The 57,671-nt window shown below is 40.8% G+C and carries 53 protein-coding genes and 2 riboswitches (2 of these 55 cut by a window edge); of the genes, 34 read left to right on the top strand and 19 right to left on the bottom strand.

Annotated elements, in window-relative coordinates:
• Positions 1-265, top strand: partial view of a DUF389 domain-containing protein gene (locus tag IL355_RS17740; RefSeq protein ID WP_192463433.1) — the end only. It extends 1,208 nt beyond the left edge of the window; the window shows 265 of its 1,473 coding nt (coding positions 1,209-1,473); its start codon lies beyond the left edge, outside the window; its stop codon occupies positions 263-265.
• 1 nt (position 266) lies between these two features.
• On the opposite strand, the gene IL355_RS17745 is transcribed toward IL355_RS17740, so the two are convergent.
• A complete protein-coding gene (locus IL355_RS17745; protein WP_192463434.1) occupies positions 267-1,034 on the bottom strand; it encodes an ABC transporter ATP-binding protein in 768 nt (255 codons plus the stop codon).
• A complete protein-coding gene (locus IL355_RS17750) occupies positions 1,034-1,771 on the bottom strand; it encodes an MlaE family ABC transporter permease (protein WP_192463435.1) in 738 nt (245 codons plus the stop codon). Before IL355_RS17750 ends, IL355_RS17745 begins: the two co-directional genes overlap by 1 nt.
• 108 nt (positions 1,772-1,879) lie before the next feature.
• Between IL355_RS17750 and pafA the strand changes: the two genes are divergently transcribed.
• Both pafA and murI read left to right on the top strand, forming a co-directional pair.
• Positions 1,880-3,535, top strand: a complete 1,656-nt coding sequence (pafA, locus tag IL355_RS17755; RefSeq protein ID WP_192463436.1) for an alkaline phosphatase PafA — start codon at positions 1,880-1,882, stop codon at positions 3,533-3,535.
• 5 nt (positions 3,536-3,540) lie between these two features.
• On the top strand, positions 3,541-4,329 hold the full coding sequence (murI, locus tag IL355_RS17760; RefSeq protein ID WP_192463437.1) for a glutamate racemase: 789 nt from the start codon (positions 3,541-3,543) through the stop codon (positions 4,327-4,329).
• Here the strand turns inward: murI and IL355_RS17765 are convergent.
• Together IL355_RS17765 and IL355_RS17770 are read right to left on the bottom strand one after the other, a co-directional pair.
• Positions 4,326-4,814 (bottom strand): dihydrofolate reductase, encoded by a 489-nt coding sequence (locus tag IL355_RS17765; protein ID WP_192463547.1) that lies wholly within the window; start codon positions 4,812-4,814, stop codon positions 4,326-4,328. The genes murI and IL355_RS17765 overlap by 4 nt on opposite strands.
• 67 nt (positions 4,815-4,881) lie before the next feature.
• Positions 4,882-5,274, bottom strand: a complete 393-nt coding sequence (locus tag IL355_RS17770) for a 2TM domain-containing protein (protein ID WP_192463438.1) — start codon at positions 5,272-5,274, stop codon at positions 4,882-4,884.
• A 69-nt stretch (positions 5,275-5,343) separates the two neighbouring features.
• On the opposite strand from IL355_RS17770, the gene IL355_RS17775 reads away from it, so the two are divergent.
• Together IL355_RS17775 and IL355_RS17780 are read left to right on the top strand one after the other, a co-directional pair.
• Positions 5,344-6,432 (top strand): aminotransferase class V-fold PLP-dependent enzyme, encoded by a 1,089-nt coding sequence (locus IL355_RS17775; RefSeq protein WP_192463439.1) that lies wholly within the window; start codon positions 5,344-5,346, stop codon positions 6,430-6,432.
• A gap of 171 nt (positions 6,433-6,603) precedes the next feature.
• Entirely contained in the window at positions 6,604-6,903 is a 300-nt protein-coding gene (locus tag IL355_RS17780; RefSeq protein WP_192463440.1) for an isoamylase early set domain-containing protein, read from the top strand.
• Positions 6,904-6,963: 60 nt separating this feature from the next.
• Here the strand turns inward: IL355_RS17780 and IL355_RS17785 are convergent, their stop codons facing one another.
• From IL355_RS17785 to egtB, 3 genes are read right to left on the bottom strand one after another with little or no spacing between them, the layout of a single operon-like run.
• Positions 6,964-7,245 carry a DUF427 domain-containing protein gene (locus IL355_RS17785; protein WP_192463441.1) on the bottom strand — a complete coding sequence of 94 codons (282 nt, stop codon included), beginning with the start codon at positions 7,243-7,245 and terminating at the stop codon, positions 6,964-6,966.
• Positions 7,246-7,287: 42 nt separating this feature from the next.
• Positions 7,288-8,262, bottom strand: a complete 975-nt coding sequence (gene egtD / locus IL355_RS17790) for an L-histidine N(alpha)-methyltransferase (RefSeq protein WP_192463442.1) — start codon at positions 8,260-8,262, stop codon at positions 7,288-7,290.
• A 22-nt stretch (positions 8,263-8,284) separates the two neighbouring features.
• Positions 8,285-9,445, bottom strand: a complete 1,161-nt coding sequence (gene egtB / locus IL355_RS17795; protein WP_192463443.1) for an ergothioneine biosynthesis protein EgtB — start codon at positions 9,443-9,445, stop codon at positions 8,285-8,287.
• 153 nt (positions 9,446-9,598) lie between these two features.
• On the opposite strand from egtB, the gene IL355_RS17800 reads away from it, so the two are divergent.
• Both IL355_RS17800 and IL355_RS17805 read left to right on the top strand, forming a co-directional pair.
• Positions 9,599-10,198 carry a 3-keto-disaccharide hydrolase gene (locus IL355_RS17800; protein ID WP_192463444.1) on the top strand — a complete coding sequence of 200 codons (600 nt, stop codon included), beginning with the start codon at positions 9,599-9,601 and terminating at the stop codon, positions 10,196-10,198.
• 36 nt (positions 10,199-10,234) lie between these two features.
• Positions 10,235-11,326, top strand: coding sequence for a DUF6807 domain-containing protein (locus tag IL355_RS17805; RefSeq protein ID WP_225621323.1), 1,092 nt, complete (start codon positions 10,235-10,237; stop codon positions 11,324-11,326).
• Positions 11,327-11,397: 71 nt separating this feature from the next.
• Here the strand turns inward: IL355_RS17805 and IL355_RS17810 are convergent, their stop codons facing one another.
• The 3 genes from IL355_RS17810 to IL355_RS17820 form a co-directional block, all read right to left on the bottom strand.
• Positions 11,398-12,222, bottom strand: a complete 825-nt coding sequence (locus tag IL355_RS17810) for a thymidylate synthase (RefSeq protein WP_192463445.1) — start codon at positions 12,220-12,222, stop codon at positions 11,398-11,400.
• A gap of 257 nt (positions 12,223-12,479) precedes the next feature.
• Complete coding sequence (locus tag IL355_RS17815; RefSeq protein ID WP_225621324.1) at positions 12,480-13,022, bottom strand: class I SAM-dependent methyltransferase; 543 nt, start codon at positions 13,020-13,022, stop codon at positions 12,480-12,482.
• Positions 13,023-13,118: 96 nt separating this feature from the next.
• Complete coding sequence (locus IL355_RS17820) at positions 13,119-14,042, bottom strand: NAD(P)/FAD-dependent oxidoreductase (RefSeq protein ID WP_192463446.1); 924 nt, start codon at positions 14,040-14,042, stop codon at positions 13,119-13,121.
• A gap of 181 nt (positions 14,043-14,223) precedes the next feature.
• Between IL355_RS17820 and IL355_RS17825 the strand changes: the two genes are divergently transcribed.
• Positions 14,224-14,889 (top strand): class I SAM-dependent methyltransferase, encoded by a 666-nt coding sequence (locus IL355_RS17825; RefSeq protein WP_317175514.1) that lies wholly within the window; start codon positions 14,224-14,226, stop codon positions 14,887-14,889.
• Here the strand turns inward: IL355_RS17825 and IL355_RS17830 are convergent, their stop codons facing one another.
• The 5 genes from IL355_RS17830 to IL355_RS17850 form a co-directional block, all read right to left on the bottom strand.
• The gene (locus tag IL355_RS17830) at positions 14,890-15,327 is read right to left on the bottom strand and encodes a PH domain-containing protein (protein ID WP_192463447.1); all 438 of its coding nucleotides are present in this window, start codon (positions 15,325-15,327) and stop codon (positions 14,890-14,892) included.
• Between the two features lie 122 nt (positions 15,328-15,449).
• A complete protein-coding gene (locus IL355_RS17835; protein WP_192463448.1) occupies positions 15,450-16,892 on the bottom strand; it encodes a NupC/NupG family nucleoside CNT transporter in 1,443 nt (480 codons plus the stop codon).
• A gap of 35 nt (positions 16,893-16,927) precedes the next feature.
• On the bottom strand, positions 16,928-17,557 hold the full coding sequence (locus IL355_RS17840) for a bifunctional nuclease family protein (protein WP_192463449.1): 630 nt from the start codon (positions 17,555-17,557) through the stop codon (positions 16,928-16,930).
• Between the two features lie 86 nt (positions 17,558-17,643).
• Positions 17,644-18,612, bottom strand: coding sequence for an electron transfer flavoprotein subunit alpha/FixB family protein (locus IL355_RS17845; protein WP_192463450.1), 969 nt, complete (start codon positions 18,610-18,612; stop codon positions 17,644-17,646).
• 39 nt (positions 18,613-18,651) lie between these two features.
• Positions 18,652-19,392: an electron transfer flavoprotein subunit beta/FixA family protein gene (locus IL355_RS17850; protein ID WP_192463451.1), complete on the bottom strand. Its 741-nt coding sequence runs from the start codon at positions 19,390-19,392 to the stop codon at positions 18,652-18,654.
• A 174-nt stretch (positions 19,393-19,566) separates the two neighbouring features.
• On the opposite strand from IL355_RS17850, the gene IL355_RS17855 reads away from it, so the two are divergent.
• From IL355_RS17855 to IL355_RS17875, 5 genes are all read left to right on the top strand, one after another.
• Positions 19,567-20,544, top strand: a complete 978-nt coding sequence (locus tag IL355_RS17855) for a pyruvate dehydrogenase complex E1 component subunit beta (protein WP_192463452.1) — start codon at positions 19,567-19,569, stop codon at positions 20,542-20,544.
• Between the two features lie 102 nt (positions 20,545-20,646).
• Entirely contained in the window at positions 20,647-23,148 is a 2,502-nt protein-coding gene (locus IL355_RS17860) for a DUF5686 family protein (protein ID WP_192463453.1), read from the top strand.
• A gap of 195 nt (positions 23,149-23,343) precedes the next feature.
• Positions 23,344-23,871, top strand: coding sequence for an inorganic diphosphatase (locus IL355_RS17865; protein ID WP_192463454.1), 528 nt, complete (start codon positions 23,344-23,346; stop codon positions 23,869-23,871).
• Between the two features lie 108 nt (positions 23,872-23,979).
• Positions 23,980-26,367: a sodium-translocating pyrophosphatase gene (locus tag IL355_RS17870; RefSeq protein ID WP_192463455.1), complete on the top strand. Its 2,388-nt coding sequence runs from the start codon at positions 23,980-23,982 to the stop codon at positions 26,365-26,367.
• Between the two features lie 258 nt (positions 26,368-26,625).
• Positions 26,626-27,729 (top strand): glycoside hydrolase family 10 protein, encoded by a 1,104-nt coding sequence (locus tag IL355_RS17875; RefSeq protein ID WP_192463456.1) that lies wholly within the window; start codon positions 26,626-26,628, stop codon positions 27,727-27,729.
• A gap of 59 nt (positions 27,730-27,788) precedes the next feature.
• On the opposite strand, the gene IL355_RS17880 is transcribed toward IL355_RS17875, so the two are convergent.
• A complete protein-coding gene (locus IL355_RS17880; RefSeq protein ID WP_192463457.1) occupies positions 27,789-28,730 on the bottom strand; it encodes an alpha/beta fold hydrolase in 942 nt (313 codons plus the stop codon).
• Positions 28,731-28,930: 200 nt separating this feature from the next.
• Complete coding sequence (locus IL355_RS17885; RefSeq protein ID WP_192463458.1) at positions 28,931-29,635, bottom strand: energy transducer TonB; 705 nt, start codon at positions 29,633-29,635, stop codon at positions 28,931-28,933.
• Between the two features lie 189 nt (positions 29,636-29,824).
• On the opposite strand from IL355_RS17885, the gene IL355_RS17890 reads away from it, so the two are divergent.
• A complete protein-coding gene (locus IL355_RS17890; RefSeq protein ID WP_192463459.1) occupies positions 29,825-30,829 on the top strand; it encodes an App1 family protein in 1,005 nt (334 codons plus the stop codon).
• 3 nt (positions 30,830-30,832) lie between these two features.
• Here the strand turns inward: IL355_RS17890 and IL355_RS17895 are convergent, their stop codons facing one another.
• A complete protein-coding gene (locus tag IL355_RS17895; RefSeq protein ID WP_192463460.1) occupies positions 30,833-31,447 on the bottom strand; it encodes a deoxynucleoside kinase in 615 nt (204 codons plus the stop codon).
• Between the two features lie 330 nt (positions 31,448-31,777).
• On the opposite strand from IL355_RS17895, the gene metK reads away from it, so the two are divergent.
• The 4 genes from metK to IL355_RS17915 all read left to right on the top strand — a co-directional run bounded on the left by metK (position 31,778) and on the right by IL355_RS17915 (position 39,408).
• The gene (gene metK / locus IL355_RS17900) at positions 31,778-33,034 is read left to right on the top strand and encodes a methionine adenosyltransferase (RefSeq protein ID WP_192463461.1); all 1,257 of its coding nucleotides are present in this window, start codon (positions 31,778-31,780) and stop codon (positions 33,032-33,034) included.
• A gap of 74 nt (positions 33,035-33,108) precedes the next feature.
• Positions 33,109-33,228: riboswitch (SAM riboswitch) on the top strand.
• Positions 33,229-33,347: 119 nt separating this feature from the next.
• Positions 33,348-34,622, top strand: a complete 1,275-nt coding sequence (locus tag IL355_RS17905; protein WP_192463462.1) for an O-acetylhomoserine aminocarboxypropyltransferase/cysteine synthase family protein — start codon at positions 33,348-33,350, stop codon at positions 34,620-34,622.
• 80 nt (positions 34,623-34,702) lie between these two features.
• The gene (gene thrA / locus IL355_RS17910) at positions 34,703-38,089 is read left to right on the top strand and encodes a bifunctional aspartate kinase/homoserine dehydrogenase I (RefSeq protein WP_192463463.1); all 3,387 of its coding nucleotides are present in this window, start codon (positions 34,703-34,705) and stop codon (positions 38,087-38,089) included.
• Between the two features lie 149 nt (positions 38,090-38,238).
• The gene (locus IL355_RS17915) at positions 38,239-39,408 is read left to right on the top strand and encodes a trans-sulfuration enzyme family protein (protein ID WP_192463464.1); all 1,170 of its coding nucleotides are present in this window, start codon (positions 38,239-38,241) and stop codon (positions 39,406-39,408) included.
• Here IL355_RS17915 and IL355_RS17920 read toward each other — a convergent pair.
• Positions 39,405-40,235 (bottom strand): class I SAM-dependent methyltransferase, encoded by an 831-nt coding sequence (locus IL355_RS17920; protein ID WP_192463465.1) that lies wholly within the window; start codon positions 40,233-40,235, stop codon positions 39,405-39,407. The genes IL355_RS17915 and IL355_RS17920 overlap by 4 nt on opposite strands.
• Before the next feature lie 143 nt (positions 40,236-40,378).
• Here IL355_RS17920 and IL355_RS17925 point away from each other — a divergent pair, with 143 nt between their 5' ends.
• From IL355_RS17925 to IL355_RS18000, 16 genes are all read left to right on the top strand, one after another.
• Positions 40,379-40,792, top strand: coding sequence for an RrF2 family transcriptional regulator (locus IL355_RS17925; RefSeq protein ID WP_192463466.1), 414 nt, complete (start codon positions 40,379-40,381; stop codon positions 40,790-40,792).
• Between the two features lie 172 nt (positions 40,793-40,964).
• Positions 40,965-41,228, top strand: coding sequence for a DUF2061 domain-containing protein (locus tag IL355_RS17930; RefSeq protein ID WP_192463467.1), 264 nt, complete (start codon positions 40,965-40,967; stop codon positions 41,226-41,228).
• An 11-nt stretch (positions 41,229-41,239) separates the two neighbouring features.
• The gene (locus tag IL355_RS17935; protein WP_192463468.1) at positions 41,240-41,863 is read left to right on the top strand and encodes a phosphoadenosine phosphosulfate reductase domain-containing protein; all 624 of its coding nucleotides are present in this window, start codon (positions 41,240-41,242) and stop codon (positions 41,861-41,863) included.
• Positions 41,864-41,940: 77 nt separating this feature from the next.
• The gene (gene cysD / locus IL355_RS17940; RefSeq protein ID WP_192463550.1) at positions 41,941-42,861 is read left to right on the top strand and encodes a sulfate adenylyltransferase subunit CysD; all 921 of its coding nucleotides are present in this window, start codon (positions 41,941-41,943) and stop codon (positions 42,859-42,861) included.
• Positions 42,862-42,949: 88 nt separating this feature from the next.
• Positions 42,950-44,197, top strand: coding sequence for a sulfate adenylyltransferase subunit 1 (locus IL355_RS17945; RefSeq protein ID WP_192463469.1), 1,248 nt, complete (start codon positions 42,950-42,952; stop codon positions 44,195-44,197).
• 120 nt (positions 44,198-44,317) lie between these two features.
• Entirely contained in the window at positions 44,318-46,408 is a 2,091-nt protein-coding gene (locus IL355_RS17950) for a HEPN domain-containing protein (RefSeq protein ID WP_192463470.1), read from the top strand.
• A 3-nt stretch (positions 46,409-46,411) separates the two neighbouring features.
• On the top strand, positions 46,412-47,224 hold the full coding sequence (gene cobA, locus IL355_RS17955) for a uroporphyrinogen-III C-methyltransferase (protein ID WP_192463471.1): 813 nt from the start codon (positions 46,412-46,414) through the stop codon (positions 47,222-47,224).
• Positions 47,225-47,229: 5 nt separating this feature from the next.
• The gene (locus IL355_RS17960; protein WP_192463472.1) at positions 47,230-48,294 is read left to right on the top strand and encodes an NAD(P)/FAD-dependent oxidoreductase; all 1,065 of its coding nucleotides are present in this window, start codon (positions 47,230-47,232) and stop codon (positions 48,292-48,294) included.
• Positions 48,295-48,516: 222 nt separating this feature from the next.
• Positions 48,517-48,619, top strand: a riboswitch (SAM riboswitch).
• Between the two features lie 120 nt (positions 48,620-48,739).
• The gene (locus IL355_RS17965) at positions 48,740-49,738 is read left to right on the top strand and encodes a homocysteine S-methyltransferase family protein (protein ID WP_192463473.1); all 999 of its coding nucleotides are present in this window, start codon (positions 48,740-48,742) and stop codon (positions 49,736-49,738) included.
• 169 nt (positions 49,739-49,907) lie between these two features.
• Positions 49,908-50,258 carry a four helix bundle protein gene (locus tag IL355_RS17970; protein WP_192463474.1) on the top strand — a complete coding sequence of 117 codons (351 nt, stop codon included), beginning with the start codon at positions 49,908-49,910 and terminating at the stop codon, positions 50,256-50,258.
• Positions 50,255-52,966, top strand: a complete 2,712-nt coding sequence (metH, locus tag IL355_RS17975; protein ID WP_192463475.1) for a methionine synthase — start codon at positions 50,255-50,257, stop codon at positions 52,964-52,966. The genes IL355_RS17970 and metH overlap by 4 nt, the downstream gene beginning before the upstream one ends.
• Positions 52,967-53,439: 473 nt before the next feature.
• The gene (gene metF, locus IL355_RS17980; protein WP_192463476.1) at positions 53,440-54,393 is read left to right on the top strand and encodes a methylenetetrahydrofolate reductase [NAD(P)H]; all 954 of its coding nucleotides are present in this window, start codon (positions 53,440-53,442) and stop codon (positions 54,391-54,393) included.
• An 82-nt stretch (positions 54,394-54,475) separates the two neighbouring features.
• Positions 54,476-55,570, top strand: a complete 1,095-nt coding sequence (locus IL355_RS17985; RefSeq protein WP_192463477.1) for an acyloxyacyl hydrolase — start codon at positions 54,476-54,478, stop codon at positions 55,568-55,570.
• A gap of 115 nt (positions 55,571-55,685) precedes the next feature.
• Positions 55,686-56,396 (top strand): head GIN domain-containing protein, encoded by a 711-nt coding sequence (locus tag IL355_RS17990; RefSeq protein WP_225621325.1) that lies wholly within the window; start codon positions 55,686-55,688, stop codon positions 56,394-56,396.
• Positions 56,397-56,437: 41 nt separating this feature from the next.
• Positions 56,438-57,538: a serine hydrolase domain-containing protein gene (locus tag IL355_RS17995; protein WP_192463479.1), complete on the top strand. Its 1,101-nt coding sequence runs from the start codon at positions 56,438-56,440 to the stop codon at positions 57,536-57,538.
• Positions 57,539-57,570: 32 nt separating this feature from the next.
• On the top strand, positions 57,571-57,671 hold the start of the coding sequence (locus IL355_RS18000; RefSeq protein WP_192463480.1) for a hypothetical protein. Its footprint extends 634 nt past the window's final position; only the first 101 of its 735 coding nucleotides appear in the window; its start codon is at positions 57,571-57,573; its stop codon lies beyond the right edge, outside the window.

Genomic DNA, 57,671 nt, shown 5'->3' on the forward strand with positions numbered 1-57,671 from the left:
GCGTTTAAAAAGAATACAAACCAAACAAATACCTTTTTTGGATATCACAAAGGAGGCAAAGGCCAATTATGAGAATTTGGTTTCACTTCAATATGGGAAAGCAATAAGAAGCGATTTTAAAAAAATGGATACCCTTTCTATTTTTGAGCCGGTTTGGAAAGAAGGTTTGTCACCTTCAAAAAGAGCTGCCGAGAACAAAAAAATGCTTCAGTGGTTACAAGTTAGGTTAAAGGATACAACGGTACAGGTGCGTAATGCGCAATAAATTAATTGCGTTCTTCCAAATACATTTGCCGTACCTTTTTAAATAGGTCTGAAGAGTATACAAAATTGGTAACTGCTTCATTATCCGTTCTAAAGATGTCTTTATTAGTGCCCTCCCAAGCTTTAAGGCCATCTTTGAGGAAGATAATTTTCTTGCCAATTTCCATTACGGAATTCATATCGTGCGTATTGATAACGGTGGTAATTTCGTATTCTTCGGTAATTTCCTGAATTAAATTGTCTATGACAATGGCCGTTTTAGGGTCGAGTCCTGAATTTGGTTCATCACAAAAGAGGTATTTTGGGTTCATTACAATGGCCCTTGCAATGGCTACCCTTTTTTGCATCCCTCCGGAAATTTCGGAAGGGTACTTATGATGGGCGTCTACCAAATTCACCCTCTTAAGAACAAAATCGATACGATCTTGCATTTCTGATTTTGCTTGTTTGGTAAACATTTCAAGAGGGAACCTAACATTACCTTCAACCGTCATACTATCAAAAAGGGCACTTCCTTGAAATACCATCCCCATTTCCTGTCTTAGGTTTCTTCTTTCGTCAGTATTCAGCTTGCTATACGCCTTTCCGTCATAGCTAATGGTACCTTTCTCAGGGCTATGAAGACCTAACAAGCATTTAAGAAAAACGGTTTTTCCCGATCCGCTTTGGCCAATAATGAGGTTGGTCTGCCCTTTGTGAAACGTGGTGGAAACTCCCTTTAGGATATGTGCGTCTCCAAAAGATTTATGAATGTTGTCTACTTCAATCATTAGCCTAACAGGAGTTGGGTTAATATTCCGTTTAAAATGACAATGACAATACTTGTCCAAATAAATGAAGTGGTACTGGCCTTGCCTACATCCAGAGCGCCTCCTTTTAAGTAAAACCCATGAAATGAAGGTATGGTTGCCAAAATAAAAGCAAAGACCAATGTTTTTATGAAGGCGTAAGTAACATGAAAGGGGATGAAATCTAATGTAAGTCCCTCAGTGAAATCGGCACTGGTACTATGTCCGCCAAAAGTAGCGGCTACCCAACCGCCTAAAATACCAACGAACATGGAGACCGCTATGATAAAGGGGTACATTAAAAGAGCGACTATTTTAGGAAATACTAGATAGTTAAGCGCATTCACACCCATAACCTCCAAAGCATCTATTTGTTCTGTAACCCTCATAGTTCCTATACTCGAGGTAATGTAGGAACCAACTTTCCCTGCCATGATGATGGAACAAAAGGTAGGGGCAAATTCAAGAATAATAGATTGTCTTGTGGCAAAACCAACAAGATTCTTTGGGATAAGCTCACTGGTCATGTTGAGGGCGGTTTGTATGGCTACTACCGCCCCAATAAAAAAGGAAATGAAAATTAAAATACCTAAGGAACCAAAAATCAGCTCGTCTATTTCCTTTAATATCAACGACTTCATTATACGCCATTTAGTAGGTTTTTTAAAGACCTCTTTTATCATAATGGCGTAGCTGCCAATAGATGCTACGTAGTTCATGCAAAATTTGGTTTCTATTGGTAAAAATAGCAATTAGGAATTGATTTAACCTGCATTTAAACTTTAAAGGGGGAATTTATTTACTTTTGCCACAATTAAATCAAACATATGCCCAAGACATTTTCCACCCTATTATCACTTGCTTTTTCCAGCGTTTTTACCCTTTCGCTCACTGCTCAGAAAAGGGGAAAAGAAGAACCTGTACAGTTAAATGAGAAGCCAAAATTGGTAGTTGGTATCATCGTTGATCAAATGAGATATGATTACCTGACCCGTTTTTGGGACCACTATGGAGACGACGGTTTTAAAAGAATGGTTGAGGAGGGTTTTAACTGTAAAAATAACCATTACAATTATGCGCCAACAAGTACCGGGCCCGGTCATACCTCCGTTTATACGGGGACAACCCCTGCAACGCACGGTATTATTGGTAACAACTGGTATGATAAGGAAAGCGGCGAATCTGTTTATTGTGCTTCTGATGATACTTATAGTTCTGTTGGGACCACCACGGATGATGGTAAAATGTCACCGCATAGAATGAATGTGACTACCATTACAGATGAAGTGCGCTTAAGTACACAAATGAGAGGAAAGACAATTGCCATTGCCTTGAAGGACAGAGGTGCCGTACTTCCTGGAGGGCATACCGCCAATGCGGCCTATTGGTTTGCAGATGGTAAATGGATTACAAGTTCGTATTATATGAATTCGCTTCCTAAGTGGGTTGATAATTTTAATAGCAGTAATTACCTTAATGATTATAAAAAGCCGTGGGAAACCTTAAAGAAAATTTCTACCTATGTAGAAAGCGGTACGGATAATAATAAGTACGAAGGACTTTTTGATGGAGAGACGGCTCCTGTTTTCCCTCATGATTTGCCTAAACTTTGGGCTGCCAACGGAGAATACAACCTGTTGAAAGCTACCCCATTTGGAAACAGTGTTACCACAGATTTTGCTTTGCAGGCCTTGGAAGCTGAAAATCTTGGAAAAGATGACGATACGGATTTCTTGGCCGTAAGCTATTCCAGTACGGATTATGTGGGGCATATGTTTGGTGTAAATTCCAAAGAAATTCAAGATACCTATTTAAGGTTGGATGCGGATTTAGCACGGTTGTTCAAGGCTCTTGATAAAGAAGTGGGTAAGGGAGCGTATACCGTTTTTTTAAGCGCCGATCACGCTGCAATAGAGGTTCCATCTTACATAAAGGACCAAAAAATACCAGCTAACTATATAGAATGGGATAGCTTCAAAGAAAACTTTGAACAGTTTTTGGATTTTACCTTTGGTACCACGGATATCATCAAAAACTTTTCTAACTACCAATATTTTCTGGACCACGATGTGATTAAAAATTTGGATTTAAATGTTAGGGAGGTACAGGAGATGATAGCCAAAGAACTATTGAATTATGATGGCGTGGACAGAACTTATACGGCCTATCAAATGTGGCAGAACAATTATACCCACGGAATTCCTTATATACTTCAAAACGGCTACAATCAAAAACGTTCCGGTGATGTGTTGGTAGTACTCAAGCCCGGGACTATTAGTTACGGAAAAACCGGTTCTACCCACGGGTCTCCCCAAATTTACGATACCCATGTACCCCTACTGTTTTTTGGAAAGGGTGTGAAAAGAGGAAGTACCGTTGAAAGGACCGAAATTGATGATATAGCACCTACCATATCGGCGCTATTGGGCATTGCGTTCCCTAATGGAGCCACAGGAAGCCCCGTCCATCAAGTACTGGAATAGGCACGATGAAAAATGGTCCCATAGGCATATTTGATTCAGGGGTAGGAGGTACATCCATTTGGAACGAAATCCAAAAATTGTTACCCCAAGAGGATACGGTTTATTTGGCCGATAGCAAAAATGCTCCTTACGGCGAAAAATCATCCGCAGAAATACTTCAGCTAAGTATTAAAAACACTAAGCTACTTCTCGATAAGGGAGCAAAGATAATCGTAGTTGCCTGCAATACCGCTACCACGAACGCTATTGGATATTTACGGAAAAATTTTGATGTTCCCTTTATTGGTATAGAGCCTGCCATAAAACCTGCAGCTTTACAATCCAGGTCTAAAACCGTAGGCGTTTTGGCTACCAAAGGAACCTTGGCCAGTAGCCTTTTTCATAGCACATCTGAAAATCATGCTCGTGGAATAACGGTTATGGAACGTGAGGGAAAGGGTTTGGTACCTTTAATAGAGCAGGGTAAAGTTGATTCTTTTGAAACGAGGGAACTTTTGCGTTCTTATTTAGAACCTATGATTGAAAAGGGAATCGATTATCTGGTATTGGGTTGTACCCACTATCCTTATTTAATACCTGTTTTGAAGGAATTGCTTCCGGAGACGGTACAAATCATTGATTCTGGTGAGGCTGTTGCCAGACAGACCAAATCAATTCTTGAAAGGAACCAACTTCTAAATGATTCCCCTACAAAGGGATTTCATCAATTCTACACAAACGGAAACCTTTCGGTTTTGGATGGTTTTATAAAAAGGTCCTCAGTGAACTATAAAACTGAAAAAAGCGATTTTTAATTCAGTTTTCGCTCGTACGTAAGATAGGTGAAAGCAAATTTGTGCTTTTCATCTTTAGGGTGAAATTCATCGGATATCAATTGCCAAGTATCTTCCTTAATTTCGGGAAAAAAAGTATCTGCATACTTAAATGTAGCATGTACCCGGGTAAGTTCAATTTTCGTACTGAACGGTTCGGCAAGCTTATAAATTTCACCGCCCCCAATGATAAAAATAAGTTCAGTATGTTTTTCAAGCTCCAACGCCTCTTCCAATGAATGAACCACAATACAGCTATTATGTTGTATTGAATAATTGGTATCTCGGGTTATGACAATGTGTTTTCTATTGGGAAGCGGTTTTGGAAAGCTCTCAAAAGTCTTTCTGCCCATGATGATGGGATTGCCAGATGTTAACTTTTTAAAGCGCTTAAAATCATCAGGAAGGTGCCAAAGCAAATCCTTGTCCTTTCCTAAGGAGTTATCTTCGGCTGCCGCCGCTATCATACAAATGGTTTTCACAAAAATGGTTTAAGTAAGTTAACCGAAATAATAAAATTAAAATTTAGAAGGACTAGGGTTCCAAAGGTTTTTTATTGACTTTAGACACTGGAAAGTCGGTTTCAATTTCTTTCTGAAGCTCTGCAATACGCCTCTTCTGCTTGGCAACCAATTTTTCACGTTGCTGCCGTTCCCACTCCTTACCCATAAATTTTTGGGTAACAAAGACATTGAATACGTGTATGGCAAAAATAAACCCCCAAAAAGTAATGGCCCAAATAAACCAATCATACGTTTCCCAGTAGTTCAATATCTTGTTGATGAAAACAAGAAAAACACTTCCTATAAGAAAGATAACAAAGTGAACATAAAGCCGCTTTTTTTGTTTGATTCGGGTCTGCGCATTTTCCAGCAATTCATGCTGTTCCAATTCCACTTCGGTTTTTTTATTGCTTTTTGAAAACATGTATATGGTTATCTTTACAACAGTGCGTATTTCAAAGATACGGCAATTAGTTAGTTTCAAAATAGAGAGATGAAACAAGTACGCAAAGATTTTCCGGTTTTACAAAGATACCTATATGCGAATACGGCTTCTGCAGGACTGTTAAGCGAACCGTTAATGACCTGGAGGCAGGAACATGATTTGGATTTTTTAATTGGCGGAAGCAATTTTAAAACAAAAGCTACACAAGAATTATTACCGCAAGTTAAAGAAACCGTGGCTTCTTTCTTTGGTAGTAAATTGGAGAACACAGCCTTGGTACAAAGTTTTTCATTGGCCCTTAATATTTTGTTGGAAGGTCTTTCAAAAAATGAAAAGGTACTGTTGGTAAAGGATGATTATCCTTCTGTTAATTGGCCTTTTGAAAGTAGGGATTTTACTATTGATTATGCCATTTTGGATGCTAATGTAGAAGACCATATCCTAAAGAAACTAGAAACCGGAAGCTTTGGTGTTTTGGCTTTGAGCTTAGTGCAATGGGCCAGCGGGATTAAGATAGGCCTTCCATTTCTTAGAGAGGTGAAAAAAGCATATCCAAATTTATTGATAATAGTTGATGGAACCCAGTTTTGTGGAACAGCTGATTTTAATTTTGAGGCGGCTCCCATTGATGTATTGGGAGCCAGTGCCTATAAATGGCTTATTTCCGGTTATGGCAATGGGTTTATGTTGTTTAAAGATGGCATAGAAGAAAGATTTCATTTAAAAACCCTAGGTTTTTATGCCTCCAATGGAAATTTGGAAGGGAAAAATACTATTCCATTTTGCAAACACTTTGAACCTGGTCATTTGGACACCCTAAATTTTGGTAGCCTCAAATTTTCGCTAGAGTATTTAGAAAAAATTGGTTTGGAAACTATTGAAAGCCATCTAAAGAAATTGAGTTTAAAAAGCATGGAGGGGTTAAAGGAAATGAACCTATTATCAACTGAAATAGTTTCTCGAAAAGAACAAAGCACCATTTTTAATATCCCTGGAAATGAGGCCTATTTAAAGAAATTGGAAAGTAAAGATTTAGTTTGTTCACACCGGGGAAATGGTATTAGATTAAGTTTTCATTTTTATAACACGGAGGAAGATGTTGAGGAAACGTTAAAAATTTTACAATCAACTAGTTAGTTCTTAAATTATAGGAAAATACTTAGCGTGTTTTTTAAACGTAATAATTAAATGTTATCTAATAATTGCGAAAATGACAAAAATATCTTAAGCCTTGTATGTGAGGATATTAATATGTTAGTTTTGCTCAAACTTAACAGAAAAACAATTAGCAAATAAAAATTTTTTACCATGGCAATTACTAAACAGTATTTAAAGTCAAGACCGGTTTGTAAAGTAACCTTTACAGTACCTGCAGAAGATGCAAAAAAAGTAGCGGTTGTTGGGGATTTCAACAATTGGAAAGCAAGTAAGGATAGTTCGTTAAAAAAGTTGAAGAATGGAAACTTCAAGGGTACTTTGGAATTTCCAAAAGAATCATCCTACGAGTTCAAATATATCATTGACGGGGATTATGTAAACGAAGCGGAAGCTGACGGTTACAAATGGAACGATTACGCCGGTGGAGAAAACGCCATTCTTGAAGTATAGTTTTTCAAGAAAGAACTAATTAAAAAGCCGGTAACGAAAACTCGTTCCGGCTTTTTATGTTTAGGGCTCTATTTTTACACCTTTCCAAAAGGCTATTCTTCCTTTAATATCCCTTGCAAGTTCACTAACTTCAGGGTAATACCAAGCGGCATCCTCATTGATTTTGCCCTCTACCACTATGGAGTAATAGAACGCTACACCCTTCCATGGGCAGGTGGTGCGGGTATTACTTTTTTTAAAATATTGGCTCTTTATACTATCCGCAGGGAAATAGTGATTGTTTTCAACCACTTTGGTGTCCTCACTTTCCGCTAGTACAGCATTGTTCCAAATTGCTTTCATATCCTTCAATTTACATTGGTAGTGGCTTTAGGGATTAAAAACTTACCTAACAGTTTTTAATACATAGTTTTTAAAGAAGTGTTTTTTATCTGTGAACTCATCACAGATTTCCAAACCAGATTCTTGCGCCAGGCGTTTCATGGAAGCGTCGTCATATTTCTGTGATATTTCCGTATGAATGGTTTCCCAAGGCTCAAAGTTAACGGTTAGATCCAACAAGCCTATATGAACTTTTTGAGCTTTTTTGGAAACTAAGTAACTTTTTGCGGTACCGCTTTCAGGATTGTAGACTTCCCAATGTTTAAACTCGTCCAAGTCAAAATCAGCATCCATTTCAGTATTTATTCTTGATAATAAATTCTTGTTGAACGCTTCTGTAATTCCGGAAGCATCATTGTAGGCGTCCAAAACGGTCTGAGGGTTCTTTTTAAGGTCACAGCCTATAAAAAGCAAATCATTTTTATTCATCAAATTTTGAACATCCTTAAGGAAAAGAATGGCCTGATGGTGTAAAAGATTGCCAATATTGCTTCCTAAGAACATAATTATTTTACGCATGCCGTTTTCATCACTTAGCTCTTTAAGGGCTTCAAAATAAGTTCCTTGCTTTGGCACCACGTTTACTTGGGGTATTTCTTCCAAAAGTGATTTCTCAAGCCCTTGCAGCACATGGTGACTAATGTCTATGGGTTGATATTTAAAAGCTAGATTTTGGTGAACAAACTCTTTAAGTAAAACTTTGGTTTTCTTGCCGTCCCCTGCACCCAGTTCGATCAACTTAAAGGGTTGCCCATCTTTTGCGAACATTTGGGCTATCTCGTATTTTTTCTCTTTGAAAATTTGATACTCACATCCGGTGAGATAATATTCGGGCAGATGCATGATTTGCTGAAAAATAGCATCTCCCTTTTGGTCGTAAAAATATTTGGAAGAAAGGTGTTTAGGAAAATCGGTCAGTCCTTTTCGTACATCCTTTTCAAATTGGGTCTCTTTTATATCAACAATGGTTTCTTGCATAATAGGCGATGATAAATATGTATTATTTTGCTAATCTAAATCCGGTAAACTGCCAACGTAAGGGCGGTTGAAAGAAATTTCTATAGGTGGGCCTTGAATGATTGCTGGGTGTTGCCACCGAAGCTCCCCTGAGCACCTTCTGGTTGACCATAAACTTTCCGTTATACTCGCCTAAGGCACCGGGTGCTTTTTGATAGTTAGGGTAGGGCAGGTAGGCACTTTCCGTCCATTCCCATCTTTTGCCCCACGGAAAAAAGTTCTGTGCTGTTTCCCATTCAAATTCAGTGGGTAGCCTGCATCCTTTCCACTGGGCATAGGCATAGGCTTCATAATAGGATATATGGGTGACAGGAGCGGCCATATCAATTGGAATAAGACCCTGTAAAGTATAATGGAACCAATTTCCATCTACCAAATGCCAGTACAAGGGGGAACTGATATTATTCGTTTTGATCCAATCGAGACCTTCTGAATGCCAATTTTCAAAATTTTCATAGCCCCCATGATAAATGAATTCTAAGAATTCACCGTTGGTCACCAATTTGTTGGAAATTAGATAGGATTGCAAAAATACTTGGTGCCTGCCCAACTCATTGTCATAAGAAAAGGAGTCCGTACTGTGACCTATGGGGTGGATTCCCTCCTCCATAGTTAGCCATTCCTGCAAGTGGTTTTCAGGTTCATGTTCCAAAAAGTCCTTAGAATATACTGGGAGTAATGGATTGTTTCCCAAAATGTATTTGATGTCCGTAACCAATAACTCCTGATGCTGTTTTTCATGGTGGATACCAATTTCCAATAAATCGTTCAAGAATTTTTCCTGCGGTTCTTGAAACATTTCATTGATGGCCCTTGTAACATACGCTCGGTATTCATAGACTTTCTTTACGGAAGGGCGGGACAAATTACCCCTATTGGAACGAACTACTCTCTTTCCTACCGATTCGTAATAGCTATTGAATACAAAGGCAAAATCCTCATTATATAATTGATATTCCTTGCTATGGGGTTTAAGAATAAACTCTTCAAAAAACCAAGTGGTATGCCCCAAATGCCATTTGGGCGGAGATACATCAACAATAGGTTGTACCACGTAATCCTCCGTTTCCAAAGGTTTGCAAATTGTCTCGGTATAGTCTCGTGTTTCTATAAAAAAGTCAAGTAGAGAATCGGTAAGTATCATCAAAATAGGATTTCAACTAAAGGTACGGATAATGGACTTTTTAAAATTAGCCCATAAAAGTTTAAGGTTAGTTCAAATAAACAACATCATAGCATTAAGGAATTGGTAATTATTCCCTATTTTCATGCCTTAATCACAACTAAAACTACTAAAATGTTAAGAAAAGTTTGCTTTGGGATGCTCTTGGTTTTTGGAGTATCTCAATGGGGCATGGCCCAAGAAGTAAAGTTAAAGAAGGCCTTTAACGGCAAAAATTTTAAGGGGTGGGTAGAACCTGAAAATAACGTTTGGTGGACCATCAATGACGGTGTTCTAAAGACAAAAAGCGACCCTGAACAAACCGGATCTATTCTTTGGACAGATAAGAACTATAACGACTTCGTTGTGGAAACAGAGTTCCTTTACGGTGAGGGTACCGTAGATACCGGTATATTCTTGCGCGAGGAAACACAGCAAATTCAGATGGGTATCTCAGGTTCTTTAAAAAGAGATATGACCGGTTCACCCTATATAGTAGGAAAGGGATATCCGGTAGAGGCCGAAGGTGTCGCTGAAATACTAAAGCCCAATGACTGGAATACTATCAAAATAAAGGCAGTTGACAATGTGTACACCGTATGGCTTAATGGAAAGGAAGTAGTGACCTATACTTCTGAAAATGTTCCGGAAGAGGGACCTATAGGATTACAGTTGCACCCCGGAAGAGATATGACCGCTAGTTTTAGAAACATAAAAATTGGAGAAATAAAATAACCGATGAAACTTAACTACCAACATAATTCGTATAAAATGAAATCAAGAATTTTTAATTTTCGCTCCATTGTGCAAACGATTACATTTTCGTTGGCCTTAAGTATGATAGCGTGCAAGGGTGAACCTAAAAAAGAAGAAACCGTTATGCCGGAAGAAACTGAAAAAAGAATTCAACTAGTCACCGATGAGGCAGGTAGAAAGGTAGACGTAATGATTGATGGTAACTTGTTTACTTCCTATCGATATCCAACAAACATCAAAAAACCGGTACTGTACCCCCTCGTAACCCCTAAGGGCACCAAAATTACCCGTAAGTTTCCATTAGAGCCTTCCGTCGGGGAGCGGGTAGACCATCCGCACCACGTGGGAGTATGGTTCAATTACGGAGATGTAAACGGACTTGATTTTTGGAACAATAGCGATTCAATAGCCGTTGAAAAGCGAGAGGACTATGGTACCATTATCCACAAAACTATTGAGGCAACTGAGGATGGGGATGATGAGGCCCAACTTAAAGTTTCCATGGAATGGCAGGCACCAAATGGAGATGTACTTTTAAATGAAAACACCACTTTTGTTTTTAGGGGAAAGGATAATGTGTACACCATTGACCGAATTACCAAGCTAACGGCAAACAAGGAAGACGTTCTGTTTAAGGATAACAAAGAAGGAATGTTGGGTATTAGGGTGACAAGAGCTTTGGAATTGCCTTCTGATGAGCCTGTAGTCTTTACCGACGCCAGTGGCAATCCCACGCCTGTGGCAGTTCTTAATAATGAGGGTGTGAACGGTAATTACATTAATGCCGATGGTATTGAAGGTTTGGATACTTGGGCCAAACGTTCTAAATGGGTGAATCTGCATTCAACTATCGGCGATGAAAAAATTGCCTTGGTGGTAATGGACCATAAAGACAATGTTGGGTATCCAACCTACTGGCATTCGCGTGGCTACGGGCTTTTCGCTGCCAATCCGCTGGGTCAGAATGTCTTTAGCAAGGGCAAAGAAACTCTCAATTTTGAGCTTAAAAAGGGCGAGAGCACTACTTTCAAGCACCGAATTGTAATAGCGAACGGAGATGTTTCCTCTGAAGAAATAAACACCATGCACGAAGATTTCGTGAAGTAGAAGAAAGGTACAACCATAAAAAATCCGGATGGTGCGAACTATCCGGATTTTTATTTTCTGTATGATCAAATTTAAACGGCCACTACACCTTTAATATGAGGGTGTGGGTCGTAATTCAACAGGGTGAAGTCTTCAAACTTGAAGTCAAAAATATCTTTTACCTCCGCATTCAGTACCATGCTTGGCAGTGGTCTAGGTTCGCGGCTTAATTGCAATTCCACTTGTTCCATATGGTTATTGTAAATATGGGCATCCCCAAAAGTGTGAATGAAATCTCCTGCTTCATATCCGCAAACCTGGGCCATCATCATAGTGAACAAAGCATAGGAAGCGATATTGAAGGGTACGCCCAAAAAAATATCGGCACTGCGCTGGTATAGCTGGCAAGAAAGTTTTCCATCGGCTACATAAAACTGAAAAAAAGCATGGCAAGGTGGCAATGCGGCTTTTCCGTTCGCAACGTTTTCACTAAACGATTTAGATGTATCCGGAAGCACACTGGGGTTCCAAGCAGAAACTAACATTCTTCTGCTGTTGGGATTATTTTTTAGGGAGGAAATGACTTCCTTGATCTGGTCGATCTCATCATTGTTCCAATTGCGCCATTGATGACCATAAACTGGGCCTAAATCCCCATTTTCATCCGCCCATTCGTTCCAGATTCTTACTCCGTTTTCCTGAAGATAAGCAATATTGGTATCGCCCTTTAAAAACCAGAGTAGTTCATAAATAATGGACTTTAGATGCAATTTTTTGGTGGTCACCATCGGGAAACCCTCGCTGAGGTCAAACCGCATTTGATAGCCAAAAACACTTTTTGTTCCTGTACCGGTACGGTCACCTTTCTGGTTGCCGGTTTCCAATACGTGCTTGAGTAAATCGTGATACTGTTTCATGGTAACGGTAAAAGTATGAGATCAGCCAAGTACTTTCAATAGAATTTAACGGCTAGTTATTCAGCATTTATTAACTGCCTTATTTGTTCTTATGTTTTTGCATAAGCGAAAAAATTACCAGTCAAGCATGAATTAAAGTATGAATAGAATTGGATTTGACACTAAAGTACTTCAGCTTCGTGAAATTGAATATGAGGACTAGTTCCTTCCGCAGCTGATCAAATACATAGGTTGGTCTTCTTGAATTTCGGTAATTTCTAAACGTCCATAAGAACTAAAATCGTTTTTGATAGTTTCCTCATCATAAAAATTATGGGCGCTCCTTTATGTATTTCGTAACGGTCTTTTTCCAATAGGGTTCCTTTTCCGTAAGAATCTGCATTTTTAGAAATTGCGGTAAAGACCATCCGTCCGTTTGGTGAAAGCTGTTTAAAACAATTTTTTATAAACTGTAGTCGGGTAGGATGGTCTAATAGATGTATAAGAGCGTGGCTATAAATTCCATCATAAGTTTTTGAATCGTAGGGCATTGCGTTTACGCTGCCATGGTAAATGGTGGCTTTGTCGCCCAAATACTTGGATGCCATGGAAATGGCAGATTCGGAGATTTCAATTCCTGTAATATTCATTCCGCTCTCTAAAAAAGGTTGGACGTTTCTTCCGTAGCCTATACCGGGAATCAAAATGTTCTTCAATTCTTTTTTTGAAAAAAGTTCAGCGGTCAATTTTGCGGAATGGCAAGGTGCTGCTCCCCACATTTCTTTTTTCTGTTTAAAGCTTTCTTCCCAAAAATTGCTCATATTAATTGATTTTGGAGCCATAAAATTTTTGTCATAGCGTTTTGCAGATCGATACTGTCTTTAGCTACTTGTTGAGGCCCACCGTGAATATTTCGATTATAAGGCAGGTTGTAAAAATGTTTCATGCGAAAGTTCCATATTGGCAACGGCTCCGGCAATATTTCCGCTGCTCACGGCATAGGCAACGGAGCGAAGGCGAACCGTACTGTCCCCACAGGCAAAAATTCCGTCTATGTTCGTTTTTTGAAATGGGTCTACGGAGAGATGCCCCATATCAGTTAGTTCGCAGCCAAGTTGCTGGGGAATATCGCTATGCTGTTCAAAGGGTACGGGAGCGTAAAGAGCGGTCAGTTCAAAATCACTACCATCTTCGAAAACGAGCTTGTTCAAGTAACCCTTTTGATGTATGATTTCTTTAACGGGCGTATCTACCACTAAAATGTTATTGGCTGTCAGCATTTGAAGCTGTTGTTCGTCTAATTGATATTCCCCATTGGTAAATACAGTTAAGTCGGTTGTCAAATTTTTTATTAAAGGGGTCATATGCAAAGCCACTTCGAGGTTCGTCATAATTCCCGTTTTTTGTTGGCGGACTTCGTAACCGTGGCAGTAAGGACAGTGGATTACGGAAATTCCCCAACAATCCGAAAAACCTTTAATATTGGGCATTAGGTCTTTTACACCGGTGGCAAAAATCAGTTTTTTAGCGGTGTACTCCTTTTGTGATTCGGTAGTGATGACAAAACGGTCGTCTATCTTTTGACCACGAATCGCCTTGTCTTCTATAAACGAGACCGTTTTATATTGTAGCACCTGTTCTTTGGCAACGGAGGATATTGCTGCTGGAGTTTGACCATCTTGAGTGATAAAATTGTGGGAATGTGGGGTTTGGCGGTTGCAGGGTCGGCCACTATCTATGATCAATACCTTTCTTAAAGAACGTCCTAAGGCCATAGCCGCTGAAAGTCCGGAATAACTTCCACCTATTATAATAACATCAAATGCATTTGACTGTTCCATCGTTTTTGATTTTAGCTAGGCAAAGCTAGTAAATTGTTTGTTAATGCGAATGGGTTGCAATAATAATATTTGTAGGCCGTACTCATTTATCGGAGAAATCTTTGATCAGGAGAAAGAAAAGAGTTTCACCGAACTTAATTATGTACCTTGGGTAGTTTAAAAACGGAAGTTAATTGCAGTTGTGACCAATAAAACTAAGAAACCAAAAACACCTTGGCCCACCAAAGACGCTATGATTCAGATTTACGAAAACCATTTGTGGGGCGGTCCGGAGCATTTATTTTATTCTGGCGATGGATCACATGAGGAGCATTTGGTTGCCCCTTGGCTGCAAGTGGTTCAAGATTGTTTAAGCAGTTTTAAAAGCCCTATTTCCGTTTGTGATTTGGGCTGCGGCGATTTTAATGTTGGCAAACAACTTCTACCGTACTGCAGTAGTTATACGGCTGTGGATATCGTGCCCGATTTGATAGCTCATCACCGGGAAGAAAATATCGCGGCGAATTTAATTTTTCAATGTCTTGATATTGCCAAGGATGCACTTCCAGTGGCGGATTGTGCCATTTTACGCCAAGTTTTACAACATTTATCCAATGCGGAAATTTTAGCGATTACCCAAAAACTTGTTCAGTACAAGTATGTGATTATCACCGAACACCTACCGGAAGGTGAATTTGAAGCGAATGTCGATATCATCTCAGGTCAGGGAATCCGGCTTAAAAAAGGAAGTGGGGTAGATGTATTACAACCTCCTTTTAGTTTGCATGTGACATCCGCTAAAAAACTTTTAGAAGTGATTCCAAGAGACGGAAAGGGAAGGATTGTTACTTGGTTGTATGAAATATGATTAAGATTCTGAAAGATAAACCTCGTTCACAATTTTAGGGTTTCTTGTAATTAGTTCCTTAGTAAAGGCAATCTGATTTTCAGGGGATATTATCAGTATCCCGAATTCACCGTAGCGCAGTTCTAATCTTTTTAAAGATGGTGCTGGCGAAGACATTAGATTATTACTTTTCCTGATAGACTTAAACTTTTTAATGTCGTAATTTTTATTAAACAAAAGGCCACATTTGACATTTAAAATATGTTTACTTGTGAATGTATAGGTAGTGGCCAAGTTCAAATAGAGTACGAATAATATAATTAGAAAGTTAATGACGCCAGTAGTTAAAATAGCTTCAATAGGTTCTTCTTGGTAAATCATAAATCCTAGAATACCTATGAAAAGGATGGTTACAAACCAAAGTAGAGTATATCCGAATTTGGATTTAAAGGTTTTCATTATGATAATATAATTGAAAGAAAATTATTTTACATCAACCATCAACCATCAACCATCAACCATCAACCATCAACCATCAACCATCAACCATCAACCATCAACCATCAACCATCAACCATCAATTACCCTAAAATCATTCCTGCAATTGTGGCGGAAAGAAGGGAGGCGATAGAGCCGCCTAAAACGGCACGCATACCAAATTCTGAAAGGGTTTTGCGTTGACCGGGAGCTAAAGAGCCGATTCCCCCGATTTGAATTCCAATAGAAGCGAAATTTGCAAAGCCACAAAGCATATACGTAGCCATGATAACCGATTTGTTGTAGGTAAGGTTGGCTCCGGTGGTCAAATCTTTAAGTTCGGCCAATTGAATATAGCCTACAAACTCACTCGCGGCAAGTTTGATGCCCAGTAGTTGCCCCATAAGCATTACATCTTCATTGTTGACCCCTATCAACCACATCAGGGGCGCAAAAATGGTACCTAAAATGGCCTCCAAAGAAAGTTTGTCATAGGCCGTATGGTTGGCCACCCATTCGTTTAGGGTGGTCAAATCGCCCGTCCAATCCAGAATACCGTTGATCATCGCTATGAGGGCTACAAAAACCAAAAGCATGGCCCCCACGTTGACCGCCAATTTAAGGCCTTCGGTAGTACCATTGGCTATGGCGTCTAGCATATTGCTTCCTATTTTTTCCGAAGAAACTTCTACCTCTGTATTCACTTCTTCGGTCTGGGGGTATAGCATTTTAGAAATCACGATCGCTCCAGGTGCTGCCATTACAGAGGCCGCCAAAAGATGCTTTGCAAATACCAGTTGCAATGCTTCGTCTTCCCCGCCTAAAAAGCCAATATAGGCCGCTAAAACAGCTCCTGCCACAGTGGCCATTCCTCCGATCATTACCAAAAGGATTTCTGAACGGTTCATTTTCTCCAAATAGGCCTTGATCAAAAGTGGGGCTTCCGTTTGACCCAAAAAGATGTTTCCGGCAACCGAAAGACTTTCCGGTCCGGAAATGCCTAGACTTTTGGAAAGTAACCAAGCCATAACCCGAACGACTTTCTGAATGACGCCCAAGTAAAAAAGGAGGGAGGTAAGGGCCGAGAAGAAAATAATCGTCGGCAATACCTGAAAAGCAAAAATGTACCCGAATGTATTGGTATCCACTACCAATCCTTCAAAAAGAAATTTGCTTCCCGCACGGGTAAACCCTAGAATACTTATAAATATTTCGCCAATGGCCTCAAAAACTTGTTGTACCCACGACACTTTCAATACCCCTACGGCAATGAGCAATTGTAATCCCAGTCCTATACCTACGGTCTTCCAGTTAATAGCTTTTCGATTGGCACTAAAAACAAAGGCGATTATCAGTAAAACCGCCATCCCCAAAATTCCGCGCCATAGACTATCGATGCCAAAACCTTGATTGGGAACAATTTCAGGGGAAGTTTCGGTAATATCATTGATGGTAGCGGACTCGATTACGGGAGCTACGGTATCTTGGGCAAAAGTTGGAAAAAAGGCACTAAGTGCAAGCAGAAGTATCCAGAGTTTGGTGTTCATATAGTCGCTTGCAAATTAAAGGTTTGACGTTATCTTTAGTTGCGCTTTGAAATCTCGTCACGCAATTTAGCCGCCTTCTCATAGTCTTCGTTGGCAACGGCCTTATCCAATTCTTTGTTGAGTTCTTCTACGGTGAGTTCTGTAAAACCATCGGTAGCGCCAGAATCGATTTCCACGGTTTCTCCTTCCTGTAGAATTTCATCTACAACGATACTATCGTCGGAATCGTCTTTTTCAGATTCTTTGGAAGAAAATTTGAGGTAAATTCCGGCCTTGTCCAAAATGGTCTTGTAGGTGAAGATGGGGGCATTGAATCGCAATGCCAAAGCAATGGCATCGCTGGTGCGGGCATCGATAATCTCTTCGATTTTATCACGTTCGCAAATGATACTCGAGTAAAAGACGCCGTCTACCAATTTATGAATGATAACTTGTTTGATAACAATATCAAAACGGTCTGCAAAATTTTTGAACAGGTCATGGGTCAGGGGTCTGGGAGGTTTAATTTCCTTTTCCAAGGCAATGGCAATGGACTGCGCCTCAAAAGCACCAATAACGATCGGCAGCTTTCTGTCTCCTTCCACTTCATTCAAAATAAGGGCGTAGGCCCCATTTTGGGTTTGACTGTAGCTTATACCTTTTATTTTTAACCTGACTAAACTCATAGTATCTTAAAAATACAAAAAGGCTGTTTAAATATGGGCGTAACCTTTATTTAAACAGCCCTTTCCGGGGCGCAAATTAACAAAATTTAAGCGTTTTGAGCTTTAAATTCCTTTAATTTTTCGACGAGTTGCGGTACCACCTCAAAAGCGTCCCCAACAATACCATAGTCGGCAGCCTTAAAGAAAGGAGCCTCGGCATCATTGTTAATGACCACTTTGGTCTTACTGGCACTAACTCCTGCCAAATGCTGTATGGCTCCAGAGATACCAATGGCAATGTATAGGTTGGATGCTACCGGCTTTCCGGTTTGCCCAACGTGTTCTCCGTGGGGTCTCCAGCCCATGTCGCTAACCGGTTTGGAACAGGCGGTAGCCGCTCCTAAAACTTCGGCAAGTTCCTCAATCATTCCCCAGTTTTCGGGTCCTTTGAGTCCTCTTCCGCCAGAAACTACGATATCGGCATCAGCAATGGATACTTTTCCGGCTACTTTATCGACCTCCAGTGATTTTACTGCGAAATCCCCATCTTCGATTTGTGCCGAAAATTCCTCAACGGATGCGGAACCTCCAATCTCGTTAATGCCATAAGCATTATTACTTACACCTATAATCTTTTTATCGGTCGTAATTTCGGTATGGGCAAAACCCTTATTACTGAAGGCTGTTCTCTTTACGGTTAAAGGAGCAGTACAACTAGGAGCCTCTACTACATTGGGGGCATAGCCTGCTTTTAATTTGGCCGCTAAAAGAGGGGCCAAGTATTTGGCATTGGCGCTTGAACTCACAATGACGGTCGTTGCACCTTCCTTTTCTACAGCTTGGGCTATAGTCTTGGCGTAAGCCTCCGCGTTAAAGGTATTAAACTGGTCCCCGGCAATGTTCAGTACTTTTGAAACGCCGTAGTTGCCTAAAGATTCGCCTTCCGAGGCGTTAAAGGAAATAGCGGTGGCGGTAGTTCCCATTTGGTCTGCTACCGTTTTGGCATAAGAAGCTACCTCAAAGGCGCTCTTTTTATATTTTCCGTTTTCTGATTCTGTATATACTAGAATAGACATGTTGTAATGTTTTAATTGAAATTGAGTTTGAAAAACGCTTTAGATAACCTTGGCCTCATTGTGCAACAAGGACACGAGTTCATCTACGGAATCTGTAAGTTTAACTGCGCCTTTAGGAGCAGGTTTTTCAAATTTACTGTCCACTGTGGCTTTTGTGGCGTCCACAGGCTCCACTACGTTAAGGGCTTTTTTACGGGCCATCATAATTCCTCTCATATTTGGAATTTTAAGGTCGCTTTCTTCTACAAGTCCTTTTTGGCCACCTATTACCGCAGGTAGCGCCGCCTCAACTTTTTCCTTTCCACCATCAATTTCACGGGTGGCAGTAGCCGTATCCCCTTCCACTTCAAGCCCAATACAGGTATTAATAAAATTGTATCCCAAGAGCGACGCAAGAATGCCGGGAACCATACCACCGTTATAATCGATAGACTCCCTACCGGCAATCACGAGGTCATAACCACCATCATTAATAACGTTTGCCAATTGTTCGGCAACAAAAAAACCATCTGTAGGTACGGCGTTGATACGAATGCCTTCGTCTGCACCAATGGCAAGGGCTTTTCGCATAGTGGGCTCTACAGAGGCATCGCCCACCGTGGCAATATGCACTGTAGCTCCTTGTTTTTCTTTGAACCACATGGCTCTTGTAAGACCAAATTCATCATTTGGGTTGATGACAAATTGGACCCCGTTGGTGTCGAACTTGGTGTCCCCGTCCGTAAAGTTAATTTTGGACGTTGTATCTGGGACATTACTTATACAAACTAGTATTTTCATCTATATAATTCTTTTGATATGACCTTACGAAGATAGGTATTCTTTCGTAAAAATACTATGCATGCATAGTATTTTTTTGTTTCTTTTTTGCTAAAAAGGGTAAATGAATTGCCATATTATTTCCTATTTTTGCTTGCCGTTTTAGGATATTAATAAATAGACATAGCATAATATATGAAGACGTTACAATTTAGGGAAGCCATTGCGGAGGCCATGTCCGAAGAAATGAGAAGAGACGAATCCGTTTACCTTATGGGTGAAGAAGTGGCCGAATACAATGGTGCTTATAAGGCCTCTAAAGGTATGTTGGACGAGTTTGGTCCGGAGCGTGTATTGGATACGCCTATAGCAGAGCTTGGTTTTGCAGGTATTGGCGTGGGTTCTACCATGACCGGTAACCGCCCTATAATTGAGTTCATGACGTTCAATTTTGCTTTGGTGGGTATTGATCAAATAATCAATAATGCCGCAAAAATTCGTCAAATGTCCGGAGGTCAATTTCCTTGCCCTATCGTTTTTCGTGGCCCTACTGCTTCTGCCGGTCAATTGGCGGCTACGCATTCCCAAGCCTTTGAAAGTTGGTATGCCAACTGCCCTGGTCTTAAGGTGGTAGTGCCTTCTAATCCAAAAGATGCAAAGGGGTTGTTGAAATCCGCTATTAGGGATGACGACCCAGTTATTTTTATGGAATCTGAGCAGATGTACGGGGATAAGGGAGAGGTTCCAGAAGGCGAATACACAATTCCATTAGGGGTTGCGGACCTACGAAGAGAAGGTACGGATGTAACCGTAGTTTCTTTTGGAAAAATTATCAAGGAGGCCGATAAAGCTGCAGAGCAGTTGGCCGAAGAAGGAATTAGTTTAGAGATAATAGATTTGCGTACGGTGAAGCCATTGGATTATGACGCCATCGTAAATTCGGTAAAGAAAACCAATAGGTTGGTCATTTTAGAGGAAGCATGGCCATTCGGAAACGTATCTACAGAGATTACGTTCCATGTTCAAAAGCACGCTTTTGATTACTTGGACGCCCCTATTGAAAGAATAAATACGGCAGATACTCCTGCGCCTTACTCACCGGTCTTGCTAAAAGAATGGTTGCCAGATGCAAAAGATGTAGTAGACGCTGTTAAGAAAGTGTTATATAAGTAAGGTATACCAAATTGTAAAGTACTTTTGCTTCGTTGGTCGATGACCGGCGAAGCTTTTTTTATGGTATACTATTTGATTGTACCGCGGTGAGAACCATTTTTAATGAAAAGACTCCTTTTACCCCTTTTACTTTTATTCGCTTTTTTTGCCACGGCCCAGAGCAAAGTGGGCGGTATAGTGCTGGATGAGTATGATAATCCAGTGGCTTTTGCCAATATCTTATTTAAAAATTCCTATGAGGGTACCATAACGGACGATAATGGTAATTTTTATATGGAGTCTGATGTTACCCATGATACATTGGTTATTTCCTTTATTGGTTACGAAAATTTAGAAATTCCGTTGACATCCAAAGTAATGTACGATATGAAAGTACAGCTTAAGGAATCTAGCGAAGCTTTGAAGGAGGTGGTGGTTTTTGCGGGAAAACAATCCAAGAAGAACAATCCGGCTGTAGAGATACTCAAGAAGATTTGGGCAAAAAAGAGACAAAATGGCGTACGTCAATTTAAGCAATATGCTTTTGATAAATACGAAAAGGTAGAATTTGACCTCAATACCATTGATAGTACCCTCATGAAAAGGAAAATTTTCAAGGGCCTCGAATTTGTATTTCAAGATTTGGATACTTCCCGTATCACTGGAAAAACATACCTGCCCATTTTCCTAAACGAAACCTTTTCAAAAGTCTATGGAGATAATATCCTCAAAGAGGAAAAGGAAGATGTACTGGGCAATAAGAATTCCGGGTTTGATAATAACCAGGCCATCATTGGTTTTATAGCGGATTTGTATCAGGATTATGACATTTATGACAATTACCTAAAGTTTTTTGATAAGAGTTTTACCAGCCCTCTTTCCCGTACAGGAGTAGATACCTATAACTATGCATTGCGAGACAGTGCTTATGTAGATAATAAATGGTGTTATAACATCGTGTATTACCCAAGAAGGAAGAATGAGTTGACATTTAAGGGAGATTTTTGGGTGAATGATACCACCTACGCCATCAAAAATATAAACCTGGAAGTTACCAAAAGCGCCAACATCAATTGGGTAAAGGAAATTTACATTGAACAGGATTTTGAGGTGGTAAATGATTCCGTTTTCTTACTTAAAAGGGATTATATGATGAGTGATTTTTCCTTTAGTAAAAAGGAGAAATCCAGAGGGGTCTACGGTAAGCGAACCACGGTTTATGACCATTATAAATTCAACCAAACAAAACCAAAAGAGTTTTACCGTACGGAGAGCAACCCCTATGACCCTATAGTGCAAACTAGGGATAGCGCCTTTTGGTCTACCAATCGATTGGAGGGTTTAAATAAGGACGAGAAGGGTATCTACCAGTTGTTGGATACACTGAAAACCGTTCCCAAATTCAAGAGCTATTACAATTTGGTAAGTATTCTGGGCTCCGGCTATGTAGAAATCGATAAATGGAACATGGATATTGGTTCGGTTTATGATGTTTTTGGATACAACCAGGCCGAAGGCCCTCGCGTACGTTTGGGGGCTAGAACCTATTTTGGGGAGAACGACCTTTGGCGCCTAGAAGGCTACATGGCTTATGGTTTTACAGATCAGAAAGTAAAATATGGAACATCTGGAAAGTTTCTTTTAGACCGAAAAACGAGATTGATCGTCTCCGGTGGAAATAGGCGGGATATTGAACAATTGGGTGTTAGCCTTACTGCTACCAATGATGTGTTGGGCCGCAGTATTGCTTCCTCATCCCTTGTGACCGTTGGTGCCAACAATCGCTTGACCAACATCAACTTGAGCAAGCTCGGTTTTGAAATGGAACCGGTTACCAATTTGCGCATTGGGGTAGGAGGAACCTTTAGAACCTTAAGTTCTGCCTTGCCCCAAGATTTTAGTCTTGATTACATAGACCCTGATGAACCGGGGGGCATTGCAAAGACCATAAGGCAATTTGATTTTAATGCTCTTTTAATCTATACTCCCGGCAAAAGAACCATTGGTTATGGAGTGGAGCGCCGTACTATTAATGACAATTACAGTACGCTGCTATTGAACTATACTAAAGGGAGTGAAGGTATTTTTAGTAGTGATTTTGATTATAGTAAGCTTCAGTTCGCCTATAGTCAGCCATGGCAAATAGGAGGTTTTGGTAGGTTGTACAGTACCCTGGAAATGGGTAAAACCTTTGGTAAAGTGCCATTAGGGCTATTAAATGTAATACCGGGTAATCAAACCTTTTTTTCCAACTATGGGACCTTTCCTAACCTGGATTTCTATGAATTTGTAACCGATACCTATGTGGCGCTGCATTTGCAACATAATTTTAATGGGCGATTATTTGCGAGAATTCCATTATTGCGAAAATTGAATCTTAGGGAAGTAGTGGGACTTAGAGGGGTTTGGGGAACGCTATCAGATGAGAATATTGCGTTAAGTGCGCCCGCTGCCGTTAATACGCCGTTACAGGCCCCTGATGATAAAATTTACTATGAATACTCCTTCGGAATAGGTAATATTTTTAAAATTCTTCGAATAGATTTTAATTTTAGGGGCAATTATTTGGATGCACCCAATGCGCGGCCTTTCAGTGTAACGGGAACCTTTGGCTTTGATTTTTAAAAGTTTGTAAGTCAATTCCTTGAGGTTATGCGTTTTTTTCTGTGGAAGCCTCACTTTTCTAAGTAATATTCAATGAACATGAGGGTATTTTAAAAGGCTTGGATTTATGTGCCCTTAGACCTTGTTTTTTTGTGGATTGTGCACTTCTTGGGGTTCTATTTTCGTACCTTCGCAACTTTAAACAAAACCTCAATAATGGGAAAGAAAACGAATATAACTTTCGATGTTTTAATAGAAATACCAAAAGGAAGTAGAAATAAATACGAATATGATTTTGTGTTGAACAAAATCCGCTTTGACAGAATGCTTTTTTCATCCATGATGTATCCAGGAGACTATGGATTTATACCTGAAACCTTGGCCTTGGACAAAGACCCCTTGGATGTTTTGGTTATGGGTACAGAACCTGTTTATCCAATGGTAGTAATGGAAGTAAAGCCTATTGGTGTTTTCCATATGACCGATGAAAAAGGTCCCGATGAAAAGATTATCTGCGTTCCTGTCTCCGATCCCATTTGGAGCAATAATAATGATATAAGTGATTTAAATCCGCATAGATTAAAAGAGATTGAGCACTTCTTTCAGGTGTATAAAGATTTGGAAAAAAAGAAAGTTGATACCGGTGGATGGGGTAATGCTGAGGAAGCCGTAAAAATCTATCACGAGTGCGTAAAGCGCTACGATGAAAGTGATTTAAAAAAGAAGCGTACTTTTACGATATAATCAAAAATACGTTCAGAATATAGCCTTATTATCGAAATAATAAGGCTTTTTTTATTTATTCTATTTTACTACTTTAGGTGCCATTGTTTATACTAAACCAATAAAATAATGGAATCAATCGTAATGTTTTTACCGGTATTCGGTGTTCTGGCGCTACTTTTCGTAGCCTGGAAAAATGCTTGGGTAGGCAAGCAGGAGGTAGGTGATGAGAAAATGGCGAGAATCGCCAAAAATATCTCGGACGGCGCCATGTCATTCTTAAAGGCCGAATATAAAATTCTCTCTGTTTTTGTAATTGCAGTTGCCATCTTACTTTTCTTTAAAGGAAGTAACGAGGAAGGTTCCAATGGAATGGTGGCTATTTCCTTTATTGTGGGTGCAATTTGTTCTGCACTTGCCGGCTTTATTGGAATGAAAGTAGCCACTAAGGCCAACGTTAGAACCACCAATGCGGCAAGAACTTCCTTAGGTAAGGCTTTGGAAGTAGCTTTTGCAGGAGGAGCCGTTATGGGACTTGGCGTTGTTGGTCTTGGAGTTTTGGGTCTTAGCGGACTGTTCATGTTATATAGCGGACAAGGTTGGAGTATAGGAGAGGTGCTTAATGTGCTGTCCGGCTTTTCCCTTGGTGCTTCTTCCATCGCGCTATTTGCGCGAGTAGGTGGTGGAATTTATACCAAGGCTGCTGATGTAGGTGCCGATTTGGTAGGTAAGGTAGAAGCGGGAATTCCTGAAGACCACCCTTTAAATCCTGCTACTATTGCCGATAACGTGGGGGATAATGTGGGAGATGTGGCCGGTATGGGTGCCGATTTATTTGAATCCTATGTGGGTTCAATTATTGGAACCATGGTATTGGGTGCCGCTTTTGTTCAGATTGATACATTTGCCGGGGCTTTTGATGGTCTGGGAGCGGTTTACCTTCCCTTGGTGTTGGCTGCTATTGGTATTATTATGTCTATAATCGGTACCTTCTTTGTAAAGGTGAAGGAAGGCGGAAACCCTCAAACAGCATTAAATATTGGTGAATTTGGATCTGCTGGATTGATGTTGGTAGCTTCCTATTTTATCATCACCATGATGTTGCCCGATAGTTGGAATTTTGGAGGGGAAACCTATACTTCTATGGGCGTTTTTTATGCGGTACTTGCCGGATTGGTCGCGGGTCTTGCCGTTGGTAAGGTCACCGAGTACTATACAGGAACGGGAACCAAACCCGTTAATTCCATTGTAAAACAATCCGAAACCGGATCGGCCACTAATATAATTGCCGGTCTAGGGGTTGGAATGATGTCTACCATGTTCCCCATACTTATCATTGCTGCGGCAATCATTGTTTCCCATATGTTCGCTGGTCTGTACGGTATAGCCATTGCGGCGGTAGGGATGCTGGCCAATACAGGAATTCAGTTGGCGGTAGATGCCTACGGACCTATTTCCGATAATGCGGGGGGTATTGCTGAAATGTCCGAGTTGCCTAGTGAAGTACGGGAACGCACCGATAAATTGGATGCAGTAGGGAACACCACGGCAGCCATTGGAAAAGGATTTGCCATTGCTTCTGCGGCCTTAACGGCTCTTGCCTTGTTTGCGGCCTTTATGCAAACCGCCAATGTAACGGGAATTGATGTTTCCAAACCAACCGTAATGGCCGGACTTTTAGTAGGGGGAATGTTGCCATTTGTCTTTTCGGCACTTTCTATGAATGCTGTAGGGCGTGCCGCCATGGCCATGATCGAGGAGGTAAGGCGTCAATTTAGGGATATTCCACAATTGAAGGCGGCTTTGGAAGTGATGCGTCAAGTAGATTCGGATATGTCCAAAGCTTCACCTGAGCAACGTGCAATTTTTGATCAAGCAGATGGGGTTGCCGAGTATGAAAAGTGCGTGGCGATTTCAACACAAGCCTCAATAAGAGAAATGGTATTGCCAGGTTTATTGGCCATCGCTGTTCCTGTGGCTGTTGGTTTTCTTGGAGGTGCGGAGATGTTAGGTGGACTTCTAGCGGGTGTTACTACTTGCGGGGTGCTTATGGCTATATTCCAATCCAATGCCGGGGGTGCTTGGGACAACGCCAAAAAGATGATAGAGGAACAAGGGAGAAAAGGTACGGATGCCCATAAAGCTGCCGTAGTAGGAGATACGGTTGGTGATCCGTTTAAGGATACTTCTGGCCCTTCACTTAATATCCTCTTAAAACTAATGTCTGTAGTGGCATTGGTCATTGCGCCTAGTATTGCCAATAATGTTAGCGGTATGGCCGGAGAAATCGAAGAGAAGGAAATTAAAATTGAAATGAAGTCCGAAGTAAATGGGGAATTGACCCAAGCCACCATTGCATATACCGAAGTTATCAATGGAAAGAAAGTGAGCCAAGAGAAAACTTTCAATGGTACTTCAGAGGAGGTAAAAGAACAGCTACAATCATTTGAAAATAAAGTGAATGCCCAAGAGGGAAATTCAAAAATTGAAATTGAAAGTATTGATATTCGCAAGTGAATATCCTCAACTTGAATTATGATTGAAAAGGCCACCTTCGGGTGGCTTTTTTATTTCAAAATGTATTTTTTGGCTTGTTAACCATGTTTTTAAATGCAGGTTTCGTAATAAACACAAAGTATGTTTTGTATTCTGCTTAATTTATCCATGGTAAGATACGGGCTTCATAATTTTAAATTTTCCGTGGATAATACTCGCCAATAGCTCAGTATAAAAGAGGATGAATCATTAAATTTGGAGGTTTAAACCAAACCACCAATGAAAAAAATAGTATTACCATTAGTTTTGCTTTTTAGCCTTTTCGCTTACTCCCAAACGGCCAAGGTGCCTGTGTATGCTTGGGTTGGAGGCCCGGGAAAAGCAACCGATCAAGAACTCAAGGAGCAATTTTTAGAATTTAAGGAAAAGGGTATAGACGGTCTTATGTACAGTGGCGGCCATGACCCCGAAACTTACGAAAGAGTAGGCAAATTTGTAAAGGAAGCAGGATTGGAATTCCATACTTGGATACCTACCATGATTCAGGGCGACCCAAAAATTAAACCAGAATGGTATGGGGTAAGCGGAAAAGGGGAGTCCACCTATGAAATTCAGCCTTACGCGCCGTATTATAAGTTTATGTGTCCTAACAAAAAGGGAGTACGTAACTATTTGAAAGATTTATATACGGGCGTAGCCGAAGTGGAGCACGTTGATGGTATTCATTTAGATTATATCCGATATCCTGATGTAATTTTGGCTCGCGGACTATGGGAAAAGTATGGACTGATTCAAGACCGAGAATTTCCCGAGTATGATTTTTGCTACTGTGACACTTGTACCAAGGATTTTAAAAAGAAAAGTGGCATTGATATTACCAAAGTGGAAGACCCCACTACGGTTCATGAGTGGAAGGAATTTAGGTATGATGTAATCACTGGCTTGGTGAAGGAAATCAAAGAGGCCGTTCATGAAAAAGGAAAAAAGGTGAATGCAGCAGTGTTTCCAGGTCCCACCATTTCCAAAAAATTGGTACGCCAAGAATGGAACAATTGGGGTTTGGATGCCTATTTCCCGATGAACTACAACGACTTTTATATGGCCAACACGCTTTGGATTGGAAGCCAAGTTAAAGAGGAAGTACAAGCAGCAGGCGAAACACCGGTTTATAGTGGCTTGTTTATCTGTCCTCGCCCATGGAACAAGGACAACGAAGAAGACCCGGAAGGCCATGGATTATTACCGGAAGAATTGGGAGACGCCATTAAAGAATCTATGGAGAACGGTGCGGCCGGAATTTGCTTGTTTACCCCCGGTAGAATGACCGATGCCCATTGGGCCGCTTTCAAAGAGGCCATTTACAAGGAATATACCGTAGAATAGCGAATCATAGATAGCTAGTAACTAAAAGAAAGCACCTCATTCGAGGTGCTTTCTTTTAGTTACTTGTCCAAAAACTCCAACATTTTTTTATTGACTACTTCCGCTTGGTCCATCGATAAAAAGTGCCCGGCATTGCTGATGATTTCTCCTTCACCTCTGGGAAGAGAATTGGCAATTTTAACGGTCTTTGGTTCATTGATTATATCGTCATCCCCAATTAAGACCAAAACCGGCATTTGTAGTGTTTGCAATTTCTTGGTAGAAAAGGGACGCATGCTTAAAATAAATTCGTTATCAGAATCGGTTTCCAATCCTAGTTTGTATTGCTGAATATAAGAGTCCTTTATATGTGTGACGTCTGCTGACATGCTTTCCAAGGTCTGTTCTATCCGCTTTTCTTTGGAAGAAAACAATTTGACGATGTTTTTAAACAAATCCTTACTAGGTCTGATCCATGTAAAAGTTTGGGCCGGACTCAACAAAATCATGCTCTTGATTCTTTTCTGGTTACTAAATGCCAAGTTTACTGCCAGCCAACCCCCTCGTGAGGCTCCAATAAGGTGAAAATTGTCCACTTTTAGGGCAAAGAGCACCTCTTCATACCAATCTACTACCTTTTCTACATTTTCTACTTTATCGTATACGTGGGATTTTCCAGGTTCTAAAAGAAAGTCAATGGCAAATACCCGATAATTTTCGCTTAACGCTTGAATGTTTGGGTACCACATAGTTGAACTTGCATTCATGCCATGGAGCAGTACCATAGGTTCTCCATTTTTTGGCCCGCTTACCAATACATGGGCAATTCCGTCGGTGGTAGGGATGTAGAGTTCTTCATAATCCGTCGGCCAAAGTTCTAAGGTTCGGTCATATGCCTCATAGTATGTGGAGTCTAATTGCGAGGCTTCGGTAATGTAATCCGGTACTTCTTTATAGGCAGCAAACTTGTCCGTACAACTAAAAAGAACGAGGCAAGCCGTAGTTATAATTATAAATCTCATCTGGGGGAATTTCAACTAATCCGTAAAGATGGTGAGTAGACTTGTTAAAATCAAAAAAAATAGAGCAAAGCTCGCTGATCTCGCTAACCGGTTCAAAACGGTCTCTAATTTTATAAGCATCAAAGAGCCTTAACATGATGTGTTTGAGTATTTAGGTTGTTGAATCAGGACGTAGAAAAAGCCACCGAAGTGGCTTTGGATTATTGTAGTTTAAAGTTGATAGGAATACTGAAGGGCACTCGTACGGCACGGTCCCGTTGCTTTCCCGGAGTCATTTTAGGGAGTTTTCCAATGATTCGCTTTGCTTCGTTCTCAAGTAATTTGTCCGGTCCCCGCATTTGTATTTGACCGATGCTGCCATCTTTTTCAATGACGAACATGGTGCTTACGCGGCCTTCAATTCCCATTTCCTGAGCTATTTCGGGATATTTGAAATTCTTTTTAATGTGCTTCATCAACATTTCTTGAAAACAGGCTCTTTTGTCCTTCGCTTTTTCACAGCCCGGAAAAACCGGTACTTCTTCAATAGTGATAAAAGGAATAGACTCCGGCTCATCGTTTTCCATCACCTCCACGTCCGCTACTTCTATTATTTCTTTGTTTTGATCCGTTTCAGTAGAAGCCATTTCGGTTTCAATTACTTCTTCATCATCTTCAATTATTTCAATGATTGGAGGTGCGGTTAAAGGTGCTGGCGGTGGGGGTGTTTTGATATGCGTGGTAAAAGGTACTTCTTCAATAAGTTCATCTTGGACGTTCATACTAGCTACATAGCCATAATTTTTATCATAGGTTTTCCACTCCAAGGCGAGGAGCGTAACAAGAAGGACAAATAGTAGAGCAAAAAGAAAATATATGCCTCTGTCTCGGTTAATATCCGCTTTGGGATTTTTCTTTGATTCCATAATTCAAGGGTTTATAAATTTCTATGGATGAAGCTATGTTTCCTTTTGTAGAATTAAAACCGGCAATGAGTAACACCCCTATTTGGGTGAGGGAACATTAATTTACTGATTGAAAGCTCAAGGGCTTTTGCGATATTTGTTATGGGTTTCGTGTTATGACCACATTGAACTTTCGTCTAAATTTGTACTATGGGTTTATTTGGAAAAAGAGATAAACTACAAATCATTACTTTTCAAGGTTATGGTACCAATACGCATTTTTATGCAAGGGGCCGAGCATTGGAAGATGAAGAAATAGACTTGTCTCAAAAGGGAGTTTTTAATTTAATTTGGAATACCTACAAACGTTTTGAGACAGATGAGGTTAAAAATACCCAAGTGACCATTACGCTTCCTGATGGTCAAAAAATTGAAGGCAAAACGGATGGGGCCGGTTACTATAAAATAAAATGTAATCTGCAGGATTTAAGAACCTTGACCAATAGCGAGGGTTGGTTGGCCTTTGAGATTGCCTTTAATGACCCAACGCTTAAAAGGGAAATTTTACACCAAAATAGATTTCCGGGAGAAATGCTCATACCGTCTTCCAAAGCCCGTTTTGGGGTGATTAGTGATATTGATGATACCATTTTGCATACGGGCGTGGTCTCTTCCTTAAAATGGAAGGTGATTTTTAATACCGTGTTTAAAACGGCCGAAAGACGAAAGCCTTTAGCCGGAGCCGCGGAATTTTACCAATTGCTGCATCAGGGTAAAAACGGAAATGAGGCCAATCCTATATTCTACGTTAGTCACAGTCCTTGGAATATGTACCGATATCTCGAACTTTTTCTGCAGCAGAACGTTTTTCCTAAGGGGCCAATTCTTTTACGGAGCTTTCCCATATTTGGTCGGAAAAAGCCCAACGAGAAACCTCAAAAGCAAAAAGAAATCTTAAACATTCTAAAAACCTTTCCCAGTCTGAAAATCATTTTGATTGGCGACAGTGGGGAACATGATGCGGATATTTATAAAGAGATTACCGAGCTATATCCAAATCAAATAATTGCTATCTATTTGCGAAGCGTTGCCCACAAAAAACGTATGCAGCGTGTTAAGGGGCTTTTTGATAACTACACAACGGTCCCGGTACTTTTGGTAGAAAGCAGTGAACAGGCTATTGCCCATGCCAAGCAACAAGGTTTTATAAAATAGCGCTTAGAACAATCCGTTAATTTGGGCGTCAATTTTGTTGATGATGGACCCTAAATCTTCCGGATTACTTACAAAATCAAGGTCATCTACATCAATAATCAAAAGGTTGCCATTTTCGTAACCATGGATCCAAGCTTCATATCTTTCGTTCAATCGGCTTAAATAATCAATGGAAATACTGTTTTCATATTCCCGACCACGTTTATGAATCTGTTTTACCAAGTTTGGGATGGAGCTACGCAGATAAATTAATAGGTCCGGTGGTTGAATAAGGCTTTCCATAAGTTCAAAAAGACTTTGGTAATTGTTAAAATCCCTATTGGTCATAAGACCCATTGCATGTAGGTTGGGAGCAAAAATGTAGGCATCTTCGTAAATCGTACGATCTTGTATGGTAGTCTTACCACTTTGTCTTATATCCAAGACTTGTCTGTACCTATGGTTTAAAAAGTAAATCTGTAGGTTGAAACTCCACCGCTCCATTTGGGTATAGAAATCATCGAGATACGGGTTGTCAACTACATCTTCAAAATTAGCTTCCCATTTAAAGTGTTTTGCCAATAACCCTGTTAGCGTGGTTTTTCCGGCACCAATGTTACCGGCTACTGCAATGTGCATAAAACTTGATGGTTTTTAAATATTGATATTTCTACAACCTAGATACGACGGTACAAGATACAAAGGATCATCATTTGAGGGAAAAATTTAAAGGGTAAAATCCTTAGGAAAAATTTAATACGGTCTTTTGGTATAAAATTTTTATTTCCGGTGTAAAGCTGTAATTTTGCCCTGATTTTAAAAGAGGAAGGATTTGACTGATTGCAACCTCTTGTGCCAAAATTCATTTTTGGGGCGAATCAAATGCTAAAGCAGTTGGTAGGATTTTCTTTCCTATCAGACTTCTTTAGGCTATCGTAAAAATCCTTCCGCCAAAAACTAAAGAAGTATATGTCATACCTTTTTACATCAGAATCTGTTAGTGAGGGACATCCGGATAAAGTTGCGGACCAAATTAGTGATGCCTTATTAGACCATTTTTTGGCATTTGACCCAGAAAGCAAAGTGGCTTGTGAGACCTTAGTGACCACCGGTCAGGTTGTTTTGGCCGGCGAAGTAAAGAGCGATACCTATTTAGATGTTCAGAATATTGCAAGGGACGTCATCAACCAAATAGGGTACACCAAAGGTGAATACCAGTTTAGCGGCGATTCTTGTGGTGTCATTTCATTGATTCACGAACAATCGCAAGATATTAGCCAAGGCGTTGATCGTGGCGAAAAAGAGCAACAAGGTGCTGGTGATCAAGGAATGATGTTTGGGTATGCTACCAATGAAACGGATAATTACATGCCCTTGGCCTTAGATATTTCGCACCGCATTTTGTACACTTTGGCAGAACTTCGTAAAGAAGGCAAGGAAATCTCGTATTTAAGACCCGATGCCAAAGCGCAGGTAACTATTGAATATTCTGATGATAACGTGCCTGTGAGAATCGATACCATCGTGGTTTCTACCCAGCACGATGCTTTTGATGCCGACGATGAGAAAATGTTGGCAAAAATCAAGAAAGATATTATTGAGGTTCTAATTCCGAAAGTGAAAACACAATTGCCCGAAAGTATTCAGGCTTTGTTCGATGATGCTATCAAATACCATATCAACCCTACCGGAAAATTTGTTATTGGAGGCCCGCATGGTGATACCGGATTGACCGGAAGAAAGATTATTGTGGATACCTATGGCGGAAAAGGAGCTCACGGCGGCGGTGCCTTTAGTGGGAAGGACCCTAGTAAGGTGGATCGAAGTGCTGCGTATGCCTCTAGACATATTGCCAAGAACTTGGTAGCGGCCGGGGTGGCCGATGAGGTTTTGGTACAGGTGAGCTACGCCATTGGGGTGGTAGAGCCAACGTCCATTTTTATTGATACCTACGGTACCTCAAAAATTGAGGCTACCGATGGTGAAATTGCTAAAAAAGTAGCGGAACTATTTGATATGAGACCTTTTGCCATTGAGGAGAGGTTGAAACTCAGAAACCCTATTTATTTGGAATCTGCAGCTTATGGGCACATGGGTAAAACGCCTCGAACGGTTACCAAGGTGTTTGAGTCACCGTACAATGGCAGGGTGGAGAAAGAGGTGGAATTGTTCACTTGGGAAAAGTTGGATAGGGTAGAAGAAGTAAAAAAAGCCTTTCAACTGTAATTTTTTTTAAAATTAAGGGGAATTTAAAATTCCGGTATATATATTTGTTTTTTCAAAGTTCAAACACTTATTGACAGTTATCAAGAAAGGCGGAGGGACTAGACCCTATGAAGCCTTAGCAACCCTTTGTTCAAATTTAGTTGAATAGAGAAGGTGCTACGTTCTATCCCAATGATTGTTGGGGCAGATAACGACTAAAGTTGCTTCCGTAATTTTTTCCGCTTTCTTATAACTATTTAATCGAAACTAGGCTTAGTGATAACTGTCTAGGTTTGTTCGTATATTGATTTGTACAACTTAAATACTATATAAAATGAGCGACTACAATTTTTCAACCAACGCCCTACATGCTGGGCACGACACTAAAGAAACAGGCGGAACTAGAGCGGTGCCTATTTACCAAACCTCTTCTTATGTTTTTAATGATACGGACCACGCTGCCAATCTTTTCTCTTTGGCAGAACTAGGTTTCATCTATACACGTTTGAACAACCCTACCAATGAAATTCTTCAAAAGCGTTTGGCCGCTTTAGAAGGTGGTATTGGTGCCGTGGTTTTTTCTTCGGGTGCGGCAGCCATCTCTACGGGATTAATGACTTTATTGAAGGCCGGTGATCACATAGTTGCTTCCAGTAGCTTGTACGGGGGTACTTTTAACTTATTGAACGTAACGCTTCCTAGATTGGGAATCACCACCACTTTCGTGGATGCTTCTGACCCTACCAATTTTAAAAATGCGGTTCAAGATAACACTAGGGCCTTTTTCGTAGAATCCCTTGGGAATCCCAAATTAGATGTGTTGGATTTACAAGCTATTTCAGAAGAGGCAAAAGCAGCTCAAATACCTTTTATTGTTGATAATACGGTGGCCACACCTGCTTTATTAAATCCGATTGAGTACGGTGCGAATATCGTCATACACTCCATGACCAAATATATTGGCGGACAGGGTACTTCCTTGGGGGGTGTCATCGTCGATGCCGGTACTTTTGATTGGGCCAATGGTAAATTCCCTGAATTTACAGAACCTTCTGCTGGTTACCACGGTTTGGTCTACCATGAAGCTCTAGGAGCAGCATCCTACACTTTCAAATTGATTTTAGAGGGACTTCGTGATTTCGGAGGGGCTTTGAGTCCGTTCAACGCCTTCCAGATTATTCAAGGTTTGGAGACTTTGAACGTTCGTATCAAGCAACACAGTGAAAACGCTTTGGAATTGGCCAAATGGTTAGAAGGTCGCGAAGAAGTCGCGTGGGTCAACTACCCAGGATTGGAGAGTAGCAAATACAATGAGCTTGCTAAAAAATACCTTCCCAAAGGCCAAAGTGGTTTGGTTACTTTCGGAGTAAAAGGAGGTTTTGAGGCGGCCAAAAAATTGACCGATGCCACTAAAATATTCTCTTTGTTGGCAAATATCGGAGATACCAAATCTTTGATTATCCATCCCGCAAGTACTACCCACCAGCAGTTAAATGAAGAACAACAGGCTGGTGCCGGTGTTAGCCAAGATTTGATCCGTCTTTCTGTTGGTTTGGAAGACGTAACAGATTTAAAAGCTGATTTGGAACAAGCTTTTAATCAATTATGATAAATAAGTAATGGTAGTTTGTTGGGGGTAGTGGAACCCCAGTTACCTCCAACAAACATGCATTCGCACAATAAAAATTTATGCTCCATCATCTTCAAATAAAGAATTATCAAACCCTGGGTCAAAAGACGCAGAATATTGAGCTTTCATACCAGCTGTTCGGTCAAGAGCTGCACAGCGCCCCTATTGTGTTGGTTAACCATGCCCTTACCGGAAACTCAAATGTTACCGGCGACGGCGGCTGGTGGTCTGCCCTAATTGGAGAAGGAAAGTGTATCGATACAAAAAAATACACCATTCTTTCCTTTAATATTCCTGGTAACGGATATGACAAATTTGTCATTGAAAACTACAAGGATTTTGTGGCAGGTGATATGGGCCGCATTTTTCTTCAAGGGCTCGATATGCTCGAAATTAAAAAGCTTTATGCGATAATTGGTGGGTCATTGGGAGGTGGCATTGCCTGGGAAATGGCGGCCCTCAATCCTAAAATAACAGAACATTTGATTCCGGTGGCTTCCGATTGGAAATCTACCGATTGGTTGATCGCCAATTGCCAAATTCAAGAGCAGTTTTTGGTCAATTCCAAGCAACCAGTGCACGATGCACGTATGCATGCCATGTTGTGTTACCGAACTCCGGAATCGTTCAAAGAACGTTTTAAACGAAGTACCAATGAAGAGTTGCAGGTATTCAATGTGGAAAGTTGGTTAATGCACCACGGTGAGAAACTGCAGGAAAGATTCCAGGTTTCGGCCTATAAATTGATGAATCAGCTATTGAAGACCATCGATATTATGAGGGATGGTGACCGTAATTTCATCGACCTACAAAACAGCGATATGAATATTCATATTGTTGGAGTGGATTCCGATTTGTTCTTTACAGCGAAGGAAAATAAAGATACCTACAAGCAACTGGCACAAGCGAATAGTAATGTTACCTATGGCGAAGTACACTCGCTTCATGGGCATGATGCCTTTTTGATTGAGTTTGACCAAATGGAACAACTGCTGCGGCCTATTTTCAGTAGAAATGGAAAGAGTCAGGGACTCAAAGTGCTAAAGTTTGGTGGTAAATCGCTTGCCAATGGTGAGGGCTTGGAGAGGGTTTTGAATATCATCACCAAAAAGGAGGAAGAAGGTGAAAACATTGCTGTGATTCTTTCCGCTCGGGGAAAGGCGACCGATCAGCTTGAAAACCTATTGGAAAAGGCGGCTTCCGGTCAGAATTACCAGAAGGATTTCGAGACATTTGAAAAATACCAACAGCACAGTTTTAAAAATATAAAACTGGGAGATGAATTTAAGGAGCTGGCAAAAATTTTGGAAGGGGTTTCCCTTTTAGGTGATTATAGTCAGAAAGTTAAAGACCAGGTCTTGGCTTTTGGGGAATTGATTTCCATTAAACTGGTAAGTAAGTTGTTGGTAGGACGGGGAATTTCGGCACAAGCCTTAGATTCTCGGTTGTTGTTGAAAACGGATTCCAATTTTGGCGATGCTTCTGTAGATGAGGTTAAGTCAAAAGAGAACGTAATCAGGTATTTCGCAAATTTGGAGACGCAAACTGTACCGGTTATTTCTGGGTTTATTGCTTCCGATGAAAATGGAGATACCACCACTTTGGGTAGAAACGGCAGTAACTATTCCGCTGCGCTATTTGCCAATTTTTTAAATGCAGAAGAACTTCAGAATTATACCCACGTAGACGGAATTTTTACTGCTAATCCGGATTTGGTGCCTGATGCCAAACGCATAGATAACCTGAGTTATAGCGAAGCCAATGAGCTAGCTAATTTTGGAGCCACCATTTTGCACGCGAAGACCATTATTCCATTAATTGAAAAAAATATTCCACTTAGAATATTGAATACTTTCAATGACGATAATGAAGGTACTTTGATCAGTGCCAAATCTAAGGAAGGGGGTATCCGTTCGCTTTCCGTCATTGAAAATGTGGCGCTGATTAATTTAGAGGGTAGAGGGCTGCTAGGTAAAGTGGGGGTTGATGCCCGTATTTTTAGGGCCTTGGGCCAAAATAATATTAGTGTCAGCATTGTGTCACAAGGCTCGTCCGAACGGGGAATTGGCCTTGTTGTCGATGCCGATAAGGCACAAAGGGCGAAAAAAGCCTTGGATGCCGAATTTGCAGGCGATTACGAAAATAAGGATATCAATATGATTACCGTTCAAGATCAGGTCTCGGTAATCTCTGTGGTAGGTCAAGATTTAAGTACTTTTCATAGGCCTTTTAACGCTTTGATCAAGAATCAGGTAGTGCCGTTATTGTTCAATAATACGGTTTCCGGAAAGAATGTGAGTTTAGTGGTCAAAAAGACCGATTTGCACAAGGCCATCAATGTAATGCACGGTCAGATTTTCGGAATCAGCAAAAAAGTGAACTTGGCCATTTTCGGTCATGGAAATGTGGGCGGTACTTTGATCGAACAGATTTTAAAGTCCAAAAAGGCCATTGAAGAGCGTAAGGGAATCGACTTGAATGTCTTTGCAGTAGCTAACTCACGTAAAGTTCTTTTGGAGAAAAAGGGAGTCCCTAAATCATGGAAAAAAGCCATTGAGGAAAGGGGAGTGCCCTACACGTTTTCCGATGTGATGGAATTTGCCAAAAAGAACCATTTAGAAAACTTGATTGCTGTCGATAATACGGCCAATGAAGATTTTGTGGCCCACTATTTTGATTTTGTAGAAAATGGTTTTGATTTGGTTTCCTCCAATAAAATAGCCAATACCCTAGGTTTTGATTTTTATCAATTGTTACGGGAAGAGCTTGGGAAAAACCAAAAACAATACTTGTATGAAACCAATGTAGGAGCAGGGCTTCCATTGATCGATACCATTAAGTTATTGCATTTGAGCGGTGAGAATATCACTCAAATTAAAGGGGTCTTTTCTGGCTCTTTAAGCTATATTTTCAATACGTTTTCGGAGTCCGATAAGCCATTCTCGGCTATTTTGTTGGATGCCATGAAAAAAGGATTTACCGAGCCAGATGCACGTGAAGACCTTTCCGGGAATGATGTGGGTAGAAAATTGTTGATTCTAGCGAGGGAGTTGGATTTAAGCAACGAATTTTCGGATATCAGCATCAATAACCTTATTCCGGAAGACTTACGAGACGGATCAGTAGATGATTTTTTAAAGAACTTGAATGTGTTGGATGCCAAGTTCAGTGAGATAAAGAAAAACCAGAAACCAGGCCATGTCTTACGCTATGTAGGTGATTTGCACGGTGATTTGCAGAAGGAAAAAGGTATTTTGGAAGTAAAATTGGTTTCTGTGCCCAAAGAAAGTGCTTTGGGACAGGTAAAAGGTTCCGATTCCATTATTGAAATCTATACGGAATCTTATGGCAAAAACCCACTGGTGATTCAAGGTGCAGGTGCAGGGGCGGCAGTAACCGCCAGAGGAGTGTTTGGCGATATTTTAAGGATTGCCGAAAAGGGATAGATTTTAGGAGTTAGGAGTTAGGAGTTAGGAGTTAGGAGTTAGGAGTTAGGAGTTAAGGGTTAGGGGTTCGTAATGTGAATTCAAAATTTGGGTTTAACGGAAATTTCCATTCATCCGAAAGAGACTTGAAAAAGAAAAAAAAAGAAGAGATGAGTACGAATAAATTTGAGACGAACGCGATTCGCACGCAGTTAAAACGGTCAGAAAACCTAGAGCACTCGGTGCCTATGTACGTGACCTCTAGTTTTGTGTTTGAAGATGCCGAGGATATGCGTGCGTCTTTTGCAGAGGAGAAGGAGCGAAATATTTATTCCCGCTACTCGAACCCAAATTCTTCCGAGTTTATTGAAAAAGTGTGCCAGATGGAAGGTGCTGAAGACGGCTTTGCCTTTGCTTCAGGTATGGCTGCGGTTTTCTCTACCTTGGCGGCCTTGTTGGATAGTGGCGATCATGTAATTTCTTCTCGCAGTATTTTTGGCTCTACCCACTCCCTTTTCAATAATTTTTTCCCGAAGTGGAATATCAGTCATTCGTATTTTAAATGTGATGAGGTAGAAAAGATAGAATCGCTGATCACGCCCAAAACCAAAATTCTCTATGCGGAAACTCCCACGAATCCCGGTGTTGATGTATTGGATTTAGAATATTTAGGGGCCATTGCGAAAAAGCACGAATTGATTTTGGTTATTGATAATTGCTTTGCATCGCCTTATTTGCAACAGCCGATAAAATTTGGTGCCGATTTGGTCATACATTCCGGAACAAAATTAATGGACGGGCAGGGGCGTGTTTTGGCTGGTATTACCGTTGGAAAACGGGAGCTGGTAGACAAGGTCTATCGTTTTTCCCGAATTACAGGTCCGGCGCTTTCGCCATTTAACGCTTGGGTGCTTTCCAAAAGTTTGGAGACCCTGGCAGTTCGTGTGGATAGACATTGTGACAATGCCTTAAAATTGGCTGAATTTCTTGAAGGCCATGAAAAGGTAAATTGGGTGCGTTACCCTTTCTTAAAATCGCATCCTAAATACGAGGTAGCCAAAAAGCAAATGAAGGCCGGTGGCTGCGTAGTTGCTTTTGAGGTCAAAGGTGGATTGGAAGCCGGACAAAAGTTTTTCAATTCCATAAAACTATTGTCTTTATCCGCCAACCTGGGTGATTCCAGAAGTATCGTGACGCATCCGGCATCAACAACCCATAGTAAATTGTCAGTAGAAGAGCGCGCAGAAACCGGTATTACCGATGGTACCGTGAGGGTTTCCGTAGGGTTGGAGCATGTAGATGATATTATTGCCGATATCAAACAAGCTTTGGAAGCTTAATTAGGCTTTTTTGAAGCAATCATCATGTGTGGGCTAAAAGCGAGCAGGTTTTCGTCATTTTCCGTGATGGAAAGTAATTCGCTCAACGTTTTTCTGTTCTTAGGATGCAGCATGCTTGAAAAGTAATCTTTGTCTAGCCAAGTCATTCCTTCAACAGCCGTAAGCTGGTTATGGGTGAATCCCGCTTCTTGAAATTCCTTTTTGAGTTCTTCAGGGCGGTGGTAGTAAGCTTCTCCCATAAGACCCGGAAACTGCTTGGGCGGAAAGTGCTTGCTAGAGGTGAGTTCTTCTTTGCACATGTTGAAAAAGTTCTTGTCTTGAATATACCCATGTAGGAGCCCCACCAAGGTAGACGCGGTATAGTTGATAGCAAAACCAAGTACCGTTCCGCCAGGTTTTAAAACCCGTAATGCTTCCGTAATGGTTTGAGCTCGGTCTTTAGGGTTTTGAAGATGGTATAGGGGTCCGTGAAGTAGGATGAGGTCGGCAAATTCATTGGGGTAATCCAATTGCTGGGAAGCCCCAACTTTTACCGAAAAGCCATTTTTAGATTTTTTGGCCCGCTTTTGGGCAAGTTTGATGTGCTTCATGACAGGTTCCACTAGGTGAACCTGATGGCCTAAGTCTGATAGCCATTCAGCGTATTTTCCGGTACCTCCGCCAACATCTAAAATAATCATGTTGGGTTTGCGAAGGTGTTTTTCAATTAGTGCTTTCACCCGTTCAAACTCAAAGATTCCCATACCGTTTTCTAGTCGGGTTTCCTCAGAAGCCTGATTATAAAAGTCTTTTACGTTTTTGCTGATGAGTTTCTTTTGGTTGGCCATATGAAGGTTGGTTAATTCAGCTTTTATCCCTCAAAACTAAGAATATTGATGGTTTATATAGGTTGATACGTACTTTGTTTCCAGGGTTTATTCAACTTGGTAATCTAGCTTTTAAAGATTTTAATTTTCTGTATCTTCGCTTTATGCTCTCTAAAAAGACCAAATACGGCCTTAAGGCCCTCGCTTATTTAGCTTCCCAGAAGGAAAAAGCGCCTGTGCAGATTTCTGAAATTGCGAAGTGTGAAAATATTTCCCAAAAGTTTCTGGAGAGCATTTTATTATCCCTTCGAAAAAGTGGTTTTTTAGGTTCGAAGAAAGGCAAGGGCGGTGGATACTATTTGATCAAAGAACCCAATCAGGTTCTTATGACGGATGTTATGCGAGTGTTGGAAGGCCCCATTGCTATGGTACCCTGTGTAAGCTTAAATTTCTACGAAAAATGTGCAGATTGCCCAGATGAGGCAAGTTGTTCGGTCAATAAGCTCATGCTTATGGTCAGGGATGCCAACCTAGAGGTTTACCGAAATAACACGTTGGCAGACCTCATAATTTCCTAATCCTTGACTTTCAGTATTTCATCGGTTGATAATATCCCAGAAAAAAATGCGTTTTGTTAATAATCTACTAAATCTATAGGGTAATTGTAAATTCTTTTGGTTTGGTGCGACTCAGTTCAAAAAATAATTCTATTTTTGCTTACTCTATTAAATTAATAGGATAATAAAGGTTATGATTGTAGATCAACTTACTGTGGATTCTAAAAACCAGAAAACGACTTTTCAGAAAGACAAAACTTCTGAAAGCCCAAAAAGAAGTATCGTTAAGTCTATTAGTTGGAGAATCGTTGGAACCATAGACACCATCATGATTTCGTGGATCGTTACCGGTACACTAACCTTGGCTTTCTCCATAGGTTTGATAGAATTGGTAACCAAAATGGTTCTATACTTTTTTCATGAGCGAATCTGGAATAAAATAACTTGGGGTAAATAATTTATAGACAAATGAGTTTTTCAGAAGAATTAATTCAAGAGCAGAATAAAAAATTTGAAGGCGCAAATCCTCAAGAAATCATTACTTGGGCCATTGAGAATGCTAAAAATCCGGTAGTGACTACCAATTTTAGACCTTATGAAGTAAATATCCTTCATGCCGTTACTCAGGTAAAATCTGATATTCCCGTGGTTTGGTGCGATACCGGTTATAATACGCCCAACACCTACCGCCATGCCGAAGAACTAATCGAACGTCTAGGGCTTCAAATAGACTTATATGTGCCAAAGCAGACCACTGCGCATAGGGATGTGGTGATGGGTATTCCGCAAATAGACGACCCAAGGCATGCCATATTTACTGAGCAGGTGAAATTAGAGCCTTTTAGAAGGGCGATGGAAGCGCATCAACCTGATGTTTGGTTCACTAATCTTAGAAAAGGACAGACGGCTTTGCGTGATTCATTAGATGTATTGAGTTTAAGTAAAGACGGTGTTCTAAAGGTGAGTCCGTTCTATCACTATAGCGATGCGGAATTGGATGCCTATTTGGCGGAATTCGATTTGCCCAACGAACATAAATATTTTGACCCCACCAAGGTTCTGGAGAACCGTGAATGTGGATTGCATACCTAAATAATTGACTATTATAAACTTCCGCTTAGGCAGGATAAAAGCATAAAAACTTGGAAACAGTTACAAAAGAACAAGAATTGGATACAACACTTTTAGAGGCTACCGGCGATGTTGCCAACGCTTTGGAGAACGAGGCTATCTACATTATAAGGGAAGTAGCCGCGCAGTTTGAAAGACCTGTGTTGTTGTTTTCCGGAGGAAAGGATTCCATTACCTTGGTGAGATTGGCACAAAAAGCCTTCTGGCCCGCAAAAATTCCTTTTCCTTTAATGCATATAGATACAGGACACAACTTTCCGGAAACCATTGAGTTTAGAGATCGCTTGGTAGAGGAGTTGGGTCTAGAATTGATCGTACGCAATGTTCAAGACTCCATCGATCAAGGAAAGGTAAAGGAAGAAACTGGTAAGTATGCCAGTAGAAATATGTTGCAGACCACCACTTTGTTGGATGCTATTGAAGAATTCAAATTCGATGCCTGTATTGGTGGCGCCCGAAGGGACGAAGAGAAAGCTCGTGCCAAGGAAAGAATCTTTTCCGTACGTGATGATTTTGGTCAGTGGGACGAGAAAAACCAACGCCCGGAGTTATTCGATATGTTAAACGGTCAGATAGAATTGGGTCAGAACGTTCGTGTTTTTCCAATTAGTAACTGGACGGAGTTGGATGTTTGGAGCTACATTGAATCTGAAAACATTGAAATTCCTTCTATTTATTTTGCCCATAAGCGTAAGACGTTCTTGAGGGACGGACTTATCTGGTCTGCCGAGGACGATGTGGTTTTTAGGGCCGAGGACGAATTGGTAGAAGAACGTATCGTACGTTTTAGAACGGTAGGCGATATGTCATGTACCGCTGCGGTGGAATCCGAAGCCAATACCATTGCCAAAGTGGTTTCTGAAATTAGGGATTCTTCCATTTCGGAAAGAGGTGCGCGAATTGACGATAAGCGTTCCGAAGCGGCCATGGAGAAGCGTAAGCAACAAGGGTATTTCTAAGATAGTTAAGAGTTAAGAGTTAAAAGTTATGTGTTATGGGTTTTAGTGGGGTATCCTAATAAAACTAGTAACCAACAACCATACAAAGATGAAAGTATTAAAATTAGCAACAGCAGGTAGTGTAGATGACGGTAAAAGTACCTTGATCGGTCGTTTATTGTATGATACCAAATCGCTGACAACAGATAAATTAGAAGCTATTGAAAAAACCAGTAAGCAACGTGGTTACGATTACTTGGATTTTTCTTTGGCAACCGATGGTTTGGTAGCTGAAAGGGAGCAGGGTATCACTATTGATGTGGCCCATATCTATTTTTCTACCGCAACAAAAAGTTACATCATTGCAGATACTCCCGGTCACGTGGAGTACACTCGTAACATGGTTACCGGTGCATCTACTTCGCAAGCGGCCATTATTTTGATCGATGCCAGAAAAGGAGTGATCGAACAAACCTACAGACACTTCTTCATCAATAATATGCTTCGTGTAAAGGATGTGATAGTTGCTATTAATAAAATGGATTTGGTGGATTATGCGGAGGAAACCTTCAATAGCATCAAGGCAGACTTTGAGGAGTTGATGAGCAAAAGGGATTACCAAGATCAGAAAATTACCTTTATTCCCGTGAGTGCCCTAAAAGGGGATAACGTGGTAAATAAATCAGATGCCATGCCTTGGTACGAAGGTCAGACATTGTTACAACACTTGGAGGAGCTTGATTTAAAGGATATTTACAATACCGGTACCCCAAGATTTCCGGTGCAGTACGTTATTCGTCCAAAGACGGATGAATTCCATGATTTTAGGGGATTTGCAGGTAAAGTATACGGAGGTCAATTGTGTGTGGGAGATGAAGTTGTGGCCCTTCCATCACAGACCCGTTCCCGTATCAAGGAAATCTATTTCCACGATAAAAAGTTTCAAACGGCTTCCAGAAGGTCTTCGGTGACTATTACCTTGGAAGATGAAATTAATGTGAGCCGTGGAGATATGTTGGTGAAAGTAGGGGATTTGCCTACCATCAATAAGCAGTTTACAGCTACCGTTTCTTGGATGGATTCCGATCAATTGGTACCGGGAAAAAAATATGTGGTTCAGCATGGCGTAAACAAAGTGTTGGCCAAAGTAGATAAAATACACCATAAAATCAGTCCTGATTATTCAGGTATCGATACCGATGTAAGTGGATTGGGCATGAACGATATTGCGCAAGTATCCTTTAAATTGAATAAGCCTATTTTCTACGATAAATTTAAAGACCACCGTACCAATGGTTCCTTTATTTTGATTGATTCTCAAAGTAACAGTACCGTAGGGGCAGGTTTCATCAGCTAGTAAAGATGAGTGGAGCGGCATTTTTGATAAAACGCCAGGCATTATTATCTATTAAACCGATAGGAAAAATATAAATAAAATCTGGGTTAGCATACTCAGAAAAAGAAATAAAACAACAGCATGCAGAGTTTTAGAACCGAAATAGAAAACCCAGTTGTAGAGAAAGATATTCTCGAATTGGAAAGAAAAATTAAGCTCTTTCATGACGGCAAGGTAGATGAGGAGAAATTCCGAAGCCTTCGTTTGGCAAGGGGTGTGTACGGTCAGCGTCAACCAGGCGTGCAAATGATCCGTATCAAATTGCCATATGGTAAGGTAACTTCCCAGCAATTAAAGCGTATCTGTGATGTTTCGGATGAATATTCAACTGGTAGGTTGCACATCACCACCCGCCAAGATATTCAAATCCACTATGTAGATTTGAACAGGACCCCGGAGCTTTGGGCAGAGTTGGAAAAAGATGATGTTACCCTTCGTGAAGCTTGTGGTAACACGGTAAGAAACGTGACGGCCAGCGAAACGGCTGGTATTGATGTGGATGAGCCGTTTGATGTTTCACCTTACGCCCATGCTTTGTTTCAATATTTCTTACGTAACCCAATTAGTCAAGAAATGGGACGTAAATTCAAGGTGTCTTTCTCTGCGAGTGATGAGGATACCGGTCTTTCCTACATGCACGATTTGGGCTTTATTGCCAAAATTAAGGATGGTGTTAAAGGTTTTAAGGTGATGCTAGGTGGCGGACTAGGTTCTCAGCCACGTCATGCAGACGTTCTTTTTGAATTCTTGGAAAGTGATAAAATCATTCCTTTGATGGATGGTGTGGTTCGTGTGTTCGATAGATATGGCGAGCGTAAGAGTAGAGCCAAGGCACGTATGAAATTCTTGATCAAAGATGTAGGTCTCGACGGTTTCAAGGATTTGTTGGAGGCAGAGCAAAAAGCGGTGCCGCATCAATCTTATCCCATAGATGCCGAAGCGTATCCAAAAGTGAAAATTGCGGATGCCCAGCCAAAAGAAGTGGAAATTGAAGATCAGGCTGCTTTTGAGGCTTGGAAATCAACCAATGTCATTCCTCAAAAACAAGAGGGTTATGTGGCTATTGGCATCAAAGTTCTTTTAGGGGATTGGTATACCGATAAGGCCCGACTTCTGGCCGATTTGGTAAGTGAATATGCAGCGGGCGAAATTCGTTTGAGCTTGCGTCAAAATATATTAATTCCTTATGTAAAGGAAGAGTTGGTGCCGTTTTTCTACAAGGCCTTGTCTAAATTAGGCTTTGCGGAGGCCGGCTATAACAAAGCTTTGGATATTACCGCTTGCCCAGGTACGGATACCTGTAATTTGGGTATTGCCAGTAGCACAGGTATTGCCGAGGAATTGGAACGAGTGATCAAAGCAGATTACCCGCAGTATATTTCCAATCCGGATGTGGTTATAAAAATTAGTGGATGTATGAATGCCTGTGGCCAGCACAACATGGCCCATATCGGTTTTCAGGGTATGAGCGTACGTACCAAGGATAAATTGGTGGCTCCGGCCTTACAAGTATTGTTGGGCGGAAGCAATGATGGTAACGGAAATGGCCGTTTTGCGGATAAGGTGGTGAAAATTCCTAGTAAGCGCGGTCCTGAAGCTCTGCGTTTGATTCTGGATGATTACGATGCCAACGGTAACGGACAATCGTATGCCGATTATTACCAGGAAAAAGGTCAGATGTATTTCTATGATTTCTTAACGCCATTGTCCGATGTAACCAATCTAACCGCTGAAGATTTTATCGATTGGGGTAATACCGAGCGATATGAAAAAGCTATCGGTGTGGGTGAATGTGCCGGTGTGGTCATCGATTTAGTAGCCACCTTGTTATTTGAAAGTGAGGAGAAAATTCAGAATGCGGTAGAAGCCTTTAACCAAGAAAAGTGGGCGGCCAGTATTTACTACTCCTACACTTCCATGGTAAATTCGGCGAAAGCTATTTTAACATCGGAAAAAACCAAAGTGAATACCCATGCGGGCATCATCAAGGATTTTGATGAAAAATTAGTGGCCAGCGGAAAAGTGGAATTAGGTAGAAATTTTGAGGAATTAGCCTTGCAATTGAATAAAAATGAGCCAACCGAAGCATTTGCAAAAAGCTATTTAGAAGATGCACAGCAGTTCTTGAAAACTGTGGAAGCATATAGGCAGCAAGAATTGGCAGAGGCCTGATATATGAGTGTACAAAAAACTACATATAATAAATTTAGTTGGAGAAATGAGCCCAATGAATCTACCGGGAAGTTGACCGTAATCGGTGCCGGTCCGGGAGACGTGGAGCTCATCACCTTAAAAGCGATCAAGGCTTTAAAGGCGGCGGATGTAGTTTTGTACGATGCCTTGGTAGCAACTGAATTATTGGAATACGCTGAAGTTGCAGAACAGATTTTTGTTGGAAAAAGAAAGGGATGTTATGCTTATCAACAGGAGCAAATCAATGATTTGATTGCGGAAAGGGCTTCACAAGGGCGTCACGTAGTTCGCTTAAAGGGAGGAGATCCGTTCGTTTTTGGTCGTGGAGCCGAAGAAATGGAATTTGCTGCTTCCCGCGGGATAGAAGTGGCCATGGTTCCCGGTATATCCTCTTGTTTGTCCGTTCCTGCCTCGCAGAATATTCCGGTAACGAAGAGAGGTGCATCCGAAAGTTTTTGGGTCATCACCGGTACCACAAAAGAGCATAAATTATCTGCTGATGTGGTCTTGGCCGCAAAAAGCAGTGCTACGGTGGTTATTTTAATGGGGATGTCCAAACTTGGGCAAATTGTTGAGCTTTTTAAAGGTGAAGGCAAAGCCGAAACGCCCATAGCCATTATTCAAAATGGTACCAGACCTGATGAAAAAGTAGCGGTAGCGACCATTCAAACTATTGAAGAAGAAGTTAGAAATAAAGAATTGGCAAATCCGGCCATCATTATTATTGGCGAAGTTGTTCGTCATAGGGCCCGTATTTTGGAGATTGCCAACCATCACAAATTAGAGTTAAGTTAGAAGTTATGATAAAAACGGACGTAATTATTGTTGGAGCCGGACCTACGGGACTTTTCACGGTATTTGAAGCGGGATTGTTAAAGTTGAAATGCCACTTGATCGATGCATTGCCGCAACCAGGTGGACAATGTTCAGAGATATATCCTAAAAAACCTATTTACGATATTCCTGCCTTTCCGGAAATTCTCGCCGGGAAATTGGTGGACAACCTTATGGAGCAGATCAAACCTTTTGAGCCGGGTTTCACCCTGGGCGAGCGTGCCGAAACCTTGGATAAGCAAGAGGACGGTTCTTTTATCGTAACGACTAACAAAGGTACTCAGCACCATGCTCCCGTTGTAGTTATCGCTGGTGGACTTGGTTCTTTTGAGCCCAGAAAGCCTCCTATTTCAAACATTGTTGATTTTGAGGACAATGGTGTGGCTTACATGGTAAAAGATCCTGAAGTATACCGCGATAAAAAAGTAGTTATTGCCGGTGGTGGAGATTCTGCTTTGGATTGGGCTATTTTCTTGGCAGATGTGGCTTCTGAAGTTTCTTTGGTTCACCGTAGAAATGAGTTTAGAGGTGCATTGGATTCCGTGGAAAAAGCCTCCGAATTGGCCAAGTTGGGTAAAATTAAATTGTTCACCGAAGCTGAGGTAAAGAAACTATATGGTGATGATAAACTAGAGGCTGTAGTTATCAAACACAACGATGCCGAAAAAGGAGAAACCTATTTAGAAGTAGATAATTTTATTCCATTGTTCGGTCTTTCTCCAAAATTAGGACCCATCGGCGATTGGGGACTCGAGATTGAGCGTAACGCAATAAAAGTGAACAACGCGAAAGATTACCAAACGAATATTCCCGGGGTATTTGCCATTGGAGATGTCAATACCTATGAAGGCAAGTTAAAACTGATTTTGTCCGGTTTTCATGAAGCGGCAGTCATGTGCCAGTATGCGTACCAAATCATCAATCCGGGTAAAAGGTTTGTAATGAAATACACTACCGTTGGTGGGGTAACCGGTTTTGATGGTTCTAAAAAAGAGGCTAAAAAAGAGGTGGTACAAAGTATATCCAATTAGTGCTTGCAAATAATCGTTTATAATTAGAAACCTCTCAAAATCAATTTGGGAGGTTTTTTTAATACGTTAAAGCTAGTTGAAAGTATATAATTCAATAATTATTGAATTTAGGGGATACTTTGGAAGTTATAAATACGCCCAAAGTACTAAAAAACTTTATCATAATTTGGTTTTGGTAAAGGCAAGACGTTACTTTGCATCCGTTCATATAAACACTGAAAAACGTTATCAAGAAAGGTGGAGGGAATAGACCCTTTGAAGCCTTGGCAACCCTTTCCTCAAAAAGAAGGTGCTACATTCTATCCCGTGTTGGGGCAGATAACAAAAGGCGTCCAGAGCCCTTTAGATTACCTAACTTGATATTGAATTAGTATGCTTATTAAACAGGCTTTCGTAAATGCCAATTGTTTGATGGGTAGTAAAAAAGTTTATGCCAAAAGGTAAAATGAAAGATATAAGGGAAATTTTAAAGGAGCGAGTTTTAATATTGGATGGAGCCATGGGTACCATGCTCCAACGCTACAAATTCACGGAAGAAGATTTTAGGGGCGAACGATTTAAAGATTGGGAGCATCCTTTACAGGGAAACAATGATTTGCTTTCCTTGACGCAACCGGAGGCGATTGCCGAGGTACACAAAAAATACTTGGAGGCCGGCGCCGATATTTTGGAAACCAATACGTTTTCAGGTACTACCATTGCCATGGCCGATTACCATATGGAAGATTTGGTCTACGAACTTAATTACGAGTCGGCCAGAATAGCCAAAGAAGTAGCCGACGAGTTTACGAAAAAAGACCCTAATAAACCTCGTTTTGTAGCCGGTAGTATTGGCCCTACCAACAAAACGGCCAGTATGAGCCCAGATGTGAACGACCCGGGTTTTAGGGCGGTTTCCTTTGATGAACTAAGAATAGCGTACAAGCAACAAGTAGAAGCTTTGTTGGATGGAGGTGCAGATTTACTTCTGGTCGAGACCATATTTGATACGCTGAATGCAAAAGCGGCGCTGTTTGCTATTGAAGAAGTAAAGGAAGAGCGGAATATTGACCCTCCCATTATGGTAAGTGGTACCATTACCGATGCTTCCGGAAGAACGCTTTCAGGGCAAACAGCGGAGGCATTTTTAATCTCCATTTCCCATATTCCCATTCTTTCGGTAGGTTTCAATTGTGCCTTGGGAGCCAATCAATTGGTACCCCATTTAGAGGTATTGTCGTCTAAAACGGATTATGCGGTATCGGCCCATCCTAATGCGGGTTTACCCAATGCTTTTGGGGAATACGATGAAACGCCCGAGCAAATGGCCGCCCAGATCAAGGAATATTTAGATAAAGGCCTAGTGAATATTGTAGGGGGCTGTTGCGGTACCGTACCCGAACATATCAATGCCATAGCGGAATTAGCTAAGAATTACACCCCTAGAGGTGTTTTGGTCGGGTAGTGTTTGGTTGATGGTTGATTGTGGCTTGTTGTTCGTTTATCGTTCACCGTTGATAGTTGTTCGTTGTTTGTTGTTGGTTGATTGTTGTTAGTTTTTTATGGCTCGTTGTTCGTTTCCCGTTCACCGTTGTCCGTATTTAAGTACAAGTGACAATTAGTTGAAATTAAAAATGGATTATAAAGAATTAGATGTTTGGTTGCAGGCAAGGGATTTGGTCAAGAAAATTTACATTTTGACCACATCTTTTCCGAATGAAGAACAGTATGGACTCACCTCTCAGATAAGAAAATCGGCTATTTCAATATCGTCTAATATAGCAGAGGGTTGTGGAAGAAAAACAGCAAAGGAAACCATATATTTTTTGCATATAGCCAGAGGGTCGCTTTTTGAATTGGAAACACAGGTTATTTTGGCTGATGATTTAGGGTATATTACTATGAATGCAGCAGAATTTTTAAAAGAAATAGAAAGAGTAAAAATGTTGCTAAATGGCTTCATTAACTACCATAAAAAACTATGAGCAGCGAACAACGACTAACGAGTAACGAAAAACGATTATTACGTTTGAGTGGATTGGAACCCCTTGTCGTTACCTCTGATACGAATTTCATCAATGTAGGGGAGCGTACCAACGTGGCAGGTTCTAGAAAGTTCTTGCGACTGATAAAGGAGGAAAAATTTGATGAAGCCTTGGATGTAGCCCGTGAACAGGTAGAAGGTGGGGCGCAGATTATTGACATCAATATGGACGATGGTCTTATTGATGGAAAGGAAGCCATGGTCAAGTTCTTGAATCTGGTCATTTCTGAACCTGATATTGCCCGCGTACCTATTATGATCGATAGCTCTAAATGGGATATTATTGAGGCTGGTCTGCAGGTAGTTCAGGGAAAATCTGTGGTGAACTCCATTAGCTTAAAAGAAGGCAAGGAAGAATTTGTTCGTCATGCAAAGCTCATAAAAAGGTATGGAGCTGCGGTTATTGTTATGGCTTTTGATGAGGTCGGTCAGGCAGATACCTATGATCGTCGAATAGAAATTGCTAAACGTTCGTATGATATTTTGGTGAACGAAGTGAATTTTGCACCGGAGGATATCATTTTCGACTTGAATATTTTTCCTGTGGCAACGGGAATGGATGAGCATAAACTAAATGCCATCGATTTTATTGAGGCCACGCGTTGGGTGCGACAAAACTTACCTTACGCAAGTGTGAGTGGGGGTGTAAGTAATGTGTCTTTCTCCTTCCGTGGGAACAATCCCGTGCGGGAGGCCATGCATTCCGTGTTTTTGTATCACGCTATTGAAGCAGGTATGAACATGGGTATTGTCAACCCCAGCATGTTGGAAGTCTATGACGATATTCCTAAGGATTTACTGGAAAAGGTAGAGGATGTGATCCTTAACCGAAGAGATGATGCTACCGAGCGACTGTTGGAATTTGCAGAAACCGTTGTAGGCAAAGCCAAGGAAAGCAAAGTAGATCTGTCATGGAGGGAAGAACCCTTGCAAGACCGTATCACGAGAGCTTTGGTAAAAGGTATTGACCAATTTATAACGGAAGATGTAGAAGAGGCCCGTTTGGCGTCAAAGCGCCCCATTGAAGTAATTGAAGGTCATTTAATGACAGGGATGAACGTGGTGGGCGATCTTTTCGGCAGCGGAAAGATGTTCTTGCCACAGGTGGTAAAATCGGCACGGGTCATGAAAAAGGCGGTGGCATATTTGCTGCCTTTTATTGAAGAGGAAAAACTTGAAAATCCGGATGGCGCAGAGGATAAGGGTAACGGCAAAATACTACTGGCAACGGTAAAAGGAGATGTGCACGATATCGGTAAAAATATCGTGAGCGTTGTATTGGCCTGTAACAATTATGAGATTGTGGATTTGGGAGTGATGGTGCCCCCGGAAAAAATTCTGGAGACAGCCATTGCTGAAAAGGTCGATATTATCGGACTAAGTGGTTTAATTACCCCTTCATTGGATGAAATGGTGCACTTGGCCAAGGAAATGCAGCGCAAAAACTTTAAGGTTCCTTTATTGATTGGTGGGGCCACGACCAGTAAGGCGCACACGGCGGTAAAAATTGATACGGAATACCAGCATTCCGTAGTGCATGTAAACGATGCTTCACGAGCGGTAACGGTTGTGGGTGATTTACTTCAAGAAGAAACCTCTCAAAATTATATAGACGGCATTAAAAGGGACTATGATGAGTTTCGGGTCAAGTTCTTGAGCCGAACAAAGAAAAAGGAGTATAAAACCCTGGAAAAGGCGAGGGAAAACAAATTCCGAATTGATTGGGAGACCAGCGAAATTGTACGGCCCGAGAAACTGGGTATTGAGGTAATTGAAGAAGTGAACTTGGAAGAATTGGTGCCCTATATCGATTGGACCCCATTTTTTAGAAGCTGGGAGTTGCATGGACGATACCCTGATATTTTGACGGACAAGGTGGTGGGGACACAAGCTACGGACCTTTTTGCTGATGCCCAAAAGATGCTGAAAGAGGTATTAGCTGCTAAAAAATTGAAAGGGAAAGGTATTTTTGGATTGTTTCCGGCGAACACCCTTGCCAACGAAGACGATATTTTGGTGGATGTGGAAGGAAAGGATTTTGTTTTCAGAACGCTAAGACAGCAGTTACAGCGTAGAGAAGGAGTGCCTGATTATGCCTTGGCCGATTTTATTGCGCCCGAATCAACAGAAAAGCAGGATTATATTGGCTGTTTTTGTGTGACCACCGGTTTTGGTACGGAAGAACTATCCCAACAATATCTAAAAGATTTGGATGATTACAATTCCATTATGATCAAAGCCATTTCAGATCGTTTGGCCGAAGCTTTTGCCGAATACCTTCATGAGAAAGTAAGAAAGGAATATTGGGGTTATGCTGTGGATGAAAGTCTGGACAATAATGCCTTGATTGATGAAAAATACAAGGGAATTCGTCCTGCTCCGGGTTACCCTGCTTGTCCGGATCATTTGGAAAAACTCACTATTTGGGAAGCTTTAAAAGTAGAGGAGCGTATTGGTGTAAAGTTGACCGAAAGTTTGGCCATGTGGCCTGCTGCATCGGTAAGTGGCTATTACTTTGCCAATTCCGAAGCCAGATATTTCGGTCTGGGAAAAATTAAAGAAGACCAAGTGAAGGATTTTGCCGAACGTAAGAATATACCCTACGAAGAAGCTGCCAAATGGTTGGCTCCTAATATAGCGGATGATTAGTGAGGTGGTTGAAAGGTTTAGGAAGTAGGACTTAAGACTTAGGACATAGGACGTGGGGTTGTTGATTTAAAGTTGATAATTATTAGACCTGAGTATTGAGATGTGAGTAGTGAGTGTTTAGTTATGAGTTATAAGTGTTGAGTTATTAGTTGGGAGTATTAGAAATGAGTAGTGGGATGTGAGTAGTGGGAGTATTTTTTACAGTAACGGGCTAGGACGTAAGACTTAAGACGTAAGAGTTGTTGATTAAAAGTTATTAGTATTTAGGCGTGAGTATTGAGATTTTTTTCCTTACGAACAACGAACAACGAACAACGAACAACGAACAACGAACAACGAACAACGAATATAAGCGTTAGGGATAGAGGCGGTATCTTTTGAGTGCTGGCTACTCAAAAATAAAGCCGAAAGCCCGACCCTTTTAAGGGAAACGCCCGAATAATAAGAAAGTTAAGTCAGAGAAAATTCTAATAATGAAGATTACCGACCATATTAAAAATGCACAAGGGGAGACCTTGTTTTCTTTTGAAATTGTGCCGCCGGTAAAAGGCAAAAATATTCAGCATCTATATGATAATATAGACCCGTTGATGGAGTTTAAACCGCCTTTTATTGATGTGACCACTTCTCGAGAAGAGTTTGTTTATCGTGAAAAGGATGGACTTCTTGAGAAACAAGTAACGCGAATGAGACCGGGTACGGTGGGTATTTGTGCCTCTCTACAACATAAATATGGGGTAGATACGGTACCTCATGTACTTTGTGGCGGTTTCACAAAAGAGGAAACGGAATACCTTTTGGTAGATTGCCAATATTTGGGAATCGAGAACTTGATGGCCCTGCGTGGTGATGCTAGAAAGGATCAGCAGTATTTTGAGGCGACCAAGGGAGGCCATTCCTATGCTACAGGCTTGGTAAGGCAAATTAAGAATTTGAACTCCGGTAAGTATCTGCATGATGATTGCGAAATGGATCATTTGCCCGACTTTTGTATTGGTGTGGCCGGCTATCCTGAAAAGCATTTGGAAGCCCCTTCCTTAAAATCCGATTTAAAAAGATTAAAGGAAAAAGTGGATGCCGGAGCGGACTATGTGGTCACCCAAATGTTTTTTGACAACCAGAAGTATTTTGAATTTGTAGAAGCGGCCAAGAATATAGGGATCCATATCCCTATTATTCCCGGAATTAAACCAATTGCTGTAAAGCGCCACTTACAGGTGTTGCCGCAGGTTTTTAGAATAGACCTTCCGCAAGATTTGATAGATGCGGTAGATGGTTGTAGCACCAATAAAGATGTAAGACAAGTAGGCATCGAATGGGCCATTCAGCAGTCTAGGGAGTTGAAGGAGGCCGGCGTGCCGGTGCTGCATTATTACTCCATGGGCAAATCGGATAATATTAAGGCAATTGCCAAAGAACTGTTCTAAAATATGTGCGACCCGGGAGGGTCGCTTTCTTTTTTAACGTATCCGCTTTGTAAATCGTTTGAGCTGTTTACCTTTGCCTGCCATGAACCTGAGGGTATTTTTTTGTCTGTTTTTTGTAGTGGTTTTTGCCCGTTCTCAAGAAGAAAATCGTGAGCATAGCTATACGTTGGATGCCAATGCTTTTTATGGTTCGATTATGTTGCACAATGCGGATATTTCGCATTTGATCCGCAATCACCCATCAGGAGTTATCTTGGGTTACAACCGGAAGACTTTTGGTCTCGAAGAGTGGCAGCAGTACTATAATTATCCGGATTTAGGAGCTTCTTTTATTTATCAAAATTCGCATAACGAGACCTTGGGAGATGCTTACGGACTTTATGCACACTTCAATTTTTATTTCTTTAAGCGGAATTTGCAATTTAGAATAGGTCAAGGACTGGCGTACGCGACCAATCCTTATGATCGGGAAACCAATTTTAGGAACAACGCCTACGGCTCCAAGTTTTTGAGCTCCACTTTTATGATGTTCAATTTTCATAAGGAGTATTTGTATAAAAACTTAGGTTTAAAACTAGGTCTATCGGTTATTCATTATTCCAATGCTAATGTAAAAGCCCCCAATACCTCTACCAACACCATTGCTTTTAATGCGGGTTTGGTCTACAGTCTTGATGGAGAGGAAATGGAATACATTAGCCAGGAAAAAGAAAAAATTACCGAACCAGTGCGATATAATCTGGTGCTTCGAGGAGGGGTGAACGAGAGTGATAATATAGGGCATGGGCAATACGGATTCTTTATTTTTTCGGGCTATGCCGATAAGCGCTTGGGGCGTAGAAGTGCCATACAATTGGGAACGGATGTTTTCTTCAGTAATTTTTTAAAGGAGTTGATTGAATTTCAGTCCGTATCATTTCCAGAAAATAATATTGATGCCGATACCGATTACAAACGTGTAGGCGTCTTTTTAGGCCATGAACTGTTTATCAATAAATTATCAATTGGTACGCAATTGGGGTATTACGTTTACTATCCTTTTGATTTTGAAGGAAAGGTCTATAATCGTTTGAGTCTCAAAAGATATTTTGGTGATAAACTTTTTGGGGCGGTAAGTTTAAAATCACATGGGGCGGCCGCTGAAGCCGTGGAATTTGGTATTGGTGTACGTTTGTAATACATAGAATTTGAAGAGCAAGTCAACATACAAATTAACAATTATAGGTCTGGATAGAAGGCAAGTTTCTCCTTGTGTTTCCGGGTTAGTGTTACTGTTTTTCATGTTAATGAATATGGCCTGCAATAGTGAATCAGCCCCCGATTGTCTCCAGGGTTCTGGGGAAGTGGTAATCACGGAAGTATCGCTTTCGGAATTCGATAAAATCACCGTTTTTGAGAACGTTACCTTGATTCTCAAACAGGGCGATACCCAAAAAGTGGAAATTGAGACGGGAGAGCATTTGTTGGAAGAAGTTTCGGCAACGGTAGAAGAAGGTAGATTACTGCTAAGGGATACGAACGATTGTAATTATTTTAGGGATTACGGACTCACCAAAATTTATGTGACTTCGCCCAATATCACCGAGATTAGAAGTAGCACGGGCTGGCCCATTTTAAGCGATGGAGTTTTGGGTTACCCAAGCCTGTCATTGATCAGTGAAAGTTTTATTAATCCGGAATCTGAAACTACGGATGGCGAATTTGATCTGGAGGTTGCTTCCAATAATTTGAGTGTGGTTGTGAACGGTATTGCCTATTTTAAACTTTCTGGGTCGGTTGAGAATTTAAGTTTGAACATTGCTGCTGGAGATTCCAGAATTGAAGCCGAAAGCCTTGTAGCAACCCATATTAACCTCAATCACCGTGGTTCCAATGATATGTTGGTATTTCCTCAGGAAAGTATAAAAGGTACGATTAGGAGCGTTGGTAATGTCATCAGCTTCAACAGACCTGCAGTAATTGCCGTTCAGGAAGATTATAAAGGAGAATTGATATTCCGTTGATTCCCTTATCTTAGGTCGAAAGAAAATGAATTCGTCAGCAGATGAATCCCATTAAAAAAATCATTGATAGTTTTTTCTCCCGAAAAAGGGTGTTAGGCCAAGACATCAAATTGACTGGATTGGCGAAGGCAGATGCTTTGTTGAACGATTTGGTAAATGAAGAAAAAGTACCCAGTCTGGCCATTTCGGTCTTAAAAGATGGGAAGCCTTTTTTTCAAAAAGGATACGGTTTTGCAGATTTGGAAAGCAAAAAGCGAATTGACCCAGAACATTCGGTTTTTAGAATAGCCAGTGTTTCCAAGCCTATCGCTGCTACGGCCTTGGCTCACATGGTTGCTGACGGCTTAATAGATTTGGACGCTTCCCTTTATGACTATGTACCTTATTTCCCAAAGAAGAAATGGGATTTTACCATTCGTCAATTGGCAGGTCATACAGCGGGAATTCGAGGTTATCAAGGCATCGAATATGGTTTAAATCAGCCGTATAGTATAAAAAAGGGAATCGATATTTTTAAGGGTGACGACCTGCTTTTTAAGCCTGGTACGGGTTACCATTATAATAGTTTTGATTGGGTGTTAATATCCTTGGCAATGCAGGAAGCTAGTGGCATTCCCTTTGAAACCTATGTTTATGGGAAAGTGCTCAGGCCCTTGGGGTTGAACTCTACTTTTGCTCCTACAGTTCAGAATTCTATATCTAAGCAATTTCAAAAGGCTATGGAGAAAAACGCCCTTCTGCATACCACTACTTTTTATTCCAAAGGACGAAACGGTTTCCGATTGGCAAAGGAAGTGAACAACCATTATAAGTTGGCCGGAGGTGGTTATTTGTCTACGACAACAGACATTGCGAAATTTGGGCAGGCGTATTTAGAAAATCAAATTCTTGATCCGAAGATTCTTCAACCTTTTTTGTCCGCTGGTGATGTAAATGGTACTTCTACCTCTTACGGTTTGGGTTGGCAGGTAAGTTCTGATTTCAAAGGTAGGCCCTACTTTGGGCATGTGGGCAACGGGGTTGGGGGCTATTCCAATTTTTATGTGTACCCAAAAGAAAAAATGGTCTTTAGTATTTTGATCAATTGTACGGACCCCAAAGTACAGGAACTACTGGATTTGGTAGTGGCTAGTTTGATATAAATAACTGATTGTACCAATTGAATATTATTAAAGTGGATGACGTAGAGAAAATATTTTTTGATTTGGAAGAGTATAGAAAATCCGAATCTGCTAATTGTTTTTATGCTTTGAATAAACCTCGGACTGTTTTTAA

Origin of the sequence: Euzebyella saccharophila (assembly GCF_014855495.1) — a bacterium.
Taxonomy (GTDB): domain Bacteria; phylum Bacteroidota; class Bacteroidia; order Flavobacteriales; family Flavobacteriaceae; genus Euzebyella; species Euzebyella saccharophila.

Coding starts and splice junctions, on each gene's coding strand:
- IL355_RS17745 (WP_192463434.1), bottom strand. CDS start 1,034: ATGATTGAAGTAGACAACATTCATAAATCTTTTGGAGACGCACATATC.
- IL355_RS17750 (WP_192463435.1), bottom strand. CDS start 1,771: ATGAACTACGTAGCATCTATTGGCAGCTACGCCATTATGATAAAAGAG.
- pafA (WP_192463436.1), top strand. CDS start 1,880: ATGCCCAAGACATTTTCCACCCTATTATCACTTGCTTTTTCCAGCGTT.
- murI (WP_192463437.1), top strand. CDS start 3,541: ATGAAAAATGGTCCCATAGGCATATTTGATTCAGGGGTAGGAGGTACA.
- IL355_RS17765 (WP_192463547.1), bottom strand. CDS start 4,814: ATGATAGCGGCGGCAGCCGAAGATAACTCCTTAGGAAAGGACAAGGAT.
- IL355_RS17770 (WP_192463438.1), bottom strand. CDS start 5,274: ATGTTTTCAAAAAGCAATAAAAAAACCGAAGTGGAATTGGAACAGCAT.
- IL355_RS17775 (WP_192463439.1), top strand. CDS start 5,344: ATGAAACAAGTACGCAAAGATTTTCCGGTTTTACAAAGATACCTATAT.
- IL355_RS17780 (WP_192463440.1), top strand. CDS start 6,604: ATGGCAATTACTAAACAGTATTTAAAGTCAAGACCGGTTTGTAAAGTA.
- IL355_RS17785 (WP_192463441.1), bottom strand. CDS start 7,245: ATGAAAGCAATTTGGAACAATGCTGTACTAGCGGAAAGTGAGGACACC.
- egtD (WP_192463442.1), bottom strand. CDS start 8,262: ATGCAAGAAACCATTGTTGATATAAAAGAGACCCAATTTGAAAAGGAT.
- egtB (WP_192463443.1), bottom strand. CDS start 9,445: ATGATACTTACCGATTCTCTACTTGACTTTTTTATAGAAACACGAGAC.
- IL355_RS17800 (WP_192463444.1), top strand. CDS start 9,599: ATGTTAAGAAAAGTTTGCTTTGGGATGCTCTTGGTTTTTGGAGTATCT.
- IL355_RS17805 (WP_225621323.1), top strand. CDS start 10,235: ATGAAATCAAGAATTTTTAATTTTCGCTCCATTGTGCAAACGATTACA.
- IL355_RS17810 (WP_192463445.1), bottom strand. CDS start 12,222: ATGAAACAGTATCACGATTTACTCAAGCACGTATTGGAAACCGGCAAC.
- IL355_RS17815 (WP_225621324.1), bottom strand. CDS start 13,022: ATGAGCAATTTTTGGGAAGAAAGCTTTAAACAGAAAAAAGAAATGTGG.
- IL355_RS17820 (WP_192463446.1), bottom strand. CDS start 14,042: ATGGAACAGTCAAATGCATTTGATGTTATTATAATAGGTGGAAGTTAT.
- IL355_RS17830 (WP_192463447.1), bottom strand. CDS start 15,327: ATGAAAACCTTTAAATCCAAATTCGGATATACTCTACTTTGGTTTGTA.
- IL355_RS17835 (WP_192463448.1), bottom strand. CDS start 16,892: ATGAACACCAAACTCTGGATACTTCTGCTTGCACTTAGTGCCTTTTTT.
- IL355_RS17840 (WP_192463449.1), bottom strand. CDS start 17,557: ATGAGTTTAGTCAGGTTAAAAATAAAAGGTATAAGCTACAGTCAAACC.
- IL355_RS17845 (WP_192463450.1), bottom strand. CDS start 18,612: ATGTCTATTCTAGTATATACAGAATCAGAAAACGGAAAATATAAAAAG.
- IL355_RS17850 (WP_192463451.1), bottom strand. CDS start 19,392: ATGAAAATACTAGTTTGTATAAGTAATGTCCCAGATACAACGTCCAAA.
- IL355_RS17855 (WP_192463452.1), top strand. CDS start 19,567: ATGAAGACGTTACAATTTAGGGAAGCCATTGCGGAGGCCATGTCCGAA.
- IL355_RS17860 (WP_192463453.1), top strand. CDS start 20,647: ATGAAAAGACTCCTTTTACCCCTTTTACTTTTATTCGCTTTTTTTGCC.
- IL355_RS17865 (WP_192463454.1), top strand. CDS start 23,344: ATGGGAAAGAAAACGAATATAACTTTCGATGTTTTAATAGAAATACCA.
- IL355_RS17870 (WP_192463455.1), top strand. CDS start 23,980: ATGGAATCAATCGTAATGTTTTTACCGGTATTCGGTGTTCTGGCGCTA.
- IL355_RS17875 (WP_192463456.1), top strand. CDS start 26,626: ATGAAAAAAATAGTATTACCATTAGTTTTGCTTTTTAGCCTTTTCGCT.
- IL355_RS17880 (WP_192463457.1), bottom strand. CDS start 28,730: ATGAGATTTATAATTATAACTACGGCTTGCCTCGTTCTTTTTAGTTGT.
- IL355_RS17885 (WP_192463458.1), bottom strand. CDS start 29,635: ATGGAATCAAAGAAAAATCCCAAAGCGGATATTAACCGAGACAGAGGC.
- IL355_RS17890 (WP_192463459.1), top strand. CDS start 29,825: ATGGGTTTATTTGGAAAAAGAGATAAACTACAAATCATTACTTTTCAA.
- IL355_RS17895 (WP_192463460.1), bottom strand. CDS start 31,447: ATGCACATTGCAGTAGCCGGTAACATTGGTGCCGGAAAAACCACGCTA.
- metK (WP_192463461.1), top strand. CDS start 31,778: ATGTCATACCTTTTTACATCAGAATCTGTTAGTGAGGGACATCCGGAT.
- IL355_RS17905 (WP_192463462.1), top strand. CDS start 33,348: ATGAGCGACTACAATTTTTCAACCAACGCCCTACATGCTGGGCACGAC.
- thrA (WP_192463463.1), top strand. CDS start 34,703: ATGCTCCATCATCTTCAAATAAAGAATTATCAAACCCTGGGTCAAAAG.
- IL355_RS17915 (WP_192463464.1), top strand. CDS start 38,239: ATGAGTACGAATAAATTTGAGACGAACGCGATTCGCACGCAGTTAAAA.
- IL355_RS17920 (WP_192463465.1), bottom strand. CDS start 40,235: ATGGCCAACCAAAAGAAACTCATCAGCAAAAACGTAAAAGACTTTTAT.
- IL355_RS17925 (WP_192463466.1), top strand. CDS start 40,379: ATGCTCTCTAAAAAGACCAAATACGGCCTTAAGGCCCTCGCTTATTTA.
- IL355_RS17930 (WP_192463467.1), top strand. CDS start 40,965: ATGATTGTAGATCAACTTACTGTGGATTCTAAAAACCAGAAAACGACT.
- IL355_RS17935 (WP_192463468.1), top strand. CDS start 41,240: ATGAGTTTTTCAGAAGAATTAATTCAAGAGCAGAATAAAAAATTTGAA.
- IL355_RS17945 (WP_192463469.1), top strand. CDS start 42,950: ATGAAAGTATTAAAATTAGCAACAGCAGGTAGTGTAGATGACGGTAAA.
- IL355_RS17950 (WP_192463470.1), top strand. CDS start 44,318: ATGCAGAGTTTTAGAACCGAAATAGAAAACCCAGTTGTAGAGAAAGAT.
- cobA (WP_192463471.1), top strand. CDS start 46,412: ATGAGTGTACAAAAAACTACATATAATAAATTTAGTTGGAGAAATGAG.
- IL355_RS17960 (WP_192463472.1), top strand. CDS start 47,230: ATGATAAAAACGGACGTAATTATTGTTGGAGCCGGACCTACGGGACTT.
- IL355_RS17965 (WP_192463473.1), top strand. CDS start 48,740: ATGAAAGATATAAGGGAAATTTTAAAGGAGCGAGTTTTAATATTGGAT.
- IL355_RS17970 (WP_192463474.1), top strand. CDS start 49,908: ATGGATTATAAAGAATTAGATGTTTGGTTGCAGGCAAGGGATTTGGTC.
- metH (WP_192463475.1), top strand. CDS start 50,255: ATGAGCAGCGAACAACGACTAACGAGTAACGAAAAACGATTATTACGT.
- metF (WP_192463476.1), top strand. CDS start 53,440: ATGAAGATTACCGACCATATTAAAAATGCACAAGGGGAGACCTTGTTT.
- IL355_RS17985 (WP_192463477.1), top strand. CDS start 54,476: ATGAACCTGAGGGTATTTTTTTGTCTGTTTTTTGTAGTGGTTTTTGCC.
- IL355_RS17990 (WP_225621325.1), top strand. CDS start 55,686: ATGGCCTGCAATAGTGAATCAGCCCCCGATTGTCTCCAGGGTTCTGGG.
- IL355_RS17995 (WP_192463479.1), top strand. CDS start 56,438: ATGAATCCCATTAAAAAAATCATTGATAGTTTTTTCTCCCGAAAAAGG.